Source organism: Betaproteobacteria bacterium (genome assembly GCA_016194905.1).
Lineage (GTDB): Bacteria > Pseudomonadota > Gammaproteobacteria > Burkholderiales > JACQAP01 > JACQAP01.
Map to the genome: position 1 here is coordinate 1 of JACQAP010000028.1, position 57,671 is coordinate 57,671.

Here is a 57,671-nt window from a genome sequence, read left to right on the forward strand (position 1 = left end):
GGATTCGAGCCACTGCACGAAGAACCGGCCGAAGAAGAGCGTCTGCCCGGCGAAGCCGACGACGAGCCAGAGTTGAGCCTAGCCCCTAGCCCCTGTGAAGTTCCTCGCCGACGCCCTGCAGTCGATCGCCGTTACCCTGTGGGTGGGCGGACTGTGGGCCATCGGCCTGATCGTGGCGCCTTTGTTGTTTCACGCACTGACCGACCGTTCCCAGGCCGGCATGCTGGCCGGGCAGGTTTTCACGACGATCACCTACATCGGGCTCGGCTGCGGCGCTTATTTGCTGCTGTTCAGGCTGGCGCACTTCGGCGGCCAGGCTTTCAGGCAGTTGTTTTTCTGGTTGGCGCTGCTGATGATGGGGTTGGCCGCGGCGGGTCAATTCGGTGTGCAGCCGATCATGGCCAGCCTGAAGCAGCAGGCCTTGCCTTCAGAAGTCATGCACAGCATTTTCCGCGATCGCTTTGCGGCCTGGCATGGCGTGTCGAGCGTGCTCTATCTGATCGAGTGTGCGCTCGGGCTTGTTATGGTTCTGCAGCACGGGCGCGGCCGATAATCCATCAGGCGCGGTTCTGGAAGCTGCGTTTGAGCGCTCGCGGCGGTCTTCTCTTCGATCTTGGCTTGGGCTTCGACGGTGCGTCGGGCTTCGGCCTGTAAATGACCAGGATCTTGCCGATATGCTGAACCGGTGCTGCATTCAGGTCTTCGCAGATCTGTTTCAGAATGTCCTCGCGCGCGTCGCGGTTGTCGCCCATGACCCGCACCTTGATGAGTTCGTGGGCGGTCAGGCTGCGGTCGATTTCACCGGCCACCGTCGGTGTCAGGCCGCCGCTCCCGACCAGCACGGTGGGTTCGAGGGCATGGGCGCGGGCTTTGAGCGCTCGGCGTTCGACAGGCGAGAGTTGCAGCGACACGGGAATCTCCTTAAACAGGCATTTTAGGCAATGGCGCGAACCAAGACCAGCAAGGCCTGGATGCACGAACATGTGACCGATGTATATGTGCGTCGCGCAAAGCAGGAAGGTTACCGTTCGCGCTCCGCCTACAAGCTGCTGGAAATTCTCGAGAAGGACAAGCTGGTGCGCTCCGGCATGACGGTTGTCGACCTGGGCGCAGCGCCCGGCGGCTGGTCGCAGGTGCTGGCGCCACTGGTGGGCGCGAAAGGACAGGTCATTGCGTTGGATATCCTGGAAATGGAACCGTTGCGTGGCGTGGTCCTGATTCGCGGCGATTTCTCGGACGAATCCACTTTGAAGCTTCTTGAGGAGCAGAGGGGCGATCGCTCCATAGATCTTGTGGTTTCCGACATGGCGCCCAATATCAGCGGGGTGGGACTCGTTGATCAGGCCCGTTCCATTCATCTGGCGGAGCTGGCACTCGAATTTGCCCGTGACCGGTTGAAACCGGGCGGGGATCTGCTAGTCAAAGTTTTCCAGGGGGCGGGGCTGGACGAATTCCGCAGGCAGCTTACCGTCGCATTCGGCTCGGTCGCGGTACGCAAACCGAAGGCATCGCGCGACCGGTCCAGCGAGTTTTATCTGTTGGCTCGCGGCAAGCGGCAGGGGAGTTGATCCGCATCAGCGGGGCTGGACGCCGCGCAGAGTCCGGAATCGGTTTAGAATGGCCTCAATGATTGGCGGCTCGAGAGCCGCCGTGGCAAGGAGAAACCTTGAATAATCTCATCAAGAACGTAGCGATCTGGCTGGTCATCGCGTTGGTGCTGATGACGGTCTTCAATCAATTCAGCGCGCGTCAGCAGCAGAACACCTCGATGGAGTACTCGCAGTTCATCGAAGAGGTGAAGCAGGGCAACATCGCCAAAGTCACGATCGAAGGCCGCGTGCTTAAAGGGGTGAAGAGCAACGGAGCCAAGTTCACTACTTATTCGCCGTCGGATCCGTGGTTGGTATCGGACCTGCTGAAAGCCGGCGTCATCATCGAGGCCAAGCCCGAGGAAGAGCCGTCGCTGCTGATGAACATATTCGTCTCCTGGTTCCCGATGCTGTTGCTGATCGGTGTGTGGATATTTTTCATGCGCCAGATGCAGGGCGGCGGGCGCGGCGGCGCGTTTTCGTTCGGCAAGAGCCGCGCGCGCATGCTCGACGAATCCACCAATCCGGTCACGTTTGCGGACGTCGCCGGATGCGAGGAGGCCAAGGAGGAAGTTTCCGAACTGGTCGACTTCCTGCGCGACCCGAGCAAGTTCCAGAAGCTCGGCGGGCGCATTCCTCGCGGCGTGTTGATGGTCGGCTCTCCCGGCACCGGCAAGACGCTGCTGGCGCGCGCCATCGCCGGCGAAGCCAAGGTGCCGTTCTTTTCGATTTCGGGTTCCGATTTCGTCGAGATGTTCGTCGGCGTGGGCGCGGCCCGCGTGCGCGACATGTTCGAGCAGGCCAAGAAGCACGCGCCCTGCATCGTGTTCATCGATGAAATCGACGCGGTCGGCCGCCAGCGCGGCGCCGGCCTGGGCGGCGGCAACGACGAACGCGAGCAGACGCTGAACCAGTTGCTGGTGGAAATGGACGGATTCGAAACCGGCGTCGGCGTGATCGTGATCGCCGCGACCAACCGGCCGGACGTACTCGATCCGGCGCTGCTGCGTCCGGGACGTTTCGACCGCCAGGTTGTCGTGCCGCTGCCCGACATCCGCGGCCGCGAACAGATCCTCATGGTGCACATGCGCAAGGTTCCGGTCGCCCCCGATGTGCGCCCCGACATCCTCGCCCGCGGCACACCCGGATTTTCCGGCGCCGATCTTGCCAACCTGGTGAATGAAGCGGCGCTGTTTGCCGCGCGCGGCAACAAGCGCCTGGTTGACATGGACGATTTCGAGCGCGCCAAGGACAAGATCATGATGGGCGCGGAACGCAAGTCCATGGTGATGCCGGAGCATGAGCGCCGCAATACCGCGTATCACGAGTCCGGCCATGCGGTCGTTGCCCGGTTGTTACCGCGAACCGATCCAGTGCACAAAGTCACCATCATTCCGCGCGGGCGCGCACTGGGCGTGACCATGCAGCTCCCGCAGGAAGACCGCTACAGCATGGATCGCGAGCAGATCCTGCAGAACATCGCCGTGCTGTTCGGCGGGCGCATCGCCGAAGAAGTGTTCATGAAGCAGATGACCACCGGGGCATCAAACGACTTCGAGCGTGCCACTGAAATGGCGCGTCGCATGGTGACCCAGTGGGGCATGAGCGATCATCTCGGTCCGATGGTGTACGGCGAAAACGAGGGCGAAGTCTTCCTCGGCCGCTCGATCACCACGCACAAGAACGTTTCCGAAGCCACCATGCAACAGGTCGACGCGGAGATCCGGCGCATCATCGACGGGCAATACGCGCTTGCGCGCAAGCTCATCGAAGACAACAGCGACAAGGTCGAAGCCATGGCCAAAGCGCTGATGGAATGGGAAACCATCGATGCCGACCAGGTCAACGACATCATGGAAGGCCGTCCGCCGCGTCCGCCCAAGCCACCGGCCAACCCGCAGACTCCGCCGCCGTCGCAAGGCAGTGCCACGGCGCCCGCAGTTACGACTACGCCGGCCCGGGAAGCGTAACAACCCCGTGAGGGGTCAGGGGTGAGGGGTCAAGACCTCACCCTTTTCGTTTTTTGAGCACACGTTTGAACATCGACAACCCTCGCTCAATGGTCAGCGGTGCCGAGATGGCATTTCCTCACCCTTCACTCCTTATGGTCGAAGGCCGGTATCCCGTGGACACTCCTCGCGCCGTTCTGAAGCTCGGCCGTTTCGCGCTGTCGCTCGAACGCCCGCTCATCATGGGCATCGTCAACATCACACCGGATTCGTTTTCCGACGGCGGAAGGTTTTTCGATACCAGCCGGGCGGTGGAGCACGCCAGGCAACTGGTCGAAGAGGGAGCGGATATCCTCGACATCGGCGGCGAATCGTCGAGGCCTGGCGCGCAGCCTGTCGACGTCGATGAAGAACTACGGCGCGTGCTGCCTGTACTGGACAAGTTTGTCGAATTGCCGGTACCGGTGTCCGTCGATACCTGCAAGCCCGAAGTGATGCGCCGCGCGATTGCTGCGGGCGCTGCGATGATCAACGACATCTTCGCCCTGCGAGCGCAGGGCGCGCTGGATGCGGTGGCCGATTCGCCGGTCGCGGTCTGCCTGATGCACATGCAGGGCGAGCCGCGCAGCATGCAGCGTTCGCCGCTTTACCGCGATGTGGTTGGCGAAGTGGAAGCGTTTCTGGTCGAACGGGCTGCCACTGCTGTTGCCTCCGGCATCGGGCACGATCGCATCGTGCTGGATCCGGGCTTCGGCTTCGGCAAGACGCCGCAGCACAATCTCGAACTGATACGCGCGCTACCCAGGTTGCGCGAGGCCGGGTTTCCGCTGCTCGCCGGCCTGTCGCGCAAAGCGCTATTCGGTAAAATCGTCGGACGCGTGGCGGCGGAACGTGTACACGCCAGCGCGGCCGGCGCACTGCTGGCGGCGCAACGCGGAGCGTCGATTGTTCGCGTGCATGACGTGGCCGCGACCCGCGATTGCCTGCTGGTATTACGTGCGATAGACGACACTACGTTTTCATTCTCATGAAAAAAATCAGAAAATATTTCGGTACTGACGGCGTGCGCGGGCGCGTCGGCGAATCGCCGATCACGCCCGATTTCGTGATGCGCCTCGGTCACGCCGCCGGCAAGGTGCTCGCCGCCGGACAGGATCTGCCGCCCGGCGAGCATGCCTCGGTGCTGATCGGCAAGGACACGCGCATTTCCGGCTACATGCTGGAGTCCGCGTTGCAGGCGGGTTTGTCCGCGGCGGGGGTGGACATTTATCTCGCCGGGCCGATGCCCACACCCGCGGTCGCCTATCTTACGCGGGCGCTGCGCCTGCGGGCGGGCATCGTCATCTCCGCTTCCCACAATCCGTTCGAAGACAACGGCATCAAATTCTTCTCGGCGGATGGCAACAAGTTGCCGGACGCGGTCGAGCACGCTATCGAAGCGCGGCTCGATCAGCCGCTCGAGATCATGCCCTCGGCGCAACTGGGCAAGGCGCGCCGGCTGAACGACGCTGCCGGACGCTACATCGAGTTCTGCAAGAGCACCTTCCCCAACAATCTCGACCTGCACGGACTCAGACTGGTGGTGGATTGCGCACACGGCGCGACCTACCACATCGCTACGCACGTGTTTCACGAACTGGGCGCAGAGGTTATTTCCATCGGCGTGCAGCCGGACGGAATCAACATCAACCGCGATGGCGGCGCGACGCATCCGCAGGCGCTGGCGAAGGCGGTGAAAGCGCATCGCGCGCACCTGGGCGTGGCATTCGACGGCGATGGTGACCGCCTGACGATGGCGGACCAGGACGGCAAACTCTATGACGGCGACCAGCTGTTGTTCGTCATCGCGCAATTCCGCAAGAAGCACAAGATCCTGAACGGCGGTGTGGTCGGCACGCTGATGACCAACCTGGGCATGGAACAGGCGCTTGCGGACAACGGGATTCCGTTTGCACGGGCGGGCGTAGGCGACCGCTATGTCCTGGAAAAGCTGGTCGAGAAAGGCTGGCAGCTCGGCGGCGAGAACTCGGGCCACATCATCTGCCTCGACAAACATACGACCGGCGACGGCATCATTTCGGCATTGCAGGTGCTGCATGCGTTAAAGGCCGAAGGCCGGGGACTCGAGCAGCTGTGCGGCGGCATGCGTCTCTACCCGCAGGTGCTGGTCAACGTGAAAACCAAGAAAGGCTTCGACTTCGAAGTCGACGACAAGGTCGGTGTCGCGCTCAAGGCGACGCAGGTCAGGCTTGGAGACAAGGGCCGGGTATTGCTGCGCGCGTCCGGCACCGAGCCGGTCATCCGGGTCATGGTCGAGGGGGAGGGTCACGTTTTCATTTCCGAACTGGCGGAATCGCTGGCGCACACCATTCGTCAGCAAACCCGCGGCTGAGGCCGCGTGAGGCGCGGCTTGGCCGGCGTAAGGGAAGCGGTGCAATCAAACTGTCACATTGCATCCATAAAATCGCGCCGTTCGGATTCAAACCCCTTATCGAAGGAGATCGACCTCATGTTCAAAGCTTCCCGCATCGTACTTGCAGCCACGGCGGCTGTATTCGCGAGCACCTTGTGCATCGTTGCGCCTGTGGTGCATGCACAACTGGTAAAAATTGACGGTTCCAGCACGGTGTTTCCGATTACGGAAGCCATGGCCGAAGATTTCCAGAAGTCCACGAAAGGCAAGGTAAAAGTCACGGTGGGAATTTCCGGCACTGGCGGCGGCTTCAAGAAATTCTGCCGCGGCGAGACCGACATTTCCGATGCTTCCCGCCCGATCCTGAAAAAGGAAATGGACGATTGCAAGGCGGCAGGCGTGCAGTACATCGAGCTGCCGGTCGCCTATGACGCCCTGACCGTCGTGATTCATCCCGACAACAAGTGGGCGCAGACGCTGACAGTCGCCGAGCTCAGGAAGATGTGGGAGCCGGGCGCGCAGGGCAAGGTGAAGACCTGGAAGCAGGTGAATCCCGCATGGCCGGATCAGCCGTTGAAGTTGTTCGGCCCCGGGGCGGACTCCGGTACCTTCGACTATTTCACCGAGGCGGTCAGCGGCAAGGCCAAGTCCAGCCGCGGTGACTTTACCGCATCGGAAGACGATAACGTCCTGGTGCAGGGCGTATCCCGCGACGTCAACGCGCTGGGCTATTTCGGATTCGCCTACTACGTCGAAAACAAGGATAAGCTCCGGGCCGCCAGGATTGCGGACAAGGCTGGTCAGGGGGTCGAACCCTCGTTCGAAACGGTCATCAACGGCACTTACCAGCCACTGGCCCGTCCGATCTTCATTTACATCAATGCCAAGTCGCTGGAACGGCCGGAAGTGAAGGAATTCGTCGAGTTCTACATGAAGAGCGCCGAAGTACTGGTACGCGAGGTCAAGTACGTGCCGCTGCCGGCCAAGGCCTACGCCTATAACATCGAACATGCCAACAAGAAGGTGCTCGGCACTAAATTCGGCGGCGAGAACAAGGTCGGTCTTACAATAGAACAGTTGATGCAGCTCGAAGCCAAGCTGTAAGTCGTCCCGATTCCGGAGCAACAGGAGGGGCATTGCCCCTCCTGTTTTTTGCCCGGGCTGCGGGTGTCGCGAGAAATCTGTAATATATTTTCCTCGGTCCCGAACCGATGAGTTCCGTCGCAAATACCCAACCACTGAATACCCTGGTGGACCACACAATCAGCGCGCGGCTCGCGAAGAAGAAAACCCGGCATGTTCGCGAGCGGTTAATCGAAGGCGTGCTGTTCCTGGCGGCATCGGTTTCGGTCGCCATCACCGTCGGCATCGTGGTCATCCTGGTGACCGAGTCCTACCAGTTCTTCCAGCACATCTCGCTGGTCGATTTTCTCACCGACAACCAGTGGACGCCGCTGTTCGACGACGCCCATTACGGCATCATGGTGCTGCTGTCGGGCACGGTGGTTAGCTCGTTCGTGGCGCTGGCCGTGGCAATACCGCTCGGCACCATGATCGCCATTTACCTGTCGGAATTTGCGCCCTTCGCGGTGCGCGAAATCGCCAAGCCGTTTCTCGAATTGCTGGGCGGCGTGCCCACCATCGTTTATGGATATTTCGCTCTGCTGTACGTGAATCCGGCGCTGCAATTCTTCTTTCCCGGGCTGCCCGGCTTCAATCTTCTGTCTGCGGGACTGGTCATGGGCATCATGATCATTCCCTACGTCAGTTCGGTTTCCGAGGACGCGATGCGCTCGGTGCCGATGGCGATGCGCGAAGGTTCCTATGCAATGGGCGCGACGCGCTTCCAGACTGCGGTTCGTGTCGTCACACCCGCCGCTTTCTCCGGCATTGCCGCGGCTTACATCCTCGGCATATCGCGCGCAGTCGGAGAAACCATGATTGTCGCGGTGGCCGCCGGCATGCAGCCCAACCTGACCTGGAATCCCGCGGAACCGGCGGCAACCATCACCGCTTATATCGTGCAGGTCGCGCTGGGCGATCTGCCGCACGGCAGCATCGGCTACCAGACGATATTCGCAGCAGGCCTGACCCTGATGTTGCTGACGCTGTTCTTCAACGTCGTCGGCCACTTTATGAAGCGTCGCTACCGGCAGGCGTACTGACATGGCCGATATGACCGTCGCGGAAATCCGGGCGCTCATCACCAAGCACAAGCGCTGGGACCTGATATTCGCGACCGTGGGTGTGCTTGCATTGATGGTGGGCGTGCTGACGTTCGTTGCGCTGTTCGCCGGCATGGTGATGGACGGCGCGCACCGGCTGTCCTGGGATTTCTTCGTCAATTTCCCTTCCCGCCGCGCGGAGAACGCGGGCATCCTGTCGGCCTGGGCCGGCAGTACGCTGGTGATGCTGGTGACCGCCGTCACCGCCATCCCGGTAGGCGTGGCGGGCGCGGTTTACCTTGAAGAGTACGCGCCGAAGAACTGGATGACGGACATCATCGAGATCAACGTGACCAATCTCGCCGGCGTGCCTTCGATCATTTACGGCCTGCTGGCATTGGGCCTGTTCGTTTACAAGTTCGGTTTTGGCCAGAGCATTTTGTCCGCCGGGCTGACACTGGCGTTGTTGATCCTGCCGGTGGTGATCGTTGCTACTCGCGAGGCGATCCGTTCGATTCCCGGGGTGATCCGCGAAGGGGCTTATGCGCTCGGCGCCACCAAATGGCAGACCACCGCAGACCACATTCTTCCGTACTCTGTTCCGGGTATCCTCACCGGCGTGATCATCGGCCTGGCGCGCGCAATCGGCGAGACTGCGCCGATCATCACCATCGGCGCGCTGACCTTCATCGCGTTTCTTCCGCCGGCCCCTTTTACCGGCGATCCGTCGGCCGGACCGTTCGACTGGCTGTTCGCGCCGTTCACCGTGATGCCGATCCAGATGTTCAACTGGACTTCGCGACCGGAAGCGGCCTTCCATCAGAATGCCGCCGCTGCGGGCCTGGTGCTGGTGGTGATGACGCTGTCGATGAATGCACTGGCGATCTACATCCGCTACCGACTGAGAAAAAACATCAAGTGGTGAGAATCCAGAATGTCCAAGATCACTGACGGACCCTCCGCACAGGCCAATCTCGTGCTCAAGGCGGAGTCGCGCGGATTGAATTTCTTCTACGGCGCTTTCCATGCGTTGAAAGGCATCAACATGCCGATCTACGACAAGAAGGTCACCGCGCTGATTGGGCCTTCGGGATGCGGCAAGTCGACGTATCTGCGCTGTTTCAACCGTATGCATGATCTCTATCCGGACAACCGCTACGAGGGCGAGATCCGGCTGCATCCGGACAATACCAATCTGCTGAATCCGCACGTCGATCCGATCGAAGTGCGCATGCGCATCAGCATGGTGTTCCAGAAGCCCAATCCCTTTCCGAAATCGATCTATGAGAACGTCGCATATGGACTGCGTGTGCGCGGCGTGCGCGGGGTGGCCACCATCGACGAGAAGGTCGAGCAGGCACTGCGTGGCGCCGCACTGTGGGACGAGGTCAAGGACCGGCTGAACGACCTGGCATTCAATCTTTCCGGCGGCCAGCAGCAGCGCATGTGCATCGCGCGCGCACTGGCGACCGAGCCGGAAATCCTGCTGTTCGACGAACCGACGTCCGCGCTCGATCCGATCGCCACCGCCAGCATCGAGGAACTCATCGCCGACCTGAAGCACAAGGTCACTATCCTGATCGTGACCCACAACATGCAGCAGGCCGCGCGCGTGTCGGATTTCACTGCCTATATGTATCTCGGCGAGATGATCGAATTCGACGCCACCGACACCATCTTCATCAAGCCCAAGAACAAGGCCACCGAAGATTACATAACCGGAAGATTCGGCTGACCGAATCGCCCGCTGGGCGCACTGGCCGGCTTCAAGCCGTGACCGCAGTTTTCGGCCTCCCCCTCCCCGGGATGCGGTGAACATTGACCCTCCCTTGCCCTGACGGGTAAAATTCACCTGTTTTTTCGGTGGGATAGCGCATGCGGCAGCGGCTGGCGGTGGGCAACTGGAAGATGCACGGCAGTCTTCCGGAAAACCAGGCCCTCCTCGACAAGGTCGCGGTGGCTGCCGGCGGTCTCAGCAGAGCACACGCCGCGATTTGTGTCCCTTTCCCCTACCTGGCCCAGGCTCAGTCGGCATTGGCGGGGTCGAAAGCGGCTTGGGGCGGCCAGAACGTCAGCCAACATCCCAAAGGAGCGTTTACCGGTGAAGTTTCCGCTGGAATGCTGCGCGAATTTGGCTGTCGCTATGTGATTGTCGGGCATTCCGAGCGCAGGCAGTCGTTCGGCGAGGATGACGCGTCGGTCGCGCTAAAGGCGAAGGCCGTATTGGCCGAAGGCATGGTACCGATCGTTTGCGTCGGGGAAACGCTGGCGGAGCGCGAGCGGGGTGTCACGCAAGAAGTGGTCGGCCGTCAGCTTGGCGTGGTGGCGGATCGGCTCGGTGCCGAAGGATTGAAGGCGTCGGTACTGGCTTACGAACCGGTCTGGGCAATCGGCACCGGCAAGACGGCGACGCCGGATCAGGCGCAGGCGGTGCATGCGTACTTGCGCGGGGTCCTGGCCGCGCGTGATGAAAGTATCGCCGCCTCGATGCCGATCCTGTACGGCGGCAGCGTGAAGGCGGCCAATGCGGCAGAGTTGTTCGGCATGCAGGATGTGGACGGCGGATTGATCGGCGGCGCTTCTCTGGTGGCCGAAGAATTCCTCGCCATCTGCCGGGCGGCAGATGGCTAAAACGATGGGATGACACAATGGAAACCTTGATTCTGATTCTCCATGTACTGGCCGCGTTGTGCGTGATCGGCCTCGTGCTGCTTCAGCACGGCAAAGGTGCGGATATGGGCGCGGCGTTCGGCAGCGGTTCCGCCGGCAGCCTGTTCGGCTCCAGCGGGTCGGCCAACTTTCTGAGCAGGACCACGGGAGTCCTGGCCGCGGTGTTTTTCCTGACCAGCTTGGGGCTTACCTATGTATCCAGTCACAAGGGCCGGCCGGAAGGCGTGATGTCCACGCATCAGGAATCGCCGGTGGAACCGGCCAAGAGCGTCCCGGTACCGGGTGCTCCGGTGCCGCAACCGTCTGGCGGCGATTCGAAGGCGAACGAAATACCGAAGTAACGGCGAGACGCGGGGAGTGAGGCGCAAGACCCTCAAGCTTGCAAAGGATCGGCCTCACGCCCGGCACCTCACGTAAATGCCGACGTGGTGAAATTGGTAGACACGCCATCTTGAGGGGGTGGTGGGGAAACCCGTGGGAGTTCGAGTCTCCCCGTCGGCACCAAATGAGAGTGGGCAATGCTTGAGCAGTACTTTCCGATTCTGCTGTTCATTTTCGTCGGCCTTGCCGTCGGGGTGGCGTTACCCTTGGCCGGCGGCACCCTGAGCAGGCTGCTCGGCGTGCACCGGCCGGATCCGGAAAAACTTTCTCCCTATGAGTGCGGCTTCGAGGCCTTCGAGGACGCGCGCATGAAATTCGACGTGCGCTACTACCTCGTCGCCATCCTGTTCATCCTGTTCGACCTGGAAATCGCGTTTCTATTCCCCTGGGCGGTGGTGCTCCACGAAATCGGGACGTTCGGTTTCCTGGCAATGGTGCTTTTCCTCGCAATCCTCGTCGTCGGCTTTGTCTACGAGTGGAAAAAAGGGGCGCTGGAATGGGAGTGAGCAGTGGTTCGGAGGCGGCACGATGAGCTACCGAACCAATATGGCTGCGAGCATGTCTTCTATAGCAGGAGACCTTGATTCATGAGCATCGAAGGCGTCACCGAAAAAGGCTTCGTCACCACCACGATCGACAACGTCATCAACTGGACGCGCACCGGCTCGATGTGGCCTATGACGTTCGGGCTGGCCTGTTGCGCGGTGGAGATGATGCACGCCGGCGCGGCGCGCTATGACCTCGACCGCTTCGGCGTAGTGTTCCGGCCGAGTCCGCGCCAGTCGGACGTGATGATCGTGGCCGGCACGCTGTGCAACAAGATGGCGCCGGCGTTGCGCAAGGTCTACGACCAGATGTCCGAGCCGCGCTGGGTCATCTCGATGGGTTCCTGTGCCAACGGCGGCGGCTATTACCATTACTCCTACTCGGTGGTGCGTGGTTGCGACCGCATCGTGCCGGTGGACGTCTACGTCCCGGGCTGTCCGCCGACTGCGGAGGCGCTGCTCTACGGCGTCATCCAACTGCAGAACAAGATCCGGCGCACCAATACCATCGCGCGCTGATTCACCGACATGGCCAGCATCGCGGCGCTCACAGAAAGCCTGAAAACCACGTTTGCGGACAAGGCCGTCGAGATTTTCGACGCCGGCGGCGAACTGACGCTTGTCGCCAAGGCCGCCGACTTATTGTCGATGGCCGGCACGTTGCGCGATCATCCGGCGCTGAAGTTCGAGCAGTTGATCGATTTGTGCGGCCTGGATTACCGGGACTATGGCAACGGACGCCACGACGGCCTGCGCTATGCGGTGGTCTACCACCTGTTGTCCGTTTCGTCGAACCATCGCCTGCGCCTGAAGGTATTCGCCACCGACGACGAATTCCCGGTAATGGATTCGGTCGTGGGAATCTGGCCGTCGGCCAACTGGTTCGAGCGTGAAGCTTTCGACCTTTTCGGCATCATGTTCCCCGGACACCCGGATCTGCGCCGGATCCTGACCGACTACGGCTTTATCGGGCATCCCTTCCGCAAGGACTTTCCGTTGTCCGGTTTTGTCGAGGTCCGTTACGACCCTGACCAGAAGCGCGTGGTCTATCAACCGGTCAGCATCGAGCCGCGCGAGACGGTGCCGCGCGTAGTACGGGAAGCGCATTACGGCGACGTCGATTAGAGCGGGAAAAAAGAGCCGGACAGCTTTCGACGCAAAGGACGCAGAGTGAAAAGAAAGAGCGCAGAGGAAAAACACGGCAACGGCGGCTTATACGCATCCGTCCTCATCCCGCCTTTACTTTGCGACCCCTCTTTTTTCTTTGCGCCCTTTGCGGCAAACGCTTTTGATTCTTTCCTGAATCCACGCGGCGCGACGGTTCATGGCTGAGATCCGCAATTACACAATGAACTTTGGCCCCCAACACCCTGCTGCGCACGGGGTGTTGCGGCTGGTGCTGGAGCTCGATGGCGAGGTGATCCAGCGAGCCGATCCGCACATCGGCCTGCTGCATCGAGCAACCGAGAAGCTCGCAGAGTCCAAGACCTTCCTGCAGTCGGTGCCGTACATGGACCGGCTCGATTACGTCTCGATGATGTGCAACGAGCACGCCTACGTGATGGCCATAGAGAAGCTGCTCCGGATCGATGTGCCGTTGCGCGCGCAATACATCCGCGTGATGTTCGACGAGATCACCCGCATCCTGAACCACCTGTTGTGGCTGGGCGCGCATGCACTCGACATCGGTGCGATGACCGTGTTCCTGTACTGCTTCCGCGAGCGCGAAGACCTGATGGACGTCTACGAGGCGGTTTCAGGCGCGCGGTTGCATGCCGCTTACTATCGTCCCGGCGGCGTTTATCGCGATCTGCCCGAAACGATGCCGCAGTACCTGGCGTCGAAAATCCACAACGAAAAGGCCGTGCGCGAGCTGAACGACAACCGCCGCGGTTCGCTGCTCGATTTCATCGAGGACTTCACCCATCGCTTTCCACGTTATGTCGACGAGTACGAAACGCTGCTGACCGACAACCGCATCTGGAAGCAGCGCACGGTGGGCATTGGCGTCGTTACGCCGGAACGGGCGCTCGCGCTCGGATTCACCGGCCCGATGCTGCGCGGTTCGGGCGTCGAATGGGATCTGCGCAAGAAGCAGCCCTACGAAGTCTACGATCGCGTCGATTTCGACATTCCCGTCGGCGTCAGCGGCGATTGCTACGACCGCTACCTCGTGCGCATCGAGGAACTGCGCCAGTCCAATCACATCGTGAAACAGTGCATCGACTGGCTGCGCAAGAATCCGGGGCCGGTCATCACCGACGACCATAAGATCGCGCCGCCTTCGCGAGTTGACATGAAGATGAACATGGAAGAGCTCATCCACCATTTCAAGCTCTTCACCGAGGGTATGCACGTCCCGCCCGGCGAGACTTATGCCGCCGTCGAAGCGCCCAAGGGCGAGTTCGGCATCTATCTGGTGTCCGACGGCGCCAACAAGCCGTACCGCCTGAAGATCCGCGCGCCCGGTTTCGCTCACCTGGCCGCGCTCGATGAAATGGCGCGCGGCCACATGATCGCGGACGTGGTTGCCATCATCGGCACGCAGGACATCGTGTTCGGCGAGGTGGATCGATGAACGCACCCATGGTGCTGTCGCCGGAATCGCTGGTCCGGATCGACAAGGCGATCGCCAAATATCCCGCCGACCAGCGGCAATCGGCGGTCATGGCGGCGCTCACCATTGCGCAGGACGAGAAGAGCTGGCTGTCCACCGAAACGATGGATTTCGTCGCGCAATATCTGGGCATGCCGCCGATCGCCGTGTACGAAGCGGCCAGCTTCTACGGCATGTACAACTTGCACCCGGTCGGGCGCCACAAGATCACGATCTGCACCAATCTGCCCTGCGCCCTCTCCGGTGCGATGGTTGCTGTGGATAACCTGAAGAAGAAACTCGGCATCGACTTCAACGAGACCACGCCCGACGGCCAGTTCACGCTGAAAGAAGGTGAATGCCTGGGCGCCTGCGGCGATGCGCCGGTGTGTCTGCACAACGACAAGAATATGGCGTCCTTCATGACGCCCGACAAGCTCGATGCCTGGATAGAGGAGCTGCGCAAATGAACGCGCCGATGCCGCCGTATTCTCCGGATGTCTACGGGCCCGACGCGATCATCCTCAAGGAGCTGACCGGACTCAACTGGCGGCTCAAAGACTATGAGGCGCGCGGCGGCTACCAGGCATTGCACAAGATTCTCAACGAGAAAATCACGCCCGAGCAGGTCATCGCCGAGATGAAGAAGTCTGCGCTGCGCGGCCGCGGCGGTGCCGGATTTCCCACCGGTCTGAAATGGAGCTTCATGCCGCGCGCGTTCCCCGGGCAGAAATATCTCGTCTGCAATTCGGATGAAGGCGAACCCGGCACGTTCAAGGATCGCGACATCCTGCGCTACAACCCGCACATCGTCATCGAGGGCATGGCGATCGCGGCGTATTCGATGGGCATCACCGTGGGCTACAACTACATACACGGGGAAATCTGGGACGTGTACGAGCGCTTCGAGGAAGCGCTGGAGGAAGCGCGCAGCGCGGGACTGCTGGGCAAGAACATCCTCGGCTCGGAGTTCAGTTTCGAGTTGCACGCGCATCACGGCTGGGGCGCCTACATCTGCGGCGAGGAAACCGCGCTGCTGGAGTCACTGGAGGGCAAGAAAGGCCAGCCGCGCTTCAAGCCGCCGTTCCCCGCGAGCTACGGCTTGTACGGCAAGCCCACCACGATCAACAACACCGAAACCTTCGCCGCCGTGCCCTGGATCATCGTCAACGGCGGCGAAGCTTTCCTCAGCCTGGGTCGTCCGAACAACGGCGGCACCAAGGTGTTTTCGGTTTCCGGCCACGTCGCGCGCCCCGGCAACTACGAAGTGAAGCTCGGCACGCCGTTCGCGAAATTGCTGGAGATGGCCGGCGGCATGCGCGACGATCGCAAGCTCAAGGCAGTCATCCCCGGCGGTTCGTCGATGCCGGTGTTGCCCGCGGAGGTCATGCTCGCCACCGACATGGATTACGATTCGATCGCCAAGGCCGGTTCGATGCTCGGCTCCGGGGCGGTCATCGTCATGGACGAGACCACGTGCATGGTGCGTGCCCTGCAGCGCCTGTCGTATTTCTATTTCGAGGAATCCTGCGGCCAGTGCACGCCGTGTCGCGAAGGTACCGGCTGGCTGTATCGCATGGTCCATCGCATCGAGCACGGCCAGGGCCGCGCGGAGGATCTCGACAAGCTGAATTCGGTTGCCGACAACATCGCCGGCCGCACGATCTGCGCGCTGGGCGATGCCGCCGCGCTGCCGGTGAAAAGCTTCATCAAGCATTTCCGCGACGAGTTTCAGTACCACATCGACCACGGCAAGTGCCTCGTTCACGGACAACACTGATCCCATGCACATGGCAAAGCTCGAAGTAGACGGCCGGCCGGTGGAAGTTCCGGACAACAGCATGATCATGGATGCCACGAGCAAGCTCGGCATCTACGTGCCGCATTTCTGCTACCACCGCAAGCTGTCGATCGCCGCCAACTGCCGCATGTGCCTGGTGCAGGTGGAAAAGGCGCCCAAGCCGCTGCCGGCCTGCGCCACGCCGGTGACCGAGGGCATGAAGGTCTACACGCATTCCGAAGCCGCGATCAAGGCGCAGAAGGGCGTGATGGAATTCCTGCTGATCAACCACCCGCTCGATTGCCCGATCTGCGACCAGGGCGGCGAATGCCAACTGCAGGATCTTGCCGTCGGCTACGGTGCTTCCAGTTCGCGCTACGACGAGCCGAAACGCGTCGTGTCGAACAAGGACCTCGGGCCGCTGGTGTCGGCCGAGGAAATGACCCGCTGCATCCATTGCACGCGCTGTGTGCGCTTCGGACAGGAAATCGCCGGCGTCATGGAGCTCGGCATGGCCGGCCGCGGCGAGCACGCTGAAATCATGCCGTTCGTTGCACGAACGGTGGATTCCGAACTGTCCGGCAACATGATCGACGTGTGCCCGGTCGGCGCGCTGACGTCCAAGCCTTTTCGCTACAGCGCGCGCACCTGGGAGCTGGCGCGGCGCAAGTCGATTGCCCCGCACGACGCGCTGGGCTCCAATCTCGTGGTGCAGGTCAAGGGCGATCGCGTGATGCGCGTGCTGCCGCTGGACAACGAGGACGTCAACGAATGCTGGCTGTCGGATCGTGATCGGTTCTCTTACGAAGGGTTGAACGCCGCTGACCGGCTGACCTCACCGATGCTCAAGCGTGACGGCAAATGGGAAGACGTCGACTGGAGCACGGCGCTGGAATACATTGCCGGCGAACTCGGACGGATCCGCGCAACCCATGGCGCTGAAGCCATCGGTACGCTGGCGACGCCGCAGGCCACGCTGGAAGAACTTTATCTGCTGGGCAAGCTGGCGCGCGGACTGGGTGGCGGCAACGTCGATTTCCGCCTGCGCCAGTCGGATTTTTCCGCCGACGGACAACTGCGTGGCTCGCCTTGGCTGGGCATGAAAGTCGCGGAAATTCCCAAGCTCGATCGCATCCTGGTGATCGGCTCCACGCTGCGCAAGGAACAGCCGCTGCTCGCGCAGCGGTTGCGCCAAGCCGTCAAGAAGGGTGCGCAGTTCAATCTGATCAATCCGGTCGACGATGATCTGCTGATGCGCGTGGCCAACAAAGCCATCGCGGCTCCCTCCGCGTTGGTGGGAATCCTGGCCCAGGTCGTAAAGGCGGCGGCCGAGATCAAATCGGTTGCGGTGCCGGCTGCCGTTGCGGGGGTGGCCGTCGACGCTGCGGTTCGCAAGATCGCGGAAAGCCTCGCAGCGGGCCGCAACCGTGCGATCTTCCTCGGCAACCTGGCCCAGCATCATCCGCAAGCGAGCGAACTGCATCGGCTGGCGCAGGAGTTCGCGCGCATCGTCGACGCAAAAATCGGATTTTTCGGCGAAGCCGCCAACAGCGTTGGCGGTTATCTGGCCGGTGCGACGCCGACTGCCGGCGGGGTTCGCGGCATGAACGCCTTGCAGATGCTGGCGCAGCCGCGCAAGGCCTACCTGTTGTTGCACGCCGAGATGGATCTCGACACCGTCGATCCGCGCGCCGCGCGCGCCGCGATGCAGTCCGCCGAACTGGTGGTCGCCATGTCGCCGTTCAGACACGCGCTGGAGTACGCGCAGGTCCTGCTACCGGTGTCGCCGTTCACGGAAACCGGCGGCAGTTTCGTGAATACGGAAGGCCGGGTGCAGAGTTTCCAGGGTGTCGGGAGGCCGCTGGGCGAGACGCGGCCTGCATGGAAAGTGTTGCGTGTGCTTGGCACCTTGCTCGAACTGCCGGGCTTCGGGTACGACAGCGTCGAAGGCGTCCGCGCCGATTGCGTCGCCGCCATCGGCGATATGGCTTCGCGGCTGGACAATGCGATCCAGGGTGAGCTTGCGCCGTTGCGTGTCTCCGCCCTCACGGGTGTAGGGCGAGCCGGTATTGAAAGAACCGGCATTGAGAGAGCCGTCATTGAAAGGATCGGCGAAGTTCCGATCTATCACGTCGATGGCGTCGTGCGCCGCGCCGAGTCCCTGCAGCTGACTCGAGATGCGCAAGCTGCCGTAGTGTCGCTGCCCGGCGGCCTGGTCGAGAAACTCGGCCTGCGCCAAAACGACCGCGTACGCATTTCTCAGCACGGTGGCGAAGCCGTTCTGCCCTTCCTGCGCGACGACAGGCTGCCCGCGAATTGCGCGCGCATACCGGCCGGCTGTCACGAGACCAGCGGGCTGGGGCCGTTGTTCGGTGAAATCGAACTCGCGCGCGCGGTGGCGCAGGAAAAGGTGAGCGCATGAACCTCGCCTTCGTCGAGGGGCTGATCGGAGCCGACGGCGTGACTGCCCTGTGGACGCTGGCGAAGATCGTCGCCATCACGGTGCCGCTCATTCTCTCGGTGGCCTATCTCACGCTCGCCGAGCGCAAGGTGATCGGCTACATGCAGGTGCGGATCGGGCCGAACCGGGTCGGCTACAAAGGCTTGCTGCAACCGTTCGCCGACGTCCTCAAGCTCCTCGCCAAGGAAATCATCATTCCGTCAGGAGCCAACAAGTTCCTGTTCATACTGGCCCCCGTGCTGTCGATCATGCCTGCGCTCGCAGCGTGGGCGGTCGTGCCGTTCACGCCAGACCTGGTGCTTGCCCGCGTGGATGCCGGATTGCTGTACGTGATGGCGATCACTTCGATGGGCGTCTATGGCGTCATCGTCGCCGGCTGGGCATCGAATTCGAAGTACGCTTTCATCGGCGGATTGCGTTCCGCCGCGCAGATCGTATCCTACGAAATCGCCATGGGGTTCGCGCTGGTGTGCGTGCTCATGATGTCGGGCAGCCTGAACCTTTCCACCATCGTCATGGAGCAGAGCACCGCCTGGGGCTTGCTGGGCTGGAACCTGATCCCGCTGTTCCCGATGTTCCTGGTGTATTTCGTCGCCGGCGTGGCTGAAACCAATCGTGCACCATTCGATGTGGCCGAGGGTGAATCGGAAATCGTAGCCGGTTTCCACGTGGAATATTCAGGAACGGCCTTTGCCGTGTTCTTCCTCGCCGAATATGCGAACATGATCCTGGTTGCTGCGCTGGCGGCGACCATGTTTTTGGGCGGCTGGCTGTCACCGCTGCCGAGCGCATTGGCGGATTCGATGGGCCTGCCCTGGCTTGCGGCAAGCGGGTTTCCCTGGTTGCTGCTGAAGATCGCCTTCCTGCTGTTCTGTTTCCTGTGGTTCCGCGCGACATTCCCGCGCTATCGCTACGATCAGATCATGCGCCTGGGCTGGAAAGTGTTCATCCCGCTGACGATCGTCTGGCTGGTACTGATCGGCGGCCTGATGCAGACCTCGTGGTGGCCATGGTGAAAATGAGAACTTCGGCGAGGGCGTGTACATGATCGAACGCCTCCGCGATTTCTTCCGTACCTTCCTGCTCTTCGAACTGGTAAAGGGCATGGCCCTGACCGGCCGCTATTTCTTCGCGCGCAAGATCACGGTGCAGTTTCCGGAAGAGAAGACGCCGCAGTCCGGACGCTTCCGCGGCCTGCACGCGTTGCGCCGCTATCCGAACGGGGAGGAACGCTGCATCGCCTGCAAGCTGTGCGAAGCGGTATGCCCGGCTCTGGCGATCACCATTGAATCCGAACAGCGCGCCGACGGCACGCGCCGCACCACGCGCTACGACATAGATCTGACCAAGTGCATTTTCTGCGGGTTCTGCGAGGAATCCTGTCCGGTGGACTCGATCGTCGAGACCCGCATTCTCGAGTATCACGGCGAGCAGCGCGGTGATCTGCTCTACACCAAGGAAATGCTGCTGGCGATCGGCGATCGTTACGAAGAGCAGATCGCGAAGGATCGCGCCGAGGACGCAAATTACCGGTGATGGAGTGAGGGGTGAGGAGTGAGGAGACGATTCTCCTTACTCCTCAATCCTTACCAATAACAACATGGACTTCAGGGCGGTCACTTTTTATTTCTTCGCGGCGATCATGGTAGTTGCCGCGCTGCGCGTGATCACCGCGCGCAATCCGGTGCACTCGGCGCTGTTCCTGGTGCTCGCCTTCTTTACCGCCGCCGGCTTGTGGATGCTGCTGGAAGCGGAGTTCCTGGCAATCGCGCTGGTGCTGGTTTATGTCGGCGCGGTCATGGTGCTGTTCCTGTTCGTCGTGATGATGCTCGACATCAACCTGGACCGGCTGCGCGAGGGTTATTGGGATTACCTCGTGCCGGCACTGATTGTCGCTGGTGTGATGGTCGCGGAAATGGCCCTCGTGCTCGGCGGACGCTACTTCGATCTGGAAGGCATGCCCAAGCCGGCACCGCACGCGGCCGACTACAGCAATACACGCGAGATCGGCCGGCTCATTTATACCGATTACGTCTACCCTTTCGAGATCGCGGCGGTCATCCTGCTTGTCGCCATCGTGGCGGCCATCGCGCTCACCCTGCGCCATCGCAAGGATACAAAATATATCGATCCCGCCCAGCAGCTCAAAGTTCGCCGGAAGGACCGCGTGCGCATCGTGTCGATGCCGTCCGAGAAGCGCAATGAGAAGTGAGGAGCCAGTATTGAGGAAAAGCTGTCTTTGGTCTCGAGTGGTGGGATGTTTTCCCTCGTTCCTCGCCCCTCGTTCCTCGCCCCTCCGGAACGGTGCGTCGGCATGATCTCCTTGTCGCACTACCTGATTCTCGGCGCGATCCTGTTCGCGATCAGCGTGGTGGGAATCTTCCTGAACCGCAAAAACGTGATCATCCTGCTGATGGCCATCGAGCTGATGCTGCTGGCGGTGAACATGAACTTCATCGCCTTTTCGCACTTCCTCGAGGACACGGCGGGCCAGATCTTCGTGTTTTTCATCCTGACCGTCGCAGCGGCCGAATCCGCGATCGGACTGGCGATCCTGGTGGTGCTGTTCCGCACCGTGCGCACCATCAACGTAGACGATCTGGACAAATTGAAGGGATGAAATCCGTGCTGCCCGACTTCGCTGGATACCGGGCTTCGCCCATAAGTGCTGTGTACTGTGTACTGAGAGAAAACATCGCGACGCGGAGGGATTGCCCCTTCGCAGCACGCAGCACGCAGTACGCAGTACTTCAAGGAGCGTATTGAAAATGAAGGCGCTCTACTTGATCGTTCCCCTTGCCCCGCTTGCGGGTGCGTTGATCGCCGGCCTGCTGGGCTGGCTCATCGGCCGGCGTGCGTCGCACGTGGTGACCATCGCCGGCATGGTGATTTCAGTGGTCGCATCCTTCCTGGTGTTCCGGGACGTGCTTGCGGGCAACACCTTCAACGGGCCGCTCTACACCTGGATCACAAGCGGCGACGTCACGATGCAAGTCGGTTTCCTGATCGACAAGCTGTCGGCCACGATGATGCTGGTCGTCACCTTCGTATCGCTGATGGTGCACGTCTATACCATCGGTTACATGGCCGACGATCCCGGTTACCAGCGTTTCTTCAGCTATATCTCTCTGTTCACCTTTTCGATGCTGATGCTGGTGATGAGCAACAACTTCCTGCAACTGTTCTTCGGCTGGGAAGCGGTGGGGCTGGTGTCCTATCTGCTCATCGGCTTCTGGTACACCCGCCCGACCGCGATCTACGCCAACCTGAAGGCCTTCATCGTCAACCGGGTCGGCGATCTCGGCTTCCTGCTCGGCATCGCGCTGATACTGGTGTATTTCGGCACGCTCGATTACGCAAAAGTGTTCGCCAAGGCACCGGAGCTGGCGCACGCGACGCTCGGCGTGGCCTTTACTGATTGGCCGCTCATCACCACGATCTGCATCCTGCTATTTGTCGGCGCGATGGGGAAGTCGGCGCAGTTTCCACTGCACGTCTGGCTGCCGGACTCGATGGAAGGTCCGACGCCGATTTCCGCGCTGATCCACGCCGCGACCATGGTGACGGCCGGTATTTTCATGGTCGCGCGCATGTCGCATCTGTTCGAGATGTCGGAGGCGGCGCTGTCGTTCGTCATGGTGATCGGGGCGATCACGGCCTTGTTCATGGCGCTGGTGGCGATCGTGCAGACCGATATCAAACGCGTGGTTGCCTACTCCACGCTGTCGCAGCTCGGCTACATGACCGTGGCGCTGGGCGCTTCGGCCTATGCGGCCGGAATGTTCCACCTGGTTACCCATGCCTTCTTCAAGTCGCTGCTGTTCCTCGGCGCCGGCTCGGTCATCATCGCCATGCATCACGAACAGGACATGCGCAGAATGGGCGGCCTGCGCAAAACCATGCCGATTACCTACGCCACGATGATGGTCGGCGCACTGGCGAGCGCGGGCATTCCGGGTTTTTCCGGGTTCTTTTCCAAGGATGCGATCATCGAAGCCGTGCAGCTGTCCCATCTGCCGGGCAGCGGGTTTGCGTATTTCTGCGTGCTGTCCTGCGTGTTCGTCACCGCGTTCTATACCTTCCGGCTGATGTTCATGACCTTCCATGGCGCGGAGCATTTCACTGCGCATGACGATCACGCTGAACACGGCCACGCGCCCCACGAGTCACCCGCAGTCGTGACGGGGCCGCTGATCGGGCTGGCGATTCCGTCGGTCTGTGCCGGATGGTGGATCGGATCGGTGCTGTTCGGCGGCTACTTCGGCGATGCGATCGTGGTGAGCGAGCCGCACGATGTGCTCGGCGAGATGGGCAAGGAGTTTCACGGCGTCGTTGCGATGATGATCCACTCCCTCGGTACCTGGCCGTTCTGGCTGTCGATTGCCGGCATTGCATCAGCTGCCTTCCTGTATCTGAAGCGCACCGATCTGCCGGAGAAGCTGCGCGTCGTGTTCGGTCCGGTCTACACGCTGCTGGACAACAAATATTATTTCGATCGCTTCAACGACTGGTTTTTCGCCGGTGGCGCACGCCTGCTCGGACGGGGATTGTGGAAAGGCGGCGACGTGGCGGTGATCGACGGTGTCTTCGTCAACGGCGCGGCGCGGCTGGTGGGCTGGTTCGCGACGATTGCGCGCAAATTGCAATCCGGCCTGATCTACCACTACGCGTTCACCATGATCATCGGCGTGTTCGTGCTGCTCACGCTCTGGTTCGCGAGAAGCTGAAAACATGCCCGGACCAGCCCTGCTCAGTACCGTCATCTGGTTGCCGATTCTGGCCGGCGTCGTCGTGCTTTTCACCGGATCCGACCGCAATGCCAACTTTGCGCGCTGGCTCGCTCTCGCCGGCGCGGTCGCCGGCTTCGTCGTTGCCCTGCCGCTCTACGTCAAATTCGATTCCACTGTTCAGGGGATGCAATTCGTCGAGCTGACGCCGTGGATCGAGTCCTACAACATCAACTACCACCTTGGCATCGACGGCATCTCGCTGTTGTTGATCTTGCTGAACACCTTCACCACGGTGCTGGTGGTGCTCGCGGGCTGGAAAGTCATCGGCAGCCGCGTCGGGCAGTACATGGCGGCTTTCCTGGTGTTGTCGGGAATGATGAACGGCGTGTTCTGCGCGATGGACGCCGCGCTGTTCTACGTGTTCTTCGAGGCCACCCTGATCCCGATGTTCATCGTCATCGGTGTGTGGGGCGGACCCAGCCGCGTCTACGCCGCGTTAAAGTTCTTCCTGTATACGCTGCTGGGTTCGTTGCTGACGCTGGTCGCATTCATTTATCTCTACACGACGTCCGGAGGCAGTTTCGCCCTGCTGGACTATTACCGGCTGCAGATTCCGCTGGCCGCGCAAATCCTGTTGTTCATCGCGTTTTTTGCGGCCTTCGCCGTCAAGGTGCCGATGTTCCCCGTGCATACCTGGCTGCCGGACGCGCACGTCGAGGCGCCGACTGGCGGCTCCGTGGTGCTGGCGGCGGTCATGCTGAAACTCGGCGCTTACGGCTTCATCAGATTGTCCCTGCCGATTCTTCCGGATGCGAGCCACGTGTTGGCGCCGGTGGTCATCGGCCTGTCTCTGATTGCCGTGGTCTACATCGGACTGGTTGCGCTGGTGCAGACCGACATGAAGAAACTGATCGCCTACTCGTCGATCTCGCACATGGGATTCGTTACGCTGGGCATCTTCATCTTCAATCCATTAGGCATGGAAGGTGCGGTCATCCAGATGGTGTCCCACGGCTTCGTCTCGGGCGCGCTGTTCCTCTGCGTGGGCGTGCTCTACGATCGCATGCATTCGCGCCTGATCTCGGACTACGGCGGCGTGGTCAACAAGATGCCGGTATTTGCCGCCTTATTCATGTTGTTCGCGATGGCCAATTCCGGCTTGCCGGGTACCAGCGGATTCGTCGGTGAGTTCCTGGTGGTGACGGGCACCATGCACGTTAACTTCTGGTATGCGGCCGTCGCTGCTACTACTCTGTTGTTCGGCGCCGCCTATACGCTTTGGATGTACAAGCGGGTTGTGTTCGGCGCGGTCGCCAACAGCCACGTCGAAGCGCTCTCCGATATCGGGGCACGTGAGGGACTGGTGCTCGCGCTGGTCGCGGTCGCGGTACTCGGCATGGGGCTGTACCCGCAGGCATTCGCCTCGGTGCTGCACAATTCGGTCGGCGACGTGCTGGCGCTGGCGATGAAGAGCAAACTCTAAAATGGATTACGAGATGCCGGATTTTCTGCTGGCGGCCCCCGAGATCTTCGTGCTGACGATGGTCTCGGTGATCCTCATCGTCGATCTGTTCCTGCCCGACCGGCTGCGCGTCTGGACCTACATCCTGACCCAGATCACCCTTATAGCCACCGCTGGAATCATTCTGGTGGCCGGTGGCGAAGACGTGGCTTATACGTTCAACGGCATGTTCGTCGGCGATCCGATGTCGGATGTCCTTAAGATCGCAGTCTGCCTGAGCGTGGCAGTGATGCTCGCTTATTCGCGTTCCTACGCTTCGTTTCGCGGGATCTACCGCGGCGAATTCTTCGTGCTCTCGCTGTTCGCCACGCTGGGGATGATGGTCATGATCTCGGCGAATCACTTCCTGGTGCTCTATCTCGGCCTCGAACTGATGTCGCTGTCGCTGTATGCCATGGTGGCGCTGCCGCGCGACTCCGGCATCAGTACCGAGGCCGCGATGAAGTACTTCGTGCTGGGCGCGCTTGCCTCCGGCATGTTGCTCTACGGCATGTCGATGATCTACGGCGCCACCGGCTCGCTCGAAGTAACGGAAGTCGCGCAGCGCATTACCGATGGCGACGCCATTCCGACCATCCTGATCTTCGGGCTGGTCTTCGTGGTGGCCGGCATCGGATTCAAGCTCGGCGCCGTGCCTTTCCACATGTGGGTGCCGGACGTCTACCACGGTGCGCCGACGGCGGTGACACTGCTGATCGGCACCGCGCCGAAGCTTGCGTCATTTGCCTTCATCATGCGCATGCTGGTCGAGGCGCTCGGCGTCCAGCAACTGATGGTGGAATGGCAGCAGATGCTGGTGATTCTCGCCGTGGCCTCGCTGGCGATCGGCAACGTCACCGCGATCGCGCAGACGAACCTCAAGCGCATGCTCGCGTACTCGACCATCTCGCACATGGGATTCCTGCTGCTGGGCATTCTCAGCGGCACGATCGAAGGATTCGGTGCCGCCATGTTTTATTCGATCGTCTACGTGGTGATGGGTCTCGGGACGTTCGGCATGATCCTGCTGCTGTCGCGCGAAGGATTCGAGGCTGAAAACCTGGAGGACTTCAAGGGATTGAATCAGCGCAACCCGTGGTACGCGTTCATCATGCTGTTGCTCATGTTCTCGATGGCCGGGATACCGCCGACCGTGGGTTTCTGGGCGAAGCTGTTCGTCTTGCAGGCGGTATTGTCGGCGGGTTACATCTGGCTGGCGGTGACCGCGGTGCTGTTCTCCCTGGTCGGTGCCTTCTACTACCTGCGCGTGGTCAAACTGATGTACTTCGATGCGCCGACCGACACGCACGCGATCGAACCGTACGCCGATGTCCGCGCGCTGATGTCGGTCAACGGGTTGGCAATCATCGGACTCGGGCTCGCACCCGGCGCGCTGCTGGCCATTTGTCAGCACGCGATCCAGTTGTCGCTGTGAGCTCCGATTTCACGGAAAAGAAAATTACCTCGCGAACGGCCTATCGCGGCAGGATCCTGACGGTCAACGAAGACGAGGTCAGGCTACCCGACGGCAGAACGGCGTCGCGCGAGTATGTAATGCATCCCGGTGCCGCGATCATCCTGCCTTTGTTCGACGACGGCTCCGTATTGCTCGAGCGCCAGTTTCGTTATCCGGTCGGCCAGCATTTTTACGAGCTGCCGGCCGGCAAGCTCGAGCCGGACGAACCGGCTCTCGAAACCGCGAAACGCGAACTGCTCGAGGAGACCGGCTACGTGGCCGCAGAGTGGCGTGAATTGGGCCGCCTGCATCCGTGTATCGGCTACTCGGACGAACGGATCGATTTTTTCCTGGCGCGCAAGCTGGAGTTCAAGGGAGCACAATTGGACGAAGGCGAATTTCTGGAAACATTGCGCGTATCGCTCGCTGAGGGCGTGGACTGGATCCGGCGCGGGCGTATTACCGACGCAAAAACCGTTCTCGGCCTTTTCTGGGCGGAGAAACTCCTGAGGGAAAACTGGTAGGCACGGCCGTGCCCGACGCGTGTTTCAGGCGCGCTGGCCGGCTCGCAGTGGTTGCTGCGCGGGAACGATGGCAGGAAATGGCAGCGGACGGGCGAACAGAAACCCCTGGCCATACTGGACCCCCATTCCCACCAGAATGTCCATCACGGCCTGATTTTCGACCCACTCCGCGACGACCTGTTTATTCAGGCCGCGGGCGACGTCGCACAGCGCGCCCACGAAGAGCCGGCTGGCATTGTCGGAAGCGAGGTCGCGCACGAAGCTGCCATCTATCTTGAGGTAATCGACGTCGAAGCGCTTCAGGAAATAGAAGGAGCTGAAGCCCGCCCCGAAATCGTCCAGCGCAAAGCGGCAACCCAAGCCTTTCATCTGAGCGATGAATTCCTGGGTCACATCGACACTCGACATCGCCGCCGTTTCCGTGATTTCAAACACCAGTTGCGAATGGTCTATCGGAGCCGCCGCGAGCATGCTCTGGAAACGCCGCACCCAGTGCGGATCGGAAATGCTGGTGCGCGACAGGTTCACGAAAAAGCGCGTCTTGCGGCCGCGGAAATCCGGCCCCTGCAGCGCGTCGATGACCTTGCTGACTACACGCAGGTCGATTTCCTGTGCCATTCCCAGCGACTCGGCCACCTCGATGAACTGTCCCGGCAGCACCATGCCGCCGTTGCGGTCGAGGATGCGAACGAGAATCTCCTGATGCACCGATGTGCGGTCGGACAGCCGGATCACAGGTTGCGAGCACAGCATGACCCTGTTGTCGTCGAGTACTTCGCGCAGCTCGCGCGCCCAGTGCACGCGCTTGTGGGTGCCCCGCAAATCGTCCGGATTGTGATCATGAAGCCGCACGCGGTTGCGGCCGTTGTCCTTGGCCTGATACATCGCTATGTCGACATTGGCCAGCAGGGTGGCCACGTCGGCGCCGTGGAAAGGATAGATGGCGACACCGATCGAAGCTGTCAGAGTCGACAGGCAGCCCTGCCCCGACACCGGAAACTTGTAATGGCGCAGCGCCGTCAGTGCGCGCTCGCCGAATTGCGAGGCATCTCCGCGCAATGCGTTTGGAAGGTGCAGCGCGAACTCGTCTCCGCCCAAGCGGAATACCTGCGCGTTTTCATCCTTGAACAGATCCTTCATCAGCCCGCCGATGGCGATGAGAAGCTGGTCGCCGGCGCGATGACCGAAGTTGTCGTTGATGTATTTGAAATGATCGACGTCGAGCAGTACCACCGACCCTTTTTCGCCGTCGGCCAGAGCAGCTTCCAGCGCCTTCTGCAGAGAAACGCGGTTAGGCAGACCGGTCAGTCCGTCGTGAGTCGCGAGGCGCTCGATTTCCAGCGCGGCATGGTGCTGCTCGGTGACGTTGCGTGCGGTGCCGCGCAGTCCGACGATACGGCCTTCCTCGTCATGTGAGACCCGCGCGTTGATGCCCACCCAGCGGTCCGTGCCGTCGGTGGAAATCAGGTGGGTAAGGTAGTTCTTTACTTCGCCGTTCTTGCGCAGCGCCGACAGGAAGCGGCGGTTGGACACATGCTGGGGACGCGCCTCGAAATCGAAGAAGCAGCCGCCGTGCAGATCCTTTGGCCGCAAGCCGAAGAGCTCGACGCAGGCATTGTTCAGATAAGTGAAGCGGCCCAGCGCATCGGTCGTCCAGATCAGATCGTGGGAGGTTTCGACCAGATCGCGATAGCGCGATTCGCTTTCCAACAACAGCTGGATGATGCGGCGCTTTTCCTTCAGGGTACGGCGCGCGGCGGCCAGCTGATCTTCCATCCTGCCGGTCTCCGGCCTGACGAGATCGTGCTTATCGCTCGCCACGACCGTGGCCGAACCGGCCAGCCCATCGATGATCTCGCGCGCATAGCGGCGGTGGCCGCCGTCGGTTCGGCGGGCGACCAGCACGCCTTGTGCGTCCCAGCGCCGCAATTTCTGCAGCGGAATGCCCAGCCGTGCCGCCGCTTCCTGAATCGTGTACTCGGGAAGATCCTGCGCCATGGTGCGCCTGACGCTCCGTTTTCGCCGGTTGATCGGGCCGACGAATCCCATTCGCCGGCGCATTCAGTGCAGATGCTTGGCCATGCCGGTGTCTTCCCGGCGGGCCATCGGGTGCAGGTCGTTCTGGCGGGAAACCAGGCGCTGCATGAGCTTGAGATCGCGGCCGCTCAGGCTGAGCGCGGTATCCACCCAGACCTCGACCACACCCAGCAGTTCCTCGTAGTCCAGCTTGTGGACACGGCGCCGGGCTGCGGCAATGCCGGCCATGCCAATACGGCTACGGCTGCGGGACTTGATGAAATTCCCGACTTCGCCCTCGCCCCGGCCCTGATCCACTACCAGATCCACCACACCCATCGCCAGCATATCATCGGCGCCATAGACCCGGCCACTGGAGATCAGTTCTTCGGCCGCGCGTTTGCCGACTTTTCGTTCCAGGAACGAATAGGCGCCCATCCCCGGGAAGAGGTTGAACAGGATCTCGGGAAAGCCGAAGCGGGACTGGCGTTCGGCCACGATCACGTCGGAAGACAACGCGGCCTCGAAGCCACCGCCCAGGCATTCGCCCTGGACCAGCGAAATCGTCGTGATCGGCAGCCCGTGGCCGACGTAGTTGCGGTACAGGACGTCCACGCAGGCTCGTCCGTAACCCAGCAATCCGTCGCGGTCATGCGCGTCGATCAGTCGCGTGAACAGGCTCAGGTCGCCGCCGAGATTGAAGACGCCCGGCACTTTCGACGCCAGTACCGCATATTCCAGGGGCATGCGTTCGCCCTGGCACTCGATCGCCCCGCCGCTGTGAGTCATGAACTGGCAGTAGCGATTGAGATCCTGCAGCAGTTCGGGATTGAAGTTCGGCCGCGGGCTCGGATTCCATCTCAGCCACATCGAATGCTGTTCCCTGTCGTAGAGCGCGGAAAGCTGCTCGGAAAAAAAGTATTCGGTGGATGGAGCGGCGGCCTGAGACCCTGGCGTTGCGGGAAGGAGTAGTTCCTGCGGGACATTCATGTCCATTTTAGTTCTCCTGAGCGAATGGTTTGAGGACGACGGAGAGGCCGCTTCCATGTTGTTTCTCCCAAAAGCGGTTTCCGCTCTGACTTTAGACGAAGACGCGATCGAAAGGCAAATCTAACACTCTGATAGGTTTACTTTTTTGGCTTCTTAGTCAATGTGTTGAATTAACTTGTCCCTGTAAGGCGACAAAAACTTCACAAATTTGTTTGGATGCGGACTGCCATGACATCTGTGTAAGTGATTTAATATAGTGCTCCAAGCCATGGATTTTGTTTGCGTTGTGGATTTCATGCCGATATCCGCACGCCATGACGACAACGATTGCCGGTTGAGTGCTCTATGTCCTCCCTGATTCGCTTGCTGCTGCGGTTGCTTTTTCGTGTCCGCGTCCTCGGTGACTTGGCGCCGTTCGGGCATGCCGATCGCTTGTTGATTGTCGCCAATCACCATTCCCGCCTCGACGCCGTGGTGCTGGCCCTGTTTCTGCCGCGTGATCCCGTCGTTATCGTGCCGCCAGATGAAACCGGAGGCCGGCTCGTACGCTGGCTGCTGGCGCATGTCCGCCACGAAGCCCTGGATCTCAACAACCCTTTGAGCATGAAGCGGGTGCTGCGCCTGCTACGCGCCGGGCGTCCGGTGGTGCTCTTCCCGGAAGGGCGCATTGTCGAAAATGGCGCAGTCATGAAGATCTACCCGGTGCCCGCGTTAGTCGCCCTGAAAAGCGGAGCCAGCGTGCTGCCGGTGCACGTGGAAGGGGCGGGACAGTGGTTCAGCCGTTCCGGTTCGGCGTCGCGGCTGCGGCAATGGTTGCCTGCTATCACGCTGCGGGTATTTTCAGCGACGCGCATCGACGGTGGCGCCGCCGGGAGCGCACGGCGACGGCGCGCCTTCGCCACCCGCCGGCTCGCCGCGGTCATGCAGGCGATGGCGGTGCAATCGCACGCCTGCAAGCCGCTGTTCGAATGTTTCCTGGACGCCGTCTCCGTGCACGGCCGCAAGACCTTCCTCATCGAGGACCAGAGCGAGAAGCCGCATACCTACGGGGATCTCCTGCGCATGAGCCTGGCGCTGTCGCGCCTGTTGCGGCGGCACACCGACGACCGCGAAAACATCGGCGTGCTGCTGCCGAATGTGGTCAGTGCCGTCGCCGTGGTGATGGCATTGTCGGCGGCGCGCCGCGTGCCCGCGATCTTCAATTACTCGGCCGGTCCGCTGGCGGTGGAAAGTGCGCGCATTGCCGCGGGTGTGCGCACGGTGATCACGTCGCGCCGGTTCATCGAGCAGGCGCATCTGCAGCCGCTGCTGGATGCGTTGCCAGGCTGCACCCTCATCTATCTCGAGGATTTGCGCAGCCAGTTCGGGTTTGCCGACAAATTCTGGCTGATTGCATTCGCGCTGCGGCTGCCGCGACTGGCCATGGCAAAGCAATCGACGCTGGACCCCGCGGTCGTGCTGTTTACGTCCGGTTCCGAGGATCGACCCAAGGGCGTGGTGCTGTCGCATCACGCCATCGTCGCCAATGTCGCGCAGATCCGGGCGGTGTTCGACTTCTCGCCTGCGGACAAGGTGCTCAATCCGCTGCCGCTCTACCACGCCTATAGCTTTACCGCCGGCGTGATGCTGCCGCTGATTACCGGCACGCGGGTCAATCTGTTCATCTCTCCGCTGCGCTATCGCGCCATTCCGGAAATTGCATACAAGCGCGACTGCACCATCCTGTTCGGTACCAGCACTTTTCTGTCGTTCTACGCGCGCTATGCCAATCCGATGGATTTCAGCCGGCTGCGCCACGTCATTTCCGGCGGCGAAAAACTGTCACCGGAAGTGTCCAGGATCTGGATGGAAAAATTCGGCGTGCGCATCATGGAGGGTTACGGCTCGACCGAATGCGCGCCGGTGATCTCGCTGGCCACGCCGGCGGCTTACCGTCGCGGCGCAGTCGGCAGCTTCCTGCCCGGCGTTGAACATCAGATCGAGCCCATGGACGGCATCGACAAAGGCGGCGTGCTGCACGTGCGCGGTCCCAACCTGATGCTGGGCTATTACCGCTATCAGAATCCGGGCGTGATCGAGGCGCCGAAGTCCTCGGTCGGCGAAGGCTGGTACGACACCGGCGACGTCGTCGATATCGATCACGATGGCCTGGTCTCGATCTCCGGGCGTGTCAAACGGTTTGCCAAGATCGCAGGCGAGATGGTATCCCTCGACATGATCGAGCATGTGGCGCGCGAGGCCTCTCCGGATTTTCATCATGCGGCGGTGCTCAATGCGCAGGATTTCGGCGGCGAGACCACCGTGCTGTTCACGACCGATCCCTGGCTCACGCGCGGCCGCCTGCTGGAGGCGGCGAAGCAACTGGGGACGCACGATCTTTCGGTCGCACGCCGCCTGGTCCCACTGAAGGAATTGCCGCTGCTGGCTTCGGGAAAGATCGATTACGCCGCGCTCAAAAGTCTGATCGAGGGCGATGTGGTGAAGCGGCTGCTGGCCGCCGCGATGATGAATCCTGTCGATGTCGAGGAAGGATCGCAGCCTACTTCGAGTAAGTGACGCGGTAAACCACGTTGGCGGAGTCGTCGGAAATCAGCAGCGATCCGTCCGGTAGCACCAGCAGATCCACCGGGCGTCCCCAGGCGCGTTCATTCTCCATCCAGCCGGTGGCGAACTCCTCGAACTTGTCCACGGTTCGGCCGTCTTCCTTCAGCGTGGCCATCATCACCCGGTAGCCGTTCTTGCGGCTGCGGTTCCACGAACCGTGTTGCGCGATGAATATCCGGTTTCTGTACGCCGCGGGAAACATTTTGCCGGTATAGAAGCGCAGCCCGTCGGGTGCGACATGGCCGCCCTGTTTCAGTGCCGGCGGCGTGAACTCGCTGCATTTGCGCTTCGCCCCGTATTCCGGATCGGGGGTGTCGCCTTGATGGCAGTAGGGAAAGCCGAAATGCATGCCCGGCTTGGGCGCGTGATTCAGCTCGCAGGACGGCAGGTCGTCGCCCATCATGTCGCGGCCGTGGTCGTTGAACCAGAGTTCCTTCGTGTTCGGATCCCAATCGAAGCCGACCGTGTTGCGGATACCGCGGGCGAACACTTCAACCTGGCTGCCATCCGGCTTCATGCGGTGAATTGCGGCATACACGTCAGCATCAGTCTCGCAGATGTTGCAGGGTGCGCCGACCGGCACATAGAGCCAGCCGTCCGGCCCGAAGGCGATGAATTTCCAGCCGTGATGGCCGTCCCTGGGAAGCTTGTCGAATACGACGACCGGTTTCGGCGGCTTCTTGAGATCCGCTTCGATATTGTCGAAGCGCAGGATGCGGCTGATTTCGGCGACATAGAGTGCGCCGTCGCGGAAGGCCACGCCATTGGGCGCATTCAGTCCCCTGGCGATGGTGACGACTTCGTCCACCTTGCCGTCGCGATTGGAATCCACCAGCGCGTAGACTGAACCCTCGGAGCGCGTGCCGACGAATACGGTTCCCTTGTCGCCCAGTGCCAGCGAGCGGGCATTCTCGACATTCTCTGCATAGACCTCGATCTTGAAGCCGGGCGGCAGCTTGATGCGCTCGATCGGCGGGGCGGCCATCGCTGTACCGGCGGCGAGGGCGGCGGCCAGGACCAGGACGGGGACGAAATGTTTCATCGTTTGACTCCTTGTATGAATCCGGCGGCGATGCCGGACAGGCATCGGGCGACGTACCCGGGTTCCGGTGCGGCTCTTGAACGCATAAGATAGCGCCCTTATCTCACCAAGCCAGTACAAAATTCTTAAGGAGTGTATCGCCATGGCCGAAGCCGCCACCAAGGAAACACTGGGCTTCCAGACCGAAGTCAAGCAACTGCTGCAGTTGATGATCCACTCGCTGTATAGCAACAGGGAGATTTTCCTGCGGGAGCTGATTTCCAATGCGTCCGATGCCTGCGACAAACTGCGTTTCGAGGCGCTGACCGATGCCGGGCTCTTCGAGGACGATGCCGACCTGAAAATCCGCGTGTCTTTCGATCGCGCGGCCCGCACCCTAACGGTATCGGACAACGGCATCGGCATGTCGCGCCAGGAAGTCATCGATAACATCGGCACGATCGCCAAATCCGGAACGCGCGAGTTCTTCGAGCGGCTCACGGGCGACCAGGCCAAGGACGCCACCCTGATCGGGCAGTTCGGCGTGGGCTTCTATTCCTCGTTCATCGTCGCCGACAAGGTCACGCTGGTCACCCGGCGCGCCGGGCTGGGCAAGGAGCAGGGCGTGCGCTGGGAATCGGGCGGCGAAGGCGACTACACCATCGAAACCGCGGAGAGGCCGGGACGGGGGACCGAAGTCACCCTGCATTTGCGCGAAGGCGAGGACGAACTGCTGGAAGGTTTCCGCCTGCAGTCGATCATCCGCAAGTACTCCGACCACATCTCCCTGCCGATCCTGATGAACAAGCAGGAATGGGACAAGGACAAGGGCGAGCATGTCACCCGGGATGAACTGGAAAAGGTCAACCAGGCGTCCGCGCTGTGGGCGCGGCCGAAGTCGGAAATCACCGAAGAACAGTATCGCGAGTTCTACAAACACGTCGGCCATGATTTCGATGCGCCGCTGGCGTGGGTGCATTCAAAAGTGGAGGGCAAGTCCGAGTACACCCAGCTGCTGTACGTTCCGGCGCGCGCGCCGTTCGACCTCTGGGACCGCGAGCACCGCCACGGCGTCAAGCTGTACGTGCGGCGCGTCTTCATCATGGACGATGCCGAACAATTGCTGCCCGCCTACCTGCGCTTTGTGCGCGGCGTGGTGGACTCCGGCGACCTGCCGCTCAATGTGTCGCGCGAAATCCTGCAGGAATCGAAGGACGTCGAGACCATCCGCAAAGGTTGTGTGAACAAGGTCCTCGGCCTGCTCGAGGATCTGGCGCAGAACCAGAAGGACAAATACGCGGCCTTCTGGAAGGAATTCGGACGCGCGCTGAAGGAGGGCGTCGGCGAGGACTGGGCGAACAAGGAGCGCATCGCCAAACTGCTGCGCTTTGCATCCACCCATGCCGACACCGAGGAACAGAGCATCGGGCTGGCGGACTACGTGGCGCGCATGAAGGACGGCCAGGACAAGATCTACTACATCACGGCCGACAGTTTCGCCGCCGCGAAGAACAGCCCGCATCTGGAGATCTTCCGCAAGAAGGGCATCGAGGTGCTGCTGCTGTCGGATCGCGTCGACGAGTGGGTAGGCTCGAATCTGACCGAGTTCGACGGCAAGCCGCTGGCGTCGGTCGCCAAGGGCAATCTCGACCTGGGCAAGCTGGCCGACGAGGACAAGACAGAGCAGGAGAAGGAAGCCGGCGAGCACAAGGAGCTGGTCGAGAAGATCGGCAAGAGCCTCGGCGACCAGGTGAAGCAAGTCCGCGTGACGTTCAGGCTGACGTCTTCACCGGCCTGCCTGGTTGCGGACGAACACGGCATGAGCGCCAACCTGGAGCGCATGCTCAAGGCCGCGGGTCAGAAGGTGCCGGGCAGCAAACCCATCCTGGAAATCAATCCGCACCATCCGCTGGTGCAGCGGTTGAAATATGAGACCGACGAGGCGCGCTTCGGCGACTGGAGCCACATCTTGTTCGACCAGGCGCTGCTCGCCGAAGGCGGGCAACTCGACGATCCGGCAACGTTCGTCAAACGCCTCAACGACCTCATGCTCGCCATGAGCCACCCCACCCCCTCTCCCCAGCCCTCTCCCGCCGGGGGAGAGGGGGCCTCCCAACCGTGAAAATAAACGGGCGACCAACGGGTCGCCTGTTTTGCTTTAGTGCCTCAGAGTTCCCTCTCCCCTCCGCGGGAGAGGGCCAGGGAGAGGGGGCTACTTATTCTTCCACTCCGGTTTTCTTTTCTGCATGAAGGCGTCGATGCCTTCGCCGACGTCCTCCGCCATCATGTTGCAGGCCATGACGTCCGCGGCGTACTCGTAGGCTGCTTCCATGCCCATTTCCATCTGCTTGTAGAACATCTTCTTGCCGGTGGTCACGGCGACGGAAGATTTTCGGATGATGGCATCGGCGAGCGCCTTGACCTCGGCATCGAGCCTGTCCGCCGGCACGACGCGATTCACCAGGCCGCGTTCCTTCGCGGTCGCGGCATCGATGAAATCGCCGGTCAGCAGCATTTCCATGGCTTCCTTGCGCGAGACGTTGCGGCCGAGCGATACGCTCGGGGTCGAGCAGAACAGGGCGACGTTGATGCCCGAGACGGCAAAGCGTGCGGTATCGGACGCGACCGCGAGATCGCATTGCGCGACCAACTGGCACCCCGCCGCGGTGGCAATGCCGTGCACGCGCGCGATCACCGGTTGCGGCAAGCGCAATAGCTTCATCATCACGTCGCTGCACTGCGCAAAGAGCTTGTCGTAGTAGGCCTTGCGCGGATTGGCGCGCATCTGCTTGAGGTCATGTCCGGCGCAGAACGCCGTGCCGGCACCCGCGATGACGACCACGCGAACCGATTCGTCCCTTGCGATGGCGTCGAGCGTCGATTGCAGTTCAGTCAGCAACTCTTCGGAAAGCGAGTTGTACTGCTTCGGGCGATTCAGCGTGACGGTGGCGATACCGCCGGCATCCTGGCGCAGCAGGATCGGTTCGTCGCTGGTTTGCAGCGCAGTTGCGCTCGCGGGCATGGGGATTCTCCGGTATCTGACGCGTACACTGAAATTATAGGCGCTGCAGCGATGCTTTTGTAAGGTCCGGGCACCCCGGGGTGCCGCGGGAACTTCAGGAGTGCAGGTGACGCCCTTGCGCTTGCTCGGCATTCCGGTCCAGAAAAAGCTCGAAGGCGTCGATACCCAGCGGCTTGCTGAACAGGAAACCCTGGATTTCGTCGCAGCCATGGGCGTGCAGGAAATCGAGCTGGGGCACGGTTTCCACGCCTTCGGCGACGACTTCGAGCTTCATGTTGTGCGCCATCGCGATGATGCTGCGTGTAATCGACGCATCGTCGCGATCGTCCGGCAGATCGCGGATGAACGAGCGGTCGATCTTCACGCAGTCGATCGGGAAGCGCTTGAGATAGGCGAGAGACGAATAGCCGGTGCCGAAATCGTCGATGGCGATGCGCACGCCGGTGTCGCGCAGCGCCTGCAGCAGCTTGATCGCGCCCTCGGCGTCGCGCATCACCATGCTTTCGGTGATCTCGAGCTCCAGGTTTTCGGCCGGGAATCCGGTCTGCGCGAGGGCCTGGCTGACCCGCATCGCCAAACCTTCATCGTACAATTGCCGCACCGACAGGTTGACCGCGACGCGCAGGTTGCCATGTCCGGAGGCGCGCAGCGCCTGCCCCTGGCGGCAGGCTTCCGTCAGCACCCAGTCGCCGATCGGAACGATCATGCCGGTCTCCTCGGCAATGGCGATGAAGTCACCCGGCTGCATCAGGCCCTTCTCGGGATTGTGCCAGCGCACGAGCGCTTCCATGCCGGCGACGTTGCGTGAGGACATCTGCATCTTCGGCTGGAAATGCAGCATGAATTCGCGACGCTCGAGCGCGCGCCCCAGCGCCGATTCGATCGACAGCCGCTCGCGCCCATGCGCATCCATGTCCGGCGAGAAATACTGGAAGCCGTTTTTGCCGGATTCCTTCGCGCGATACATGGCGACGTCGCTGTTGCGCAGCAGCGTCTGCAAGTCGGTGCCATCGTGCGGGCTGGTGCTGATGCCGATGCTGGCGGTGATCAGGAATTCCTGCTCATCGATGACCAGCGGCCGTGATGTGGCTTCGAGGATTTTGTTGGCCACGGCGCTCACTGCGTCGATGCTGGAGGCATCCTGCATCAGGATGACGAACTCGTCCCCGCCCAGGCGCGCGAGCACGTCGCCGTCGCGCAGGCAGGTGTGCAGCCGGGCGGCGACCTGCTTCAACAACTGGTCGCCGGCCTCGTGGCCGATGATGTCGTTGATGTTCTTGAAGCGGTCGAGGTCGACCACCATCAGCGCGCAATTCAGTCCCTGGCGCCGGCTGGCCGCGATCGTGTGTTCGAAAGCGCGCTGGAAGTGCGCGCGGTTGGGAATGCCGGTCAGCTCGTCGTGATAGGCCAGATACTCGATGTGTTCCTCGGCGCGCTTGCGGTCGGTGATGTCGCGAATGATGACGCTGGCGCACAGTTCGCCCGATCGGTCACGGAAAGTGGTCGACGATACTTCCACCGGCACCCAGCTTCCGTCCTTGCGCCGCATTTTAAGCTCGCCGCGCGCGGCACCCTCGCGCTGATGCTCGTCCAGCAGGGCTGCCACGCGGGGATCGTCCGGCTCGGTCAGACCCCGGCGTCCAAGCGCGCGCAGTTCGTTTTCCGTATATCCCAGCAGCCGGCACGCCTGCGCATTGGCCGAAAGGATGCTGCCGTCGGGTTGCATCAGGAACACGGCGTCGATGCTGTGCTCGAACAACGCCTGATAACGCGCTTCGCTTTCGCGCAACGTGTCGGCGAGTACGCGTCGTTCGGTAATGTCTTCATCGGCCGCCACGCCGCCGACGATCTCGCCTTCGGCCGAGACGATGGGTGCCGCCGAGTGCAGGATGGTCTTGCGGCTGCCGTCGAAGCATTCGATGTCCACGACTTCATTGCGCGAGGTTTCTCCGTTGGCGAGCGCGCGTGCCATGCCCCAGTCGGCGGCTTCCAGCGGCTCGCCGGAATCCGATCGCCAGCCCCTCGGGCCCGCGGAGTGTGGCGACCCTTGCGCCGGTGATGCTCCCCAGATGCGCCTGCTGGCCGTGTTGCCCAGCACCAGATGGCCCTCGCTGTCGGCGACCCGGACGCCGACCGGCAGCGTATCGAGCACCTGGCGCAGCATCTGCTCGCTGTAAGCGACCGAGCGTGCCAGATCGTTCCGGCGACGCAGTTCCTGCATCAGCAGCCAGGCCAGCATCATCGTGGCCAGCGTGAAGGCGATCAATATCACGACCGTGACCTTTTTTTCCTCGCGCCAGCCGGCCAGTACTTCTTCCTCGCTCAGACCGACCTGCACCATCAGCGGCGTATCGGCTACCCGGCGGGCGCTGTAGATGCGGGCTACGCCGTCCACCGCGCTGACGCTGCGCGATGTGCGGGAGCCATGGCTCGAGAGCAGGTCTTTCAGCGTCAGGTTTCCCCCGGTGGGAACGCCCAGCCAGGAAGGGGCCTCCGGCGCGCTGGCGATCAGTTCGCCGTCCTCATGCATCAGTCCAATCACGCCGTCGCGTCCGACCTCGATGTCACGGTAGATCGACTGGAACACGCCAGGTTCGAGTGCCACGACGATGGCGCCGGCGAAACGGCCTTCGGCGTCGTCGAGCCGCCGGCTCGCGGTGACAGACCATGCGCCGTTGCCGCGCTCGACAATCGGCTTGCCGACATAGAGCCGGCCGGAATGCGAGCGATGCCAGTTGAAATAGTCTCGATCCGAGAAATCCCGCGGCGCGACCGGATGAATATCGGAGTCCTGCACCAGCATGCCGCGTGCGTCGAGCACGAACAGTGTGCGGGCGTTGGGCAGTTGGCCGAGTTTTTGCGCGAGCAGGGTGTGCATGCCGGCGCCGGCGGGGTCGCGCAACGCCGGCATCTGCAGCCACATTTCGCCCAGACCGCGCAGCGTAGCGTCCACCGATTGCAACATCGCGGCGGTACGCTGCTCCACTATCTGGGCGAGGTTCCGCGTGGTGCGTTCGGCATCGCGCAGGCTGGCATCTCTCGACTTGGCCAGGGCGAGGAATGCAAGGGTGAAGAGGGTAACGACCAGCAGGGCGGCAAGCCCCGGGATCAGGTAGAGAAGAAGACGCTCTCGCTCTCGCGGGCGTTCGATTGCGGCCGGAGGCTGAGGCGTCACGGAAATCGCGGTAAGGTCACATTGCGAAGTGTACCTCGGATGTTCCGCGCCCGCGATGCGATCGTATCTATTCAGGACTGGCGCGCAAACCCGATCAACCCGCCCCGTTCCTCCCTCCCGACGACTGCGCTGCCGGCCGCTCGGGCTAGAACATCGGCTTCGGCTTTGCCTCGCGGTAGCGGGCCACGCTGGCCATGATCTCGGCACCGGCCTCTGCGGGCCCGAGCCAACCCGTGACTTTCACCCATTTACCGGGTTCGAGATCCTTGTAATGCTCGAAGAAATGCCGGATCTGAGAAAGGCGCTCGGGCTGCAGGTCTTCGGGCTTGTGCCAGTGCTTGTACATCGGCAACACGGAGTCGACCGGAACGGCCAGCAACTTGGCGTCCCCGCCGGCCTCGTCGACCATCTTCAGCACACCGATCGGCCGGCAGCGGATCACCGCGCCCACGTTGACCGGGAAGGGCGTGATCACGAGCACGTCGGCCGGGTCGCCGTCTTCGGACAGGGTGCGCGGGATGTAACCGTAGTTACAGGGGTAGCGCATGGCCGTCATCATGAAGCGGTCGACGAATAGCGCGCCGGTTTCCTTGTCCACTTCGTACTTGATCGGGTCGGCATTCATCGGGATTTCGATGATCACGTTGAAATCGTCGGGCAGGTCGCGTCCGGGCGTCACACGGTCGAGGTTCATGGCGGGGTTTGAAGGATTTGGTCCGCGGCCACTGTACACCGCCGCCATATCCGTGGCGACCGGGGCACGGTAAACTGCCGCCGCATACGGCGGGACGCCTCGGCCGCGAATCGAGGCGACCGCGCTGCCTAACGGCGCGAATTTCGACAGGGTGGTGCGGATGGAAAGCAGTCAGACCAATTCTGCATACGGCAACGAACAGCTTCGCCGCCGGTCGCTGATCACCGAGATCAGGCTGCGCGACGGCCGCGAGGCGGCCAAGCTGCTGATGGGGGAGTTGCCGAACGTCGCGGGACAGGTGTTGCTCGAGCTCAATCCCGGACAGACCACCGCGATTCTCGAGCGTTTCTCCAAAGACTTTGTTGCCAGGGTGCTCGCCAGTGTTCCCGCCGAATACGCGCGGCAGTGGGCGCGCAACCAGGGTTATCCGGACGGCAGCATCGGCCGCATGATGGATCCGGCGATCGCAGTTTTCCCCCCCCACATCAACGTAGGCAATGCCATCGAGCGGCTGCGCAACATGATCAAGACTGCATTCGTGACCTACGGCTTCGTCACCGACGAGTCCGGCAAGCTGCTCGGCCTGATCACGATGCGCGACCTCCTGTTCGGCGCGCACGACAGGAAACTCTCCAGCGTCATGCTGGCCGATCCCTTTTGCCTGAACGCGGATATGCCGCTTTCCGACGCGATGAAGCCGGTGCTCAACCGCCACTATCCGGTCTATCCCGCATGCGACGGACACGGCCGGCTGGTGGGCCTGGTGCGCGGCTCGACCATGTTCGAAGAGCAGAGCCTCGAGATCAGCGCGCAGCCCGCGTCGATGGTGGGTGTCGAAGAAGAGCGGCTGACCACGCCGTGGCCGAGAAGCTTGAAGTTCCGCCATCCCTGGCTGCAGTTGAATTTGCTGACGGCGTTCCTCGCTGCCGCGGTGGTCGGGTTTTTCCAGGGCACGCTGGACAAGCTCGTCATCCTCGCGTTGTTTCTACCGGTATTGGCCGGTCAGTCGGGCAACACCGGCTGCCAGGCACTGGCCGTGACGCTGCGCGGCATGACGCTCGGCGAACTGCGTGCCGGCGCGGAACGCAGTCTGGTCATCAAGGAAGCGGCGCTGGGATTTCTCAACGGCACGCTGGTCGGGCTGATCGCCGCCATCGGCATGTACATCACCGCGACTTCGCAGCACAACCCGGCGGCGCTCCAGCTCTGTCTGGCGGTTCTGCTGGCGATGATCGCAAGTTGCGTGGTCAGCGGTGTTGCCGGCGCCATGATTCCGCTCACGCTGAAGAAACTCGGCTTCGATCCGGCCACCGCGTCGAGCATCTTCCTGACTACGGCGACCGACATAGCCAGCATGGGGTGTTTCCTCGGACTGGCGACGATACTGGTTCTGTAGGCCATGAGCGAAGCCTTCACCTGCGGTCACTCGTCCTCGCCGAACTGGCGCGACGCCGCGGCGCAGTGCCTGCATCAGGCCGGCAAGGGTCCGCCCGGTGCCAATCTCGGCTTTCTCTATATCACCGACAATTTCGCCGGCGAAGTCGCGGACATGGTGGCGTACTTCCGCGCCAATACCGGCATCCTGCATTGGTCCGGAACCGTCGGCATGGGCGTGTTCGCCACCGGTCGCGAGTACTACGATGAACCGGCGGTTGCGATCATGCTATGCGCCTTCGAAGAGGGCGGCTTCCGGGTGTTCTCCGGCGTGCGCTCGCCGCCGGATCTCGAGCGCCAGTCGCTGCACTTGGGCGAGCTGCCGGCGAACTTTGCCGTTGTCCACGGCGATCCGCGTAACGCCCAGTTGCCGCGATTGATCCGCGATCTGGCTGGCTGCATGGAAAGTGGCTTCGTCGCCGGCGGGCTGACCAGTTCGCGGCGCGAAGTCGTACAGATCGCCGACGGTGTGGCGAAGGGCGGATTGTCAGGCGTGCTGTTCTCCGACGACGTCGTGGTCTCGACGCGGCTCACGCAGGGCTGCACGCCGATCGGCCCGCGGCATACCATCACCGGCAGCCAGCAGAACATCATCATCTCGCTCGATGGCCGTGCCGCGCTCGACGTATTCAAGGAAGATGTGGGCGAACTGGCCTGGAAAGATTTCTCGCAGACCGGCAGCAACGTGTTTGCCGGGCTGTCGATATCGGGTTCCGGCACCGGCGACTATCTGGTGCGCAATCTCGTCGGTATCGACCCGGTGCACAAACTGGTGGCGATCGGCGACGTGCCGCAGGCCGGCGCGCAGATCATGTTCTGCAGGCGCGACGAGCCCGGTGCCATCGAGGACATGTCGCGCATGCTCGACAGCATCAAGAGCGGGCTGTTCGGGCGTCCGCGCGGTGGTTTGTATTATTCCTGTGTCGGACGCGGGCCGAACCTGTTCAGCGGCGAATCCGAGGAGGCCGGCATGATCCGCGAGGCGCTCGGCGAGTTTCCGCTGGTCGGATTTTTCTGCAACGGCGAAATATCGCACAACCGGTTGTATGGCTACACGGGAGTGCTGACGCTGTTCCTCTGAAAGTCAGGGGCTAGGGACTAGGGGTTAGGGGCTAGTAAAATCCAGAAGGAAAAATTCCCTTATCCTTGCGTAAATCCTTTGCTGCGCAATGAATCGGACTATTCTTCCCTAGCCCCTAGCCCCTAGCCCCTAGCCCCTAGCCCCTAGCCCCTAGCCCCTGATCCATCATGTCCAAGCGCCCCACCGCCGAATTCCTGCGCGCCGTATCGGCGTTTCGCCGCTACGCCCATCCCGAGCGCCTCCCCGATTGGGAGCAGCGCTTTGCCTTCGGCCTTGCCGACATCGAACAGGTCTTCGAAGCGGCGGTCACGGGGGAGCCGGTGCTCTCCGCCCCCGGGGCAAATTGCACCGAAAGTTTCGAGGCAGGCCGATACGCGCCGTCCTCGGTGCCGGACGAACTGGTTTCCGCCAGCGCGGTGCAGATCGCCCACCAGGTCAGGAATCGCGTGCTGTCGCCGGTCAAGATCGCCGAACTGTTTCTCGGGCGCATCGAGGCGCATCGCCACCTCAACGCTTTCATCACCGTCAATCCGTTGCTGGTCATGGAGGAGGCCCACGGTCTGGACCATCGTCTCAGGCGAGGCGAAGATCCCGGACCGCTCGCGGGTGTGCCGGTGGGCGTGAAAGATCTCATGTCGGTCCGCGGCTATCCGCTGACCGCGGGCACCAAGGCGATCGAAGCGAAAGTGCAGGAACGCGATGCGCCGGTGGTCGCGAGATTGCGTGCCGCAGGCGCGCTGATCGTGGGCACGACCAATCTTCACGAGCTGGCCTTCGGCATCAACAGTGCCAATCCCCATTTCGGCCATGTACAGAACCCGCGTTATCCCGGCTATATTCCGGGCGGTTCCAGTGGTGGATCGGCTGCGGCCGTTGCCGCCGAACTGGCCGCCATCGGGGTCGGTTCCTGCACCGGCGGTTCGATTCGCCAGCCGGCCGCCTGTTGCGGCATTGTCGGCTTCAAACCGACCTACGATGCCGTGCCGCGCGAAGGCGTGCATGCGCTGGCCTGGTCGCTCGATCACATCGGGCCGATCACGCGCAGCGTCGAAGATGCGGGAATCGCTTTCGAAGTCATGGCGGGGTTGCCGGAACACTCGACGCTGCCGAAGACCGCGATCACGGCGCCGCGCATCATGAAGCCGCGAAAGTTTTTCTACGACATGCTCGACGACGAAGTGCGCACGGCGATGGACGCAGCGCTGGCCCGTTTCCGCGAGGCCGGCGCTACGGTCGGAGAAGTCAACGTGCCCGGCATTGAGCTCGCGCCCGGCATCCAGTTGATCACCATCGCTAGCGAGGGCGCCCAGGCGAACTGGGATCTGCTGGCGCGGCATGGCGACAAGCTCGGCGAAGACGTGCGGCTGCGCCTTGAGACCGGGCAGTTTTATCTGGCCGTCGACTACATCAAGGCGCAACAGTTGCGCAATCAGGTCCGACAATCGATGATCGCCTCTTTCGGCGACGCCGACGTGATGATCATCCCCGCCATGCCGGTGCTGCCGCCGAAAAGCGGTACCATGACCCTGGATCTGGGCGGCAAGACGGTGCATGTCGCGCCGACATTGACACGGTTCACTTCACCGATCAATTTCTGCGGCTTCCCGGCGCTGTCGATGCCCTGCGGCAAATCCAGGAGCGGCCTGCCGGTCAACCTGCAGGTCGTCGGACGTCCGGGCGCCGATGCGACGGTGTTGCGCGTGGCGCGCTGGTGCGAGCACATACTCGCGGTTTCTTGATACCGGCAGTGCATACCCGAATGACAACAGGAGCGAGTCAGTGAAAGTATCGTCAGTGGCCGTGATCGCGGCTTTCGGTTTTCTGTCCACGGCTGCGGCCGCCACGCCATTGCAGGATTGCGCGACGTCGAGCGTGCCGATGGCCTGCCTGGATGCGAAGCTCAAGGCCGCCAATCAGCAGTTGAATGCGACATTGAAAGCCGCTCAGGAACATCTCGAGCAGTTACAGGCGCACGGCAGGCGTCCGGTGCTGGGTGCATTCATCGACAGCCAGCGCAAATTCAATGCGTATCGCGATGCGCAATGCAACTGGCAGGGGATTCGGGCGGCGCCTGGCGCAAACGGCGCCGACTATGTGAAGGATTGCCAGATTCGCGCAACCCTTGCGCGCGAACAGGAGCTGACTGAATTCGTGGCGGGCGACGATCCACCCGCTCCCGCGGCAACCGCGCCGCCGCCGGCAGAGCCCGAATCCCGGAGCGCGAAAAATAGCGAACTCCCTCCCGCAGGGGATCAGGCTGCCGTAGTAGAGCCGCCTGCCGTACAACCGGAGAAACCGGCTGCGCCGGGCTCCTCATCCGCGCCGGGCTCGTCGTCCGCGGGACCGCGCGGTAACGAGTGGCGCTTGGTCAGATGGGTCGCCAATGGCGCAGAGAAACCGATTGTTCCCGATTCCGCCGTCACCATCGCGTTCGATCCCTCGGGGAAAATTGCGGGCAACGCGTCGGTGAACCGCTTTTCCGGCACCTTCCGCTTCGACGTCGACGGACGCCTGGAGTGGCCGCGCGCGGGATTTACGCTCACCCGAATGGCCGGGCCGCAACCGCTGATGATGCAGGAGCGGGCCTTCCTGGAGTCCCTGCGGCGCACAACGTTGTATCGGGTGGACGGGCCGCAGCTCGTTCTGGAAAGTCGAAGCGGTGCGACAGTACTGACGTTCACGCGCTAAATGCGAGGGAAGAGGGGCGAGCAGGGCAGATTCGCAAACCGCTGCGGCCACCCTAAACGTCCGGCGACGCGCGGCAGGAAGGAGCCAGCCATGGAACGCAGCTTCAAGTTCTCGGTAAGCCACACCGATACCAGCGAGTTCAGGGACGACGGCCTGCGGCCGTTCTTCCAGTATCGCGACCTGGGCATCCGCGATGCCACCAATGGTGCGATCGTGGCGCATGTCATTCGCACCAAGCCGGGCATGCAACCGCATCCCGAGCGCCATCATCATGAAGTCGAATTCCAGATGGTGTACGTGCTCAAGGGCTGGGTAAAATTTCACTACGAAGGCGTGGGCGAAGTCACGCTGAAAGCGGGTTCCTGCGTGCATCAGCCGCCGGGAATCAAGCACACCGAGATAGATCACAGTGATGATTTGGAATTGATCGAGATTGTGATGCCAGCGGACTTCAAGACTGTCAATGACTGAAAGAGCAGCGAACGGTGAACGGTAAAGTGTGAACGGCAAGATCTCACCCTATCGACCTGCTTTCTCTGTTTACTGTTCACCGCTCACCGCTCACTGTTCACTCTTAATCGATCACCCTAATGACGACCCTCTCCTTCCGCAAGCGCCTGCAAAAAGGCGACGTCCTGATCGGCTCCTTGCTGCAGATGCCGCTGCCCGAAATCGCCGAAAGTTTCGTGCACGCCGGCTACGACTGGCTGTTCGTCGACCTCGAGCACTCGCCGATGGATGCGCGCAATGCGCTCGATATCCTGACCGCGGTCGACGCGAAGATTCCCTGCGTGGTGCGAGTGCCGTGGAACGACGAGGCGAACATCAAGAAGGCGCTGGACATCGGCGCCACCGGGCTCATCGTTCCGTTGGTGAACAACGCGGAAGACGCAAGGCTCGCGGTGGGACGCTGCAAGTATCCGCCCGCCGGCTTCCGCTCGGTCGGCATTACGCGCGCACAGCGCTTCGACCTCGACTTCGATGCCTACATGAAGCGTGCCAACGATGAAATCGCGGTGATCGTGCAGATCGAACATGTCGAGGCCGTAAAGAACATCGACGCCATTCTCGACGTGCCGGGCATCGACGGCGTGTTCGTCGGGCCGTTCGACATGTCGGGAAGCATGGACCTGCCCGGTCAGATCAATCATCCCCAGGTGCAGGAAGCCATCGGGAAGGTCGTCAAGGCCTGCGAGAAGCGGGACATCGCGCGCTGCATCTATGCGCATACACCGCAGCATGCGCGGACTTACCTGGAACAGGGCTATCGCGTCATCGGCCTGTGCTCCGATTACATCATGCTCGCGCGTACCGCGGCCGAGTATCTGAAGGCAGTCAGGTAACGACGGAATCCCATGCAATCCGCCGAATCGCTTTCATTGCGCACCGTTGCCGCCCGGCTCACGCCGGGCGAGGACTTGCGCGATGCGATCGAGCGCCTGGCGCACGAACATCACGTCGAGGCCGGTTGCGTACTCAGCGCGGTGGGCAGCCTGACCGCGGCAATGCTGCGGCTGGCCGGCGCGGAAACCTTCGCGAAATTCACCGGCCCGTTTGAAATCGTCTCGTTGTCGGGGACGATCTCGCCCAGCGGCGTGCATCTGCATCTGTCGATTGCCGGCGCCGACGGCAAAACGGTCGGCGGGCATCTCGTGCATGGTTGCGTGGTGCATACCACGGTGGAGATCGTGGTGGCCGACATGGCGGGCGTGCGCTTCGCCCGCCTGCTGGATGCGACGACGGGATACAAAGAGCTCAATATCTGGGGCGGGGGTTGAATCTCGTCCAGTTGATTGCAAAATCAAACTCGCACCGCGGTGAATGCTTGTCCCGAAAGCCAATAACCGAGGAGAAAAACATGGCACGTCCGCCGTTCAATCCGAACAAGATCGACTGGTCCGGAGAAAATCCCGGCATGTATCTGAAAGAAACCGCTGACGGGCCTTTCGTCTCGCTGGTCAGTTACTTTCGCGTCGTCACTTCGCCGCACGGCAAGGGACACGCTGCCTTCATGCTCCTGGATCCGTACGGAGAGGGGACAAATCCGGAGAAGCCGAATGTCTGCCTGACCGACAACGAACCGCTCGCGGCTTACGTGCAGAAAGGTTTCGTCTCGCATTTCGGCGCGTTCAGGGGCGCAAAAGGATTGTCGAACCTGCAGGTGAAGCCGGGTTGGGACTTCATGGCGTCGGGTGACGGGCGCACGTCGCATACCGAATGGTTCCGCAGCGCGATCGGCCAGGTGAATCTGACCTGGGACAAGCTCTCGGCGCCTTTCATGGTCGAACTCATGAAAGAACAGTCGGCGACCGGCGCGCACGAAATGTTCTCGCTGTTCCTGGAATCTTCGCTGGCCACGATCACCATCAACGGCAAGCCGGTAACGGGAAAATCCTTTCCGCGTGACTGGGTAGGACGCAAGAGCACGACTGCGTTTCTCGCTTTCAGCGAGACTTGGATCAAGGCCTGAAGGGCCGTAACGGTCGTCACGACCGTCACGGCTCAAGCGGGAGCGCCGAGCAATGTGTGTTATGCGATTTCACCGCTCCGCTGGACTCCTTAACCCGTGAAATGCATCAGGGCATCTTGCTGATGATTTGCTTCATCTCGTCCACAGCGAAGCCACGCAAGGTTTCCGTTCGCACATTGCCAAGCGAACTAACCTTCAGTAGTGCGGAGGTAACGGCTTCATCGGAGCCCTCCAAAACCACCACGATGTCGTAATGTCCGACCGTGTAGTAGGTGCTTTTGACCGTTACACCGACTTTTTCAGCCATCGCCCGAAATGCATTAAAGCGATCTGGTGAGTCCTTGACGTTCCGGATTCCCTGATCGGTGAAGTTCACAAGGGTAATGAACGTTGCCATGGTTCCCTCCAAGGAGAGTTGATGCTTTCCTGGCGGTCGCTAAACCGACGCAACGATATGGAAGAAGACCGCCATTCCTCCAGATCCGGTAGTGCGACGATGCCCGCGAAATTCTTTCTGGCGCATAACTTGAATTGGCTGCATGCTGCGGAAGAATGCCAGCTCAATCAGGGTGACTGCAACGGGGCCGCCGCAATGGCGAACGCCGGAAGATGAACGCCTCGAGTTCTCGTGATGTCACAGCCGGCCGCGACGGTAGAAAGGGTCGGGACGCGCGCGACTCAGTGAAAAAAGCACGGCATGCGCCGCGCTTTTTCCGTTACGCAAGCTATTTCGGCTGCGGCACGATACGCAGATAAGGCTTGGGCGCCTTCCAGCCGTTGGGGTATTTCTTCTTCGCGTCCTCGTCGGAAACCGACGGCACGATGATCACGTCCTGGCCCGGCTTCCAGTTCACCGGCGTGGCGACCTGGTGCTTGGCGGTGAGCTGGATGGAGTCGAGCACGCGCAACACTTCGTCGAAGTTACGGCCAGTGCTCATCGGGTAGCTCAGCATCAGCTTGATCTTCTTGTCCGGGCCGATCACGAACACGGTGCGAACCGTCGCGTTGTTGGCGGCGGTCCGACCTTCCGACGTAATGCCGGCATCCGCGGGAAGCATGTCGTAGAGTTTTGCGACCTTGAGTTCCGGATCACCGATCATCGGGTAATTGACTTTGTGACCCTGTGTTTCCTCGATGTCCTTGGCCCATTTGCTGTGGCTGCTGGCGGGATCGACGCTCAGGCCGATGATCTTGCAGTTGCGCTTCGTGAACTCGGATTGCAATCCGGCCATGTAGCCCAGCTCGGTGGTACAGACCGGGGTGAAATCCTTCGGATGGGAGAACAGAACGGCCCAGCCATCTCCGATCCATTGATGGAAATTGATGGTGCCCTGCGTGGTCTCAGCAGTGAAATTCGGGGCTTCGTCGTTGATGCGTAGTGACATGATTGTCCTCCTACAGATTGTGGGTTTTCGGGTTTTCTGCCTTCTTCTGACCAATTCTTATCGCACTGCCCTTTTCCCTTGTCAAGCACCGCCGCATCAGGCCGCCTATATTACGGCGCGATCGAGATTTCGACGGTTCCAACGCCCTCAATCGCATAACGGTAGTGCTCGCCCGCTTTGGGGAAGCGGGTCGTGACCCAGCTACCGGTGAGCACGATCTCGCCGGCCTTCAGCGTCTGGCCCAGTTCATTGAGATTATTGGCAAGCCAGCGCAGCGGTTCGAACGGGTGCCCGAGCACGTCGGCGCCCTTGCCTGCGTCGATCACCTTGCCGTTGCACTCCAGCACGCTCTTCGCTGTACCGAGATCGGGCCAGGTGCCTTTGAATTCGCCGAGCACGTTGCCTTCGTTCCAGGAGTTGTCCGCAACCAGCGAAAGCAGGTCGAGCGGATAATCGGAATTGCGGTCGTCGATGACTTCGAAGGCGGGGCACACGGCGTCCACCGCGGCGGCGACTTCCTTGAACGTGTACGGCTTGCCGCGCGGCGGCAGCGAAGTGCTGATGCGGGCGCAGCATTCGAATTCGATGCCGAGCCGGCCCAGCCGCGACAAAGAAAGCATCACGCCGCTTTTGTGCAGCCGGCTTTCGAGTACGACGCCCGAGTTCGGATGATTGACGCCGCACATTTCCTGCATGCGCTTCGACGTCAGTCCGATCTTGTAGCCGACGCGGCGGCCGAGGGATGCTTCCAGTCGCGTCACGTAAGCCGCCTGGATTGCATAGGCGCCCGCGAGATCCGTTGCGCCGTAATCGCGTGCGAAAGGAACGATTTTTCTTTTCGCGGCATGGTCGCGTATCAGCGCGGCTGCCGCTTCTTCCGTTCTGACATTCATGCGACTGTCCTCCTCGATTGCGGCATGATATCGGCTTCGCTGTATTCTTGCGGAATACTAATGTGAACCACTCAAGGGAACACTTGGAGCTGAAGCTGCCGTGGTTCAATCTTGCATTTGACCTTCAGTATGAACGGGGAGATATCAATGCGGCGGATGGCGAAGCGGGTGCTGGTGGCAATGTTCTGCCTCGCGCTCCCGGCAGCGGCGGCGGAGTACCCCGATCATCCGGTGCGCATGATCGTGCCGTTCACGCCGGCGGGCGCGACCGATCTGCTGGGACGCCTGGTGGGCGAGCGGCTCGGTGAGAAGCTCGGCCAGCCGGTGATCATCGACAATCGTCCCGGTGCCGGCGGCAACCTGGGAGCGGAGCTTGCGGCGCATGCGCGACCCGACGGCTACACGCTGCTGATGGGGCCGGCTTCCGTGTACGCTATTTCGGCCACGCTTTATCCGAAACTCAACTACGACCTGGTCAAGGATCTCGTTCCGGTATCGCTGGTCGCCAATGTTCCGCATGTCCTGCTGGTGAACGTCGACCTGGCGGTGAAGTCGGTACCGGAGTTGATTCAAATTGCGACGAAACAGCCCGGCGGCCTGAACATAGCCTCGCAGGGCAGCGGCACCGTTTCCCATCTCGAAGCCGAGCTGCTCAAGCACATGGCAGAAATCGACATGGTGCACGTGCCATATCGCGGCAGCGCGCCGGCGCTGATCGACCTGATCGGCGGTCGCACGCAGGTGATGTTCGACAGCATCGCCTCGGCGCTGCCGCACGTTCGCGCGGGCAGATTGCGTGCAATCGCAGTGGCTTCGAAGAGCCGTTCCCCGCTGCTGCCTGACGTGCCGACCGTCGATGAATCCGGATTGAAGGGCTACAGCGCGCATTCCTGGCTCGGCATATTCGTCCCCGCAGGGACGCCGAAGCCGATCGTCGAGCGGCTGCAGCGCGATCTGAGCGCTGCGATCGACGAGCCGAAAGCGCGAGCCCGCCTCATGGAGGCGGGCTTCGATCCGCGGAGCAGCACTTCGGCGGCCTTTGCGAAACTGGTGCGGGACGAAATCGACAAGTGGCGTCCTGTCGTCAAGATATCCGGCGCTACCGCAGATTGACTAAATCTCTCCACCCAACACAGAGACACAGAGAGCGCAGAGAACACAGAGGAAAACGAAAAGAATAATACTGGACGGTAACCGCGGGATATTGGAAGCTTAGCCGCCGCATCAATTGCCACCGATTCAGCCATTAACTCTTCTCATGCATTTCTCTGTGCCCTCTGTGTACTCTGTGTCTCTGTGTTGGGCGTAAATGAATTTTGACTTCATGGTGAGACGAAAATGAGCGGTCCGTTGAAGGGAACAAGAGTCCTGGATCTGACGCGCGTGCTGGCGGGGCCGCACGCGACGCAGATCCTCGCCGACCTCGGCGCCGAAGTCATCAAGATCGAACGGCCGGGAACGGGCGACGATACGCGCGGCTGGGGGCCGCCGTATGTGAAGGACGCGCAGGGCAACGACACATCCGAGACCACTTATTTCGCCGGCTGCAATCGAGGCAAGAAATCGGTCACGCTGGATCTCGCCGATGCGGACGCGCAGAAGCGGGTTCGCGAAATGGCCAGCCAGTGCGACGTCCTGGTCGAAAACTATAAGGTCGGCGATCTCGCGCGCTACGGGCTCGACTACGCATCGCTGCACAGGTTGTATCCGGGTTTGATCTACTGCTCGATTACCGGCTTCGGCCAGACCGGCCCGTACGCGGAGCGCGCGGGCTACGACCCGATAGCGCAGGCGATGTGCGGCATGATGAGTGTGACCGGCGAAGCGGAGGATAGGCCGGGCACGACGCCGCAAAGAGTCGGCGTCGCGGTGGTCGACCTGATGTCCGGTCAATACTCCGTGATCGGCATTCTTGCGGCGCTGCTGCACCGGAAGGAAACCGGCGAAGGTCAGCATATCGATATCGGCCTGCTCGACGTCGGTGTGGCCTCGATGGCCAACATCGGCTCCGCCTATCTCGGTGCAGGTGTCGTGTCGAAAAGAAACGGTGGCGTGCACCCAAGCGTGGTGCCGTCGCAGGGTTTCGAATGTGCGGACGGTTACGTCATCGTCGCAGCCGCGAACGATACCCAGTTCAGGAAGCTCTGCGAAGCCGCGGGCCGGCCCGAAATCGCACAGGACGAGCGTTTTGCCACGAATTCGGCGCGTGTGAGTAGTCGCGCCATTATCGCGCCGCTGCTCGAAGCTATTTTCCGCTCCCGCCCGGTCGCCGACTGGACCGAAGCTCTGGCCAAGGTCGGCGTCTCCTGCGGCCCGATCCATTCCATCGACCGGGTGTTCGACGATCCGCAGGTCAGGGCGCGGGGCATGGTGGTCGAAGTCCCTTACGCTCCGGCGGGCAAGCTGAAGATGACAGCGAGCCCGATCAGGATGTCCGTTACTCCCCTTGAATCCGTGCAACCACCGCCTACACTGGGAGAACACAACAACGACGTGTTGCGGCCTGCCCCGGGCGGCGGGGCGGCTCGCTAACCTGTTGCTTTCGGGACCTTCCACCCGGACTGCGCGGCCTGTTTCCTTTGCCCGTCGACGCGGTGGCGCCTGAGCGGTCGTAACCGCGAGCTGCAGGGTGGCAGGCCGTTGAAGCAGCGGCAGAGATCGAATCTCAACCTCAGGGGAGGCGATATGCGATTCCGCAATCAGAACGGCCCTCTATCGGTCCGCGCCATCTGCGGCCCACACGTGGTGACACTTGCTTGGGACGTTCGCGAGGCCGACTGGGACAACTTCACCGCAGGCCTCCTCGGCTTTGCCATCGAGCGCACCGCGTTCAGCAACGGCGCACCCGCCGAACGCTACTTCCTGCGCGGCATCAAGCGCTTCGAGGACAAGGACAAGGGGCTTGCGCCGGGAACCCCGGTGCCCACCTCGGAACACCCCGTGCAGTCGTTTCAGTGGGGCGACTACACCGTGAGGCCTGCACACCAGTACCAGTACCGTGTCGTGCCCGTCTACGGTCAACCGAAACTGCTCGAGCTGCGGGACGCGTCAGCGGTCACGGTCGGCGCGCCCACGCCCGACCCGCAAGTGGGCAGCCATGCCGTTTACTTCAACCGCGGGGCCGCGGGCTCCCAGGCCTACGCACGCGAATTCACGAACCCGAAACCGGACGAGACCAAGCCGGAATCGCCGCAGATGCAATGGCTGTCGCGGGGGCTCTACGAGGCGTTGATTGCATTCATCGGCCGGGCCAACGGCCCCGCCTTTGCCTTGCGCGGTGCCTTTTACGAATTCCGCTATCTCCCGGTCGGCAAGGCTTTCAAGCGGGCGGCCCAAGCCGGCGCGGACGTAAAGCTGCTTTATGACAAGCCGAACTACGGAGCGCAAAACCGCGCCATGGTTTCCAGGGCCGGGATCAAGGGTCTTTGCAGGGAGCGCAGAGGCATCCAGTCGGAGAAGCACAACAAGTTCCTGGTGCTGCTCCAGAACGGCGCGCCGATCGCGGTCTGGACCGGATCCACTAACATCTCGGCCGGCGGGATCTTCGGGCACTCGAATGTCGGGCATGCGGTGTTCGATGCGGCCATCGCCCGCAAGTACCTCGACTACTGGTCCTTCCTGTGGGAGACGCCTGACGCGGCAAACGCGCCACTCGCCCGGCGGAACAATCAGGAAACGCCCACGCCCGCCGGCGACCCCGACCCTAACTCGATCACGGCGCTGTTCAGCCCCCGCGTCGGGACGACGCTGCAGTGGTACGCGGACCGGATGGACAAGGCGAAGGATATCGTCTGCTTCACCGTTGCCTTCACCATCGCCGCGCCATTCGCCAATGTTCTCAAGAAGCAGAACGACGTGTCGCGTTACGTTCTCAAGGACAAGAATTCCGCAGGCGACGACGAGATCCGCCGCGACGACGACCTCTTGATCGCTGCGGGCGCCAAGTTCGGCAAGAACGATCTCGCCAACTTCAGGGCCGAAGCCCTGACCGGGTTCAACAAGAACCTCTACATCCACGATAAGTTCATGCTGATCGACCCGCTGGGCGCTGATCCGGTGATCATCACCGGATCAGCCAACTTCAGCCCGGCCTCGACCACTTCCAACGACGAGAACATGCTCGTGATCCGCGGCAACACCGACCTTGCGGACGCCTACTTCGGAGAGTTCATGCGGCTCTTCGACCATATCTACGCGCGCCACATCATCACGCGCAAGCTCTCGGCGGCAGCCAAGAAGAACAAGCGCAACTACCTGGCGAACGACAATTCGTGGGTGCGCCAGCAGAAGGACGGGCCCAAGGCGCGGCGGCGCAAGAGGTTCCACGGCCCCTGGGCCTGAGTAAGAGCCTACGGCGTTGAAATGACCATTGATGCAGAGTAGGGCGCACGATTCGCGTGCAGCCACGTCGAACCGGGCATCGTCGTGCATTCCCAATGCCTGGGACGCCGGTAGCGCCATCATGGCCAGGCACCGCGGTTGATGGCGCGCGCTTGCATCTGGCTGATCGCCATGCTGTGGCTTGTGCTGACGGCCGGCTGTGCATCCCGGCCTGAGAAGCCGGCCGCGGTTCCGGCGTCTCCCGGGTCAAAACCCAGTTCCGGTTCGAAAATGTTCGTCAAGGACATTCAGGCAATCACTGCGTATCACAACAAGGTGCGCGCCGATGTCGGCGTGGGTCCCATGAAGTGGTCCGCCGCGCTCGCGGTCTACGCTCAGGAGTGGGCGGACCATCTTGCCGCCACGACCTGCAAGATGAAGCATCGCTCCGGGAAAAGGTACGGGGAGAATCTGTTTCAGGGTACAGCCGGATTTTATACCGCAGTGGACGCGGCCAAGGCCTGGGAGACCGAGAAGAAGGATTATCGCGGCGGCGCGTTGACCGAGTCGAACTGGCATCCGGCCGGTCACTACACGCAGATGGTGTGGCGCGACACGACCGCTCTCGGTTGCGGTGAAGCAACCTGCGACAAAACCCTGATCGTGGCCTGCAACTACGATCCGCCCGGCAACTATATCGGCCGCCGTCCCTACTAGAAACAATCTCAAGACTCCATTCAGATCCGGGACAGCGTCCAGAACAACGTTTATCGCAGAGGACGCGGTGAGAGTCGCTCTTTTCACGAAGTGCGCCGCGCGATGCTAGGATTCGGGCAGGGAGAAAAGTCATGCTCATCAATTGCGTCGCGTATGAGGGCGGAAAAAAACTCGCGGACATTCAGCCCAGCGAGATCCATAGTTACGTCAACCGACCGGAGTGTTTCGTCTGGGTCGCCATGTTCGAACCTACGGCCGACGAACTGGGAGCAATGGAGGCCGAGTTCAACCTGCACGAACTGGCGGTGGAGGATGCGCGTCATGGCCACCAGCGCCCGAAGATTGAGGAATACAGCGACCTGCTTTTTGCCGTCCTGCAGATCGTCGAAGTCGTGGGCGACGAGCTGAACGTCGGCGAGATGGACGTGTTCGTCGGCCGCAACTACATCCTGTCGGTGCGCAGCCATACCCAACTCGGTTTTCTGGGAGTGCGCGCCCGCTGCGAGCGCGAACCGGAGTTGCTCCAGCACGGCGCGGGCTATGTGTTATATGCGATCACGGACGCCGTGGTGGATCGCTACTTCCCGGTGCTGGATGCGCTGGAAGTCGAGCTGGAGCAGATCGAAACCAGGATCTTCGCCGGCCAGAACAATCGCGCGATCATCGAATCGCTCTATTCCTTGAAGCAGAAGCTGATGACGCTCAAACACGCGACCAGTCCGCTGCTGGAGGCGATCGGCAAGCTCTATGGTGGACGGGTGCCCTACCAGTGCTCGCGCCTCCAGGAATATTTTCGCGACATCTACGACCATCTCGTGCGGCTCAACCAGTCGATCGAGAGCCTGCGCGAAATGGTGACGACCGCGATTTCGGTGAACCTGTCGCTGCTGACCATCCAGGAAAACGAAGTCACCAAGCGCCTGGCGGCCTGCGCTGCCCTGGTCGCGGTGCCCACCCTGATTGCCGGCGTGTACGGCATGAACTTCAAAAACATCCCGGAGCTCGAATGGGCCTTCGGTTATCCTCTGGCGGTCGGCATGATGACTGCGATCGACGTCTATCTGTTCTATCGTTTCCGCAAGTCGAAGTGGCTGTGATCGTCTTCTCCGGGCTGGTCGCGTTTCTCCGTGTCCTACGTGGTTAACATTGCCCTTTGCTCTTGCACGAAGTGCACCGCCCGGTGCTAGGATTCGGCCAAGAGGAAAGAACATACGGGGAGGGAGCAATGCTGAGTTACGACGTGGTCGAATGGGGAAAGCCCCTTCAGAAGGCGGAGAAGGCGACGCCGAAGCCGGCCGGAACCGAAGTGCTGCTGAAGCTCAAATATTGCGGAGTCTGCCACAGCGACGTGCACATCCGCGAAGGCTATTTCGATCTGGGTGGAGGCAAACGCTTCAACATGAGCGATCGAGGGATGAATCCACCGGTGACGCTGGGACACGAGCCCTTCGGCACCGTAATTGCCGCGGGACCGGAGGCGAAGGATGTGCCGATCGGACAGGACCGGCTGGTGTGTCCGTGGATTGGCTGCGGAAAGTGCGCGCGCTGTCTGGAGGGGATGGACAATCATTGCATGGCGCCGCGCTGGATCGGCATTCAGCGTCCCGGCGGTTACGCCGATCATCTGCTGGTGCCGCATGCGAAATATCTGGTGGACGCGAGCGGGATCGATCCCATGTGGGCGGCGACGCTGTCCTGCTCCGGGCTGACGACTTATTCGGCCGTGGCGCAGTTGAAGCCCATCCCGCGCGATGAATGGGTGGCGGTATTCGGTGCAGGCGGCCTGGGCTTGATGGCGATCGAAATGCTCAAAGCCATCGGCCACGAACGCATCGTCGTCGTTGATATCGACGACAAGAAGCTCGAAGTGGCGAAGAAGGAAGGCGCCGCCGCGACAGTCAACGGACGCGATCCGGAGGCCCCGAAAAAACTTCTGGAAGCCGCCGGCGGCCCGTTGTATGGCGCAGTCGATCTGGTCGGTGCCGCAGACACAGCCACGCTCGCGCTGGGCGTCTTGCGCAAAGGCGGAAAGCTGATCGTGGTAGGACTTTACGGCGGAGAAATCCCGGTATCGCTCGTTGTGGTGGTGCAACGCGCCTGGAGAATCCAGGGATCCAGCGTCGGCAATGTCGCCGAGTTGAAGGAGGTCATCGCGCTGGCGCGTTCGGGGAAGATCAAGCCGATCCCGATCGAAAAGCGCCCGCTCTCGGAAGTGAGCCGTACGCTCGATCAGCTGAAGGCGGGAAGCATCGTCGGGCGGGTGGTGGCGTCGATCAACTGAGGCCGTCGGCGCCGGGATCGTTCGTCAGACGCTCAACAGCAGGACCTCGAGTTCGCGCAGGCTCAACGACCCATCGTGGTCCAGGTCGGCCTGGTCGAATTTGCTCAGCAACCGGGGATC

54 protein-coding genes and 1 tRNA gene (1 of these 55 running past the window's edge) are annotated in these 57,671 nt (G+C 61.7%); 44 read left to right on the top strand and 11 right to left on the bottom strand.

Going from position 1 to position 57,671, the window contains the following annotated elements:
- Positions 1-94: 94 nt before the first annotated feature.
- Complete coding sequence (locus HY067_18395; protein MBI3529922.1) at positions 95-553, top strand: DUF4149 domain-containing protein; 459 nt, start codon at positions 95-97, stop codon at positions 551-553.
- Positions 554-557: 4 nt separating this feature from the next.
- On the opposite strand, the gene HY067_18400 is transcribed toward HY067_18395, so the two are convergent.
- A complete protein-coding gene (locus HY067_18400; GenBank protein MBI3529923.1) occupies positions 558-917 on the bottom strand; it encodes a YhbY family RNA-binding protein in 360 nt (119 codons plus the stop codon).
- 24 nt (positions 918-941) lie between these two features.
- Here HY067_18400 and HY067_18405 point away from each other — a divergent pair, with 24 nt between their 5' ends.
- From HY067_18405 to HY067_18535, 27 genes are all read left to right on the top strand, one after another.
- A complete protein-coding gene (locus tag HY067_18405) occupies positions 942-1,568 on the top strand; it encodes an RlmE family RNA methyltransferase (protein MBI3529924.1) in 627 nt (208 codons plus the stop codon).
- Between the two features lie 98 nt (positions 1,569-1,666).
- Positions 1,667-3,559: an ATP-dependent metallopeptidase FtsH/Yme1/Tma family protein gene (locus HY067_18410; protein MBI3529925.1), complete on the top strand. Its 1,893-nt coding sequence runs from the start codon at positions 1,667-1,669 to the stop codon at positions 3,557-3,559.
- Between the two features lie 134 nt (positions 3,560-3,693).
- On the top strand, positions 3,694-4,569 hold the full coding sequence (folP, locus tag HY067_18415) for a dihydropteroate synthase (protein ID MBI3529926.1): 876 nt from the start codon (positions 3,694-3,696) through the stop codon (positions 4,567-4,569).
- A complete protein-coding gene (glmM, locus tag HY067_18420; protein ID MBI3529927.1) occupies positions 4,566-5,930 on the top strand; it encodes a phosphoglucosamine mutase in 1,365 nt (454 codons plus the stop codon). The genes folP and glmM overlap by 4 nt, the downstream gene beginning before the upstream one ends.
- 117 nt (positions 5,931-6,047) lie before the next feature.
- Entirely contained in the window at positions 6,048-7,055 is a 1,008-nt protein-coding gene (locus HY067_18425) for a PstS family phosphate ABC transporter substrate-binding protein (GenBank protein MBI3529928.1), read from the top strand.
- Between the two features lie 107 nt (positions 7,056-7,162).
- Positions 7,163-8,116, top strand: coding sequence for a phosphate ABC transporter permease subunit PstC (gene pstC, locus HY067_18430; protein ID MBI3529929.1), 954 nt, complete (start codon positions 7,163-7,165; stop codon positions 8,114-8,116).
- A 1-nt stretch (position 8,117) separates the two neighbouring features.
- Positions 8,118-9,041, top strand: coding sequence for a phosphate ABC transporter permease PstA (pstA, locus tag HY067_18435; protein ID MBI3529930.1), 924 nt, complete (start codon positions 8,118-8,120; stop codon positions 9,039-9,041).
- 9 nt (positions 9,042-9,050) lie between these two features.
- The gene (pstB, locus tag HY067_18440; GenBank protein ID MBI3529931.1) at positions 9,051-9,851 is read left to right on the top strand and encodes a phosphate ABC transporter ATP-binding protein; all 801 of its coding nucleotides are present in this window, start codon (positions 9,051-9,053) and stop codon (positions 9,849-9,851) included.
- A 140-nt stretch (positions 9,852-9,991) separates the two neighbouring features.
- Positions 9,992-10,747: a triose-phosphate isomerase gene (locus HY067_18445; protein MBI3529932.1), complete on the top strand. Its 756-nt coding sequence runs from the start codon at positions 9,992-9,994 to the stop codon at positions 10,745-10,747.
- A gap of 17 nt (positions 10,748-10,764) precedes the next feature.
- Positions 10,765-11,127: a preprotein translocase subunit SecG gene (secG, locus tag HY067_18450; protein MBI3529933.1), complete on the top strand. Its 363-nt coding sequence runs from the start codon at positions 10,765-10,767 to the stop codon at positions 11,125-11,127.
- 78 nt (positions 11,128-11,205) lie between these two features.
- Positions 11,206-11,290 (top strand) — tRNA-Leu (locus HY067_18455).
- Between the two features lie 14 nt (positions 11,291-11,304).
- Entirely contained in the window at positions 11,305-11,673 is a 369-nt protein-coding gene (locus HY067_18460) for an NADH-quinone oxidoreductase subunit A (GenBank protein ID MBI3529934.1), read from the top strand.
- Between the two features lie 81 nt (positions 11,674-11,754).
- Complete coding sequence (locus HY067_18465; GenBank protein ID MBI3529935.1) at positions 11,755-12,231, top strand: NADH-quinone oxidoreductase subunit B; 477 nt, start codon at positions 11,755-11,757, stop codon at positions 12,229-12,231.
- A 9-nt stretch (positions 12,232-12,240) separates the two neighbouring features.
- Entirely contained in the window at positions 12,241-12,837 is a 597-nt protein-coding gene (locus HY067_18470; GenBank protein MBI3529936.1) for an NADH-quinone oxidoreductase subunit C, read from the top strand.
- 45 nt (positions 12,838-12,882) lie between these two features.
- Entirely contained in the window at positions 12,883-13,044 is a 162-nt protein-coding gene (locus tag HY067_18475) for a hypothetical protein (GenBank protein ID MBI3529937.1), read from the top strand.
- Positions 13,037-14,290, top strand: a complete 1,254-nt coding sequence (locus HY067_18480; GenBank protein MBI3529938.1) for an NADH-quinone oxidoreductase subunit D — start codon at positions 13,037-13,039, stop codon at positions 14,288-14,290. Before HY067_18475 ends, HY067_18480 begins: the two co-directional genes overlap by 8 nt.
- A gap of 11 nt (positions 14,291-14,301) precedes the next feature.
- The gene (gene nuoE / locus HY067_18485; GenBank protein ID MBI3529939.1) at positions 14,302-14,778 is read left to right on the top strand and encodes an NADH-quinone oxidoreductase subunit NuoE; all 477 of its coding nucleotides are present in this window, start codon (positions 14,302-14,304) and stop codon (positions 14,776-14,778) included.
- Positions 14,779-14,786: 8 nt separating this feature from the next.
- The gene (nuoF, locus tag HY067_18490) at positions 14,787-16,088 is read left to right on the top strand and encodes an NADH-quinone oxidoreductase subunit NuoF (protein ID MBI3529940.1); all 1,302 of its coding nucleotides are present in this window, start codon (positions 14,787-14,789) and stop codon (positions 16,086-16,088) included.
- 10 nt (positions 16,089-16,098) lie between these two features.
- Positions 16,099-18,510: an NADH-quinone oxidoreductase subunit G gene (locus tag HY067_18495; GenBank protein ID MBI3529941.1), complete on the top strand. Its 2,412-nt coding sequence runs from the start codon at positions 16,099-16,101 to the stop codon at positions 18,508-18,510.
- Entirely contained in the window at positions 18,507-19,565 is a 1,059-nt protein-coding gene (nuoH, locus tag HY067_18500) for an NADH-quinone oxidoreductase subunit NuoH (protein ID MBI3529942.1), read from the top strand. The genes HY067_18495 and nuoH overlap by 4 nt, the downstream gene beginning before the upstream one ends.
- 31 nt (positions 19,566-19,596) lie before the next feature.
- Positions 19,597-20,085 carry an NADH-quinone oxidoreductase subunit NuoI gene (nuoI, locus tag HY067_18505; GenBank protein MBI3529943.1) on the top strand — a complete coding sequence of 163 codons (489 nt, stop codon included), beginning with the start codon at positions 19,597-19,599 and terminating at the stop codon, positions 20,083-20,085.
- 64 nt (positions 20,086-20,149) lie between these two features.
- Positions 20,150-20,761, top strand: a complete 612-nt coding sequence (locus tag HY067_18510; GenBank protein ID MBI3529944.1) for an NADH-quinone oxidoreductase subunit J — start codon at positions 20,150-20,152, stop codon at positions 20,759-20,761.
- A 102-nt stretch (positions 20,762-20,863) separates the two neighbouring features.
- The gene (gene nuoK / locus HY067_18515) at positions 20,864-21,169 is read left to right on the top strand and encodes an NADH-quinone oxidoreductase subunit NuoK (GenBank protein MBI3529945.1); all 306 of its coding nucleotides are present in this window, start codon (positions 20,864-20,866) and stop codon (positions 21,167-21,169) included.
- Between the two features lie 148 nt (positions 21,170-21,317).
- Positions 21,318-23,276 (top strand): NADH-quinone oxidoreductase subunit L, encoded by a 1,959-nt coding sequence (nuoL, locus tag HY067_18520; GenBank protein MBI3529946.1) that lies wholly within the window; start codon positions 21,318-21,320, stop codon positions 23,274-23,276.
- Between the two features lie 4 nt (positions 23,277-23,280).
- Entirely contained in the window at positions 23,281-24,762 is a 1,482-nt protein-coding gene (locus HY067_18525) for an NADH-quinone oxidoreductase subunit M (GenBank protein MBI3529947.1), read from the top strand.
- Between the two features lies 1 nt (position 24,763).
- On the top strand, positions 24,764-26,215 hold the full coding sequence (nuoN, locus tag HY067_18530; GenBank protein ID MBI3529948.1) for an NADH-quinone oxidoreductase subunit NuoN: 1,452 nt from the start codon (positions 24,764-24,766) through the stop codon (positions 26,213-26,215).
- Positions 26,212-26,760, top strand: coding sequence for an NUDIX hydrolase (locus HY067_18535; GenBank protein MBI3529949.1), 549 nt, complete (start codon positions 26,212-26,214; stop codon positions 26,758-26,760). Before nuoN ends, HY067_18535 begins: the two co-directional genes overlap by 4 nt.
- 24 nt (positions 26,761-26,784) lie before the next feature.
- Here the strand turns inward: HY067_18535 and HY067_18540 are convergent, their stop codons facing one another.
- Positions 26,785-28,758, bottom strand: a complete 1,974-nt coding sequence (locus tag HY067_18540) for an EAL domain-containing protein (protein ID MBI3529950.1) — start codon at positions 28,756-28,758, stop codon at positions 26,785-26,787.
- A 63-nt stretch (positions 28,759-28,821) separates the two neighbouring features.
- Positions 28,822-29,772, bottom strand: coding sequence for a crotonase/enoyl-CoA hydratase family protein (locus HY067_18545; protein MBI3529951.1), 951 nt, complete (start codon positions 29,770-29,772; stop codon positions 28,822-28,824).
- A gap of 339 nt (positions 29,773-30,111) precedes the next feature.
- Here HY067_18545 and HY067_18550 point away from each other — a divergent pair, with 339 nt between their 5' ends.
- Complete coding sequence (locus HY067_18550; GenBank protein MBI3529952.1) at positions 30,112-32,322, top strand: AMP-binding protein; 2,211 nt, start codon at positions 30,112-30,114, stop codon at positions 32,320-32,322.
- Here the strand turns inward: HY067_18550 and HY067_18555 are convergent.
- On the bottom strand, positions 32,306-33,412 hold the full coding sequence (locus HY067_18555) for a sorbosone dehydrogenase family protein (GenBank protein MBI3529953.1): 1,107 nt from the start codon (positions 33,410-33,412) through the stop codon (positions 32,306-32,308). The genes HY067_18550 and HY067_18555 overlap by 17 nt on opposite strands.
- A gap of 142 nt (positions 33,413-33,554) precedes the next feature.
- Between HY067_18555 and htpG the strand changes: the two genes are divergently transcribed.
- On the top strand, positions 33,555-35,513 hold the full coding sequence (htpG, locus tag HY067_18560; protein MBI3529954.1) for a molecular chaperone HtpG: 1,959 nt from the start codon (positions 33,555-33,557) through the stop codon (positions 35,511-35,513).
- 90 nt (positions 35,514-35,603) lie between these two features.
- Here htpG and HY067_18565 read toward each other — a convergent pair whose 3' ends face one another.
- The 3 genes from HY067_18565 to ppa all read right to left on the bottom strand — a co-directional run bounded on the left by HY067_18565 (position 35,604) and on the right by ppa (position 40,282).
- Positions 35,604-36,413 (bottom strand): enoyl-CoA hydratase, encoded by an 810-nt coding sequence (locus HY067_18565; protein ID MBI3529955.1) that lies wholly within the window; start codon positions 36,411-36,413, stop codon positions 35,604-35,606.
- 94 nt (positions 36,414-36,507) lie between these two features.
- Positions 36,508-39,588, bottom strand: coding sequence for an EAL domain-containing protein (locus tag HY067_18570; GenBank protein MBI3529956.1), 3,081 nt, complete (start codon positions 39,586-39,588; stop codon positions 36,508-36,510).
- A gap of 145 nt (positions 39,589-39,733) precedes the next feature.
- Entirely contained in the window at positions 39,734-40,282 is a 549-nt protein-coding gene (gene ppa / locus HY067_18575) for an inorganic diphosphatase (GenBank protein ID MBI3529957.1), read from the bottom strand.
- Positions 40,283-40,442: 160 nt separating this feature from the next.
- Between ppa and HY067_18580 the strand changes: the two genes are divergently transcribed.
- The 8 genes from HY067_18580 to HY067_18615 all read left to right on the top strand — a co-directional run bounded on the left by HY067_18580 (position 40,443) and on the right by HY067_18615 (position 47,955).
- Positions 40,443-41,678: a magnesium transporter gene (locus tag HY067_18580; protein MBI3529958.1), complete on the top strand. Its 1,236-nt coding sequence runs from the start codon at positions 40,443-40,445 to the stop codon at positions 41,676-41,678.
- 3 nt (positions 41,679-41,681) lie between these two features.
- Positions 41,682-42,797, top strand: a complete 1,116-nt coding sequence (locus HY067_18585) for an FIST C-terminal domain-containing protein (protein ID MBI3529959.1) — start codon at positions 41,682-41,684, stop codon at positions 42,795-42,797.
- A 167-nt stretch (positions 42,798-42,964) separates the two neighbouring features.
- Positions 42,965-44,536: an amidase gene (locus tag HY067_18590; protein ID MBI3529960.1), complete on the top strand. Its 1,572-nt coding sequence runs from the start codon at positions 42,965-42,967 to the stop codon at positions 44,534-44,536.
- 40 nt (positions 44,537-44,576) lie between these two features.
- Positions 44,577-45,485, top strand: coding sequence for an META domain-containing protein (locus tag HY067_18595; GenBank protein MBI3529961.1), 909 nt, complete (start codon positions 44,577-44,579; stop codon positions 45,483-45,485).
- A gap of 90 nt (positions 45,486-45,575) precedes the next feature.
- Positions 45,576-45,956 (top strand): cupin domain-containing protein, encoded by a 381-nt coding sequence (locus tag HY067_18600; GenBank protein ID MBI3529962.1) that lies wholly within the window; start codon positions 45,576-45,578, stop codon positions 45,954-45,956.
- 119 nt (positions 45,957-46,075) lie between these two features.
- Entirely contained in the window at positions 46,076-46,828 is a 753-nt protein-coding gene (locus tag HY067_18605) for a hypothetical protein (GenBank protein ID MBI3529963.1), read from the top strand.
- Positions 46,829-46,840: 12 nt separating this feature from the next.
- Positions 46,841-47,263: a DNA-binding protein gene (locus HY067_18610; GenBank protein MBI3529964.1), complete on the top strand. Its 423-nt coding sequence runs from the start codon at positions 46,841-46,843 to the stop codon at positions 47,261-47,263.
- Between the two features lie 80 nt (positions 47,264-47,343).
- On the top strand, positions 47,344-47,955 hold the full coding sequence (locus HY067_18615) for a hypothetical protein (GenBank protein MBI3529965.1): 612 nt from the start codon (positions 47,344-47,346) through the stop codon (positions 47,953-47,955).
- A gap of 106 nt (positions 47,956-48,061) precedes the next feature.
- Here HY067_18615 and HY067_18620 read toward each other — a convergent pair whose 3' ends face one another.
- The 3 genes from HY067_18620 to HY067_18630 form a co-directional block, all read right to left on the bottom strand.
- Positions 48,062-48,352, bottom strand: a complete 291-nt coding sequence (locus HY067_18620; protein MBI3529966.1) for a GYD domain-containing protein — start codon at positions 48,350-48,352, stop codon at positions 48,062-48,064.
- A gap of 328 nt (positions 48,353-48,680) precedes the next feature.
- Positions 48,681-49,340: a peroxiredoxin gene (locus HY067_18625; protein ID MBI3529967.1), complete on the bottom strand. Its 660-nt coding sequence runs from the start codon at positions 49,338-49,340 to the stop codon at positions 48,681-48,683.
- Between the two features lie 110 nt (positions 49,341-49,450).
- Entirely contained in the window at positions 49,451-50,233 is a 783-nt protein-coding gene (locus HY067_18630) for a fumarylacetoacetate hydrolase family protein (protein MBI3529968.1), read from the bottom strand.
- Positions 50,234-50,380: 147 nt separating this feature from the next.
- Between HY067_18630 and HY067_18635 the strand changes: the two genes are divergently transcribed.
- The 6 genes from HY067_18635 (at position 50,381) to HY067_18660 (ending at position 57,551) form a co-directional block, all read left to right on the top strand.
- Positions 50,381-51,346: a tripartite tricarboxylate transporter substrate binding protein gene (locus HY067_18635; protein MBI3529969.1), complete on the top strand. Its 966-nt coding sequence runs from the start codon at positions 50,381-50,383 to the stop codon at positions 51,344-51,346.
- Between the two features lie 225 nt (positions 51,347-51,571).
- On the top strand, positions 51,572-52,765 hold the full coding sequence (locus HY067_18640; GenBank protein ID MBI3529970.1) for a CoA transferase: 1,194 nt from the start codon (positions 51,572-51,574) through the stop codon (positions 52,763-52,765).
- Between the two features lie 153 nt (positions 52,766-52,918).
- Entirely contained in the window at positions 52,919-54,574 is a 1,656-nt protein-coding gene (locus tag HY067_18645; protein ID MBI3529971.1) for a hypothetical protein, read from the top strand.
- A gap of 141 nt (positions 54,575-54,715) precedes the next feature.
- Entirely contained in the window at positions 54,716-55,270 is a 555-nt protein-coding gene (locus tag HY067_18650; GenBank protein ID MBI3529972.1) for a hypothetical protein, read from the top strand.
- Between the two features lie 131 nt (positions 55,271-55,401).
- Positions 55,402-56,367 carry a magnesium/cobalt transporter CorA gene (gene corA, locus HY067_18655; GenBank protein ID MBI3529973.1) on the top strand — a complete coding sequence of 322 codons (966 nt, stop codon included), beginning with the start codon at positions 55,402-55,404 and terminating at the stop codon, positions 56,365-56,367.
- Between the two features lie 128 nt (positions 56,368-56,495).
- Positions 56,496-57,551: an alcohol dehydrogenase catalytic domain-containing protein gene (locus HY067_18660; GenBank protein ID MBI3529974.1), complete on the top strand. Its 1,056-nt coding sequence runs from the start codon at positions 56,496-56,498 to the stop codon at positions 57,549-57,551.
- Between the two features lie 24 nt (positions 57,552-57,575).
- Here HY067_18660 and HY067_18665 read toward each other — a convergent pair whose 3' ends face one another.
- On the bottom strand, positions 57,576-57,671 hold the end of the coding sequence (locus HY067_18665) for a hypothetical protein (protein ID MBI3529975.1). The gene runs 201 nt beyond the window's last position; the window shows 96 of its 297 coding nt (coding positions 202-297); its start codon lies beyond the right edge, outside the window — the gene reads right to left on this strand; it ends in the stop codon at positions 57,576-57,578.

Coding starts and splice junctions, on each gene's coding strand:
- HY067_18405 (MBI3529924.1), top strand. CDS start 942: ATGGCGCGAACCAAGACCAGCAAGGCCTGGATGCACGAACATGTGACC.
- folP (MBI3529926.1), top strand. CDS start 3,694: ATGGTCGAAGGCCGGTATCCCGTGGACACTCCTCGCGCCGTTCTGAAG.
- glmM (MBI3529927.1), top strand. CDS start 4,566: ATGAAAAAAATCAGAAAATATTTCGGTACTGACGGCGTGCGCGGGCGC.
- HY067_18425 (MBI3529928.1), top strand. CDS start 6,048: ATGTTCAAAGCTTCCCGCATCGTACTTGCAGCCACGGCGGCTGTATTC.
- pstC (MBI3529929.1), top strand. CDS start 7,163: ATGAGTTCCGTCGCAAATACCCAACCACTGAATACCCTGGTGGACCAC.
- pstA (MBI3529930.1), top strand. CDS start 8,118: ATGGCCGATATGACCGTCGCGGAAATCCGGGCGCTCATCACCAAGCAC.
- pstB (MBI3529931.1), top strand. CDS start 9,051: ATGTCCAAGATCACTGACGGACCCTCCGCACAGGCCAATCTCGTGCTC.
- HY067_18445 (MBI3529932.1), top strand. CDS start 9,992: ATGCGGCAGCGGCTGGCGGTGGGCAACTGGAAGATGCACGGCAGTCTT.
- secG (MBI3529933.1), top strand. CDS start 10,765: ATGGAAACCTTGATTCTGATTCTCCATGTACTGGCCGCGTTGTGCGTG.
- HY067_18460 (MBI3529934.1), top strand. CDS start 11,305: ATGCTTGAGCAGTACTTTCCGATTCTGCTGTTCATTTTCGTCGGCCTT.
- HY067_18465 (MBI3529935.1), top strand. CDS start 11,755: ATGAGCATCGAAGGCGTCACCGAAAAAGGCTTCGTCACCACCACGATC.
- HY067_18470 (MBI3529936.1), top strand. CDS start 12,241: ATGGCCAGCATCGCGGCGCTCACAGAAAGCCTGAAAACCACGTTTGCG.
- HY067_18480 (MBI3529938.1), top strand. CDS start 13,037: ATGGCTGAGATCCGCAATTACACAATGAACTTTGGCCCCCAACACCCT.
- nuoF (MBI3529940.1), top strand. CDS start 14,787: ATGCCGCCGTATTCTCCGGATGTCTACGGGCCCGACGCGATCATCCTC.
- HY067_18495 (MBI3529941.1), top strand. CDS start 16,099: ATGGCAAAGCTCGAAGTAGACGGCCGGCCGGTGGAAGTTCCGGACAAC.
- nuoH (MBI3529942.1), top strand. CDS start 18,507: ATGAACCTCGCCTTCGTCGAGGGGCTGATCGGAGCCGACGGCGTGACT.
- HY067_18510 (MBI3529944.1), top strand. CDS start 20,150: ATGGACTTCAGGGCGGTCACTTTTTATTTCTTCGCGGCGATCATGGTA.
- nuoK (MBI3529945.1), top strand. CDS start 20,864: ATGATCTCCTTGTCGCACTACCTGATTCTCGGCGCGATCCTGTTCGCG.
- nuoL (MBI3529946.1), top strand. CDS start 21,318: ATGAAGGCGCTCTACTTGATCGTTCCCCTTGCCCCGCTTGCGGGTGCG.
- HY067_18525 (MBI3529947.1), top strand. CDS start 23,281: ATGCCCGGACCAGCCCTGCTCAGTACCGTCATCTGGTTGCCGATTCTG.
- nuoN (MBI3529948.1), top strand. CDS start 24,764: ATGGATTACGAGATGCCGGATTTTCTGCTGGCGGCCCCCGAGATCTTC.
- HY067_18540 (MBI3529950.1), bottom strand. CDS start 28,758: ATGGCGCAGGATCTTCCCGAGTACACGATTCAGGAAGCGGCGGCACGG.
- HY067_18545 (MBI3529951.1), bottom strand. CDS start 29,772: ATGGACATGAATGTCCCGCAGGAACTACTCCTTCCCGCAACGCCAGGG.
- HY067_18550 (MBI3529952.1), top strand. CDS start 30,112: ATGTCCTCCCTGATTCGCTTGCTGCTGCGGTTGCTTTTTCGTGTCCGC.
- HY067_18555 (MBI3529953.1), bottom strand. CDS start 33,412: ATGAAACATTTCGTCCCCGTCCTGGTCCTGGCCGCCGCCCTCGCCGCC.
- htpG (MBI3529954.1), top strand. CDS start 33,555: ATGGCCGAAGCCGCCACCAAGGAAACACTGGGCTTCCAGACCGAAGTC.
- HY067_18565 (MBI3529955.1), bottom strand. CDS start 36,413: ATGCCCGCGAGCGCAACTGCGCTGCAAACCAGCGACGAACCGATCCTG.
- ppa (MBI3529957.1), bottom strand. CDS start 40,282: ATGAACCTCGACCGTGTGACGCCCGGACGCGACCTGCCCGACGATTTC.
- HY067_18580 (MBI3529958.1), top strand. CDS start 40,443: ATGGAAAGCAGTCAGACCAATTCTGCATACGGCAACGAACAGCTTCGC.
- HY067_18585 (MBI3529959.1), top strand. CDS start 41,682: ATGAGCGAAGCCTTCACCTGCGGTCACTCGTCCTCGCCGAACTGGCGC.
- HY067_18590 (MBI3529960.1), top strand. CDS start 42,965: ATGTCCAAGCGCCCCACCGCCGAATTCCTGCGCGCCGTATCGGCGTTT.
- HY067_18600 (MBI3529962.1), top strand. CDS start 45,576: ATGGAACGCAGCTTCAAGTTCTCGGTAAGCCACACCGATACCAGCGAG.
- HY067_18605 (MBI3529963.1), top strand. CDS start 46,076: ATGACGACCCTCTCCTTCCGCAAGCGCCTGCAAAAAGGCGACGTCCTG.
- HY067_18610 (MBI3529964.1), top strand. CDS start 46,841: ATGCAATCCGCCGAATCGCTTTCATTGCGCACCGTTGCCGCCCGGCTC.
- HY067_18615 (MBI3529965.1), top strand. CDS start 47,344: ATGGCACGTCCGCCGTTCAATCCGAACAAGATCGACTGGTCCGGAGAA.
- HY067_18620 (MBI3529966.1), bottom strand. CDS start 48,352: ATGGCAACGTTCATTACCCTTGTGAACTTCACCGATCAGGGAATCCGG.
- HY067_18625 (MBI3529967.1), bottom strand. CDS start 49,340: ATGTCACTACGCATCAACGACGAAGCCCCGAATTTCACTGCTGAGACC.
- HY067_18630 (MBI3529968.1), bottom strand. CDS start 50,233: ATGAATGTCAGAACGGAAGAAGCGGCAGCCGCGCTGATACGCGACCAT.
- HY067_18635 (MBI3529969.1), top strand. CDS start 50,381: ATGCGGCGGATGGCGAAGCGGGTGCTGGTGGCAATGTTCTGCCTCGCG.
- HY067_18640 (MBI3529970.1), top strand. CDS start 51,572: ATGAGCGGTCCGTTGAAGGGAACAAGAGTCCTGGATCTGACGCGCGTG.
- HY067_18645 (MBI3529971.1), top strand. CDS start 52,919: ATGCGATTCCGCAATCAGAACGGCCCTCTATCGGTCCGCGCCATCTGC.
- HY067_18650 (MBI3529972.1), top strand. CDS start 54,716: ATGGCGCGCGCTTGCATCTGGCTGATCGCCATGCTGTGGCTTGTGCTG.
- corA (MBI3529973.1), top strand. CDS start 55,402: ATGCTCATCAATTGCGTCGCGTATGAGGGCGGAAAAAAACTCGCGGAC.
- HY067_18660 (MBI3529974.1), top strand. CDS start 56,496: ATGCTGAGTTACGACGTGGTCGAATGGGGAAAGCCCCTTCAGAAGGCG.